A 55,679-nucleotide genomic window follows, 5' to 3' on the forward strand; every position below is an offset into this window, starting at 1 on the left:
GTACTTCGCGGATCGACACTGACGTTCATCCTCGGGTCCGTGAGTCGTTGCTCTATTCCCGCCAGCAAGGCTGGAACCGCATCGTCTACTGCTTGTTCGTCAACAACCTGTCCGAGGCGGTGCTGGCCCTGAGTTGGGAGCGTCCGCACCTGGCGCCGCTGATGTGGCAGCGGGTCGAGCAGCAGTTGATCAGCATCCGCGCTGAGTTGTCCCGTGCTGCGCCGGAGCTGGATGCGCTGATCGCCGGTCAGCCGATTGCTTGCAAAACCAACCTGAAAGTTCGCCTGGCGGCCAAGGCTGATCGCCAGGCTGGCTACGTCACTCTGATGTCTCCGTGGGGCAAGGAGGCCAAGCATGGATAAGTTGCCCGCAACGGTGCTGGCCGCCATCGACGAAGCCCGCACGCAACAGGTCGACCCGCTGGCGCTGTTTATCTACGACCTGGATGCGTTGAAACAGCACGTCACCCAGGTGATGGCGGCACTCCCCGAAGGCGTGGAGTTGTACTACGCGATCAAGGCCAACAGTGAGCCGCAGATCCTCGCCACCGTGGCGCCGCTGGTGCACGGGTTCGAGATTTCCTCCGGCGGTGAGATTGATCGTCTCCAGGCTTGCCCGACGCGCAAACCGTTCATCTTCTCCGGCCCCGGCAAACTTGATTCCGATCTGCGTTCGGCGCTGGAAAACCAGGTCGAAGCGATTCATATCGAAAGCCTGAACGAAATCGTGCGCCTGCAACGGTTGGCGCTGGAAGTGGGGTGGGTGCAGGACGTGTTGCTGCGGATTAACCCGGAACTGCCGTCGCCGCTGTCGAGCAAACTGGCGATGGCCGGCACCGCCACTCCATTCGGGATCGACGAGTCGGACCTGGCCCGGGCGGTGAGTTGGGTCGATAACGCCAGCCACCTGCGGCTCAAGGGTTTCCATGTGCACGCGATGTCCCATCAGTCGCTGGTGGAACGCCACGAACAACTGCTCGATCTGTACCTGGAGCGCTGGCCGCAATGGAAGGCCTTGTCGGCCAATCCGGCAACGATCACCCACCTCAATGTCGGCGGCGGCATCGGCGTTAATTACCTGGGCCCGCAGCAGTTCGATTGGCAACGCTTGTGCGTGCATCTGGGCGAATCCCTGGCGGCATGTGCCGATGCGCCGATCGTGCGCTTTGAGCCCGGTCGTTTCATCAGCGCTTATTGCGGCTACTACGCCATCGAAGTGCTGGACACCAAAACCAGTCACGGCAAGCACTTCCTGGTCTGTCGCGGTGGCACCCATCAGTTCCGTTTGCCGGTGGCCCAAGGGCACGATCACCCGGTCATTCACCTGCCCAGGCTCCACGCAATACCGGGCGCGATGGAGCAGAACTGGACCGTGGTCGGGCAACTCTGTACGCCCAAGGATGTGCTGAGTCGCGATTGCCAACTGACCGGCGTTGAAGTCGGCGACATGCTGGTACTGCCACTGGCCGGGGCTTACGGCTACAACATTTCCCACGCCGATTTCCTCTGCCATCCGCGACCGCCGCAGCTGTTCGTGCAGGCTGCAGGAGCCGCATCTTGGGTTTGACCGTTGCCGTGCCGCGCTGGCTGGTGGTGGTCAATGTGCTGTTGGGCACCCTGACCGTCAGCCTCAACAACAGCTCGCTCAATCCGGCGTTGCCGGCGTTCATGAGTGCCTTCGACATCGGTCCGTTGCTGGCGACCTGGATCGTCGCCGCGTTCATGGTGAGCATGGGCATGACCATGCCGCTCACCAGTTTTCTCAGTCAGCGGGTAGGGCGCAAGCGTCTCTATCTGTGGGGCGTGGCGTTGTTTGTCTGCGGCTCGCTGATGGGCGCTTTCGCCAACTCCATTGCGTTGGTGATTACTGCTCGTGTGGTGCAAGGCATTGCCAGCGGGCTGATGATCCCGTTGTCGCTGGCGATCATTTTCTCGGTGTACGCCAAGGGTGAGCGCGGCCGGGTGACTGGCCTGTGGGGCGCGGCGGTGATGCTGGCGCCGGCGTTGGGCCCGTTGTGCGGCAGCCTGATGCTGGAGTGGTTCAGTTGGCGTTCACTGTTCCTGATGAACGTGCCGATCGGCATCGTCGCGCTGGTCCTCGGCGTGGCGGTACTGCCGGCGTCTGAAGCGTCGGAACGCAAACCGTTTGACCTGGCGGGCTACCTGCTGATTGCGGCGGGCATCGGCTTATTGATGGTCGCGGTGGGTCGTTTGCGTCACGCCGAAGCCCTGACCGATCCGCTCAACCTCGGCATGTTGCTGGCGGCGATCCTGTGTCTGATCGCGTTTGTGCGACTGGAACTGAACCGGACTTCGCCACTGCTCAATCTGCGGATCTTCGCCCTGCGCGGTTATCGCTTGAGCGTGATCATCGCGGTGGTGCAGTCGGTCGGCATGTTCGAGTGCCTGGTGTTGCTGCCGCTGCTGGTGCAGGTGGTGATGGGTTACAGCGCGATCTGGACGGGTTTGTCCCTGCTGTGCACGGCGGCGTTTGCCAGCCTGTTTGGGCACATCGGCGGCAGATGGCTGGATCGGCACGGGCCACGGGGCGTGGTGCTCTGGGGGCTGCTGCTGACCGGTGCCGCGACACTCGGCCTGGGCATGCTCGGGGCCGGCACGTCTATCGGTGTGGTGTTTTTCCTGATGATGGTTCGCGGCGCCGGGCTCGGTATGTCCTACATCCCCATCACCACCGCCGGGCTCAATGCGTTGCCCGAACCGATGGTCACCCAGGGCGCAGCGATGAACAACATTTCCCGACGCCTTGTGTCGTCACTGGCCATCGTCATCGCTTCGCTGTGGCTCGAGTTTCGTTTGGGGACCGGGGTTCATTCGGCAGGCACGTCGGGGGCTATCAGCGAAGTCTTCATGGCCACCGGCATCCTCGTTTTGCTGGCGCTGCCGTGCGCCTGGCGTTTTCCCGTTCACACATCCGACGAGCCGGACGAGGCACTGACCTCGGCCCTCGAACACCGTTAATTCTTTAATCGACAAGGTATGACAATGGCGACCTCTTCTCAGGCAACACATCAGGCTCCTGGCGTCTGGCTGGCCACCGCCGATACCCGACGCTATCAACAAGTAGAACAGCGGGTGGTCGGCCAACTGCTGCAAACCCTGCTTTACGAAAACGTGCTGCCGTACCGCCATTCACCGTTGTCAGGCAGCCAATACCGTTTTGTCGTCAGCGGCCTCGATGCACAGCAACAACTGGTGGAATATCACTGCACAGGCTTGCTCAGCGCCAGCTTCGAACTGATCCGCCTAGATTACTCCAGCCTTGAGCGCGTCGATGCCCAAGGCAAGCACAGCCAACCGCGCCTGCACCAAGCGCTGGCCGAACTGTTGAGCGATCTTCAAGACAGCCCGCACCTGCCACGTTTCACCCATGAACTGGAGCAAACCCTGCTCAAGGATCTGCAATCGCACAGTCAGGGTTATCAGGCCGAAAAGCCGCCGTATCAACTGGACGTCGATGCACTGGAACAGCACTTCATGGACGCCCACAGCTATCACCCTTGCTACAAATCGCGCATCGGCTTTTCGCTCAAGGACAACGCCAGTTACGGGCCAGAGTTCGCCGCGCCGGTCGCCATTGTCTGGCTGGCCGTGGCGAAAACCTGCGGGGCGATGAACATCTCCCGGCACCTGGAGTTCGACGGCTTTATCCAGCAGGAATTCGGCCTTCAACGTTGGCAGCAACTGGCCGAGAGCCTCACTGACCAAGGCAAGTCGCTGGGTGATTACTGGCTGATGCCGGTGCACCCATGGCAGTGGGAAAACGTCATCGTTCCGGTGTTCTATCCGGAACTGGTCAGCGGTGAGGTGATCCATCTGGGCACCACCGAGGATCGCTACCAGGCGCAGCAATCGATCCGCACCTTGGCCAACTCCACGGAAAAGCAGCGGCCTTACGTCAAGCTTGCGTTGAGCATGACCAACACTTCCAGCACCCGAATTCTGGCCCGACACACGGTGATGAACGGCCCGATCATCACCGATTGGCTGCACCAGTTGATCCGCAGCGACAGCACCGCCCGCGACCTGGGGTTTGTGATTCTTGGCGAGGTGGTTGGTGTCAGTTTTGACTACGACCACCTGCCTGCTACACGCATGTCCCAGGCCTACGGCACGATGGGCACCCTGTGGCGCGAAAGCATTCACCAGTACCTGGAAAGCGATGAGCAAGCCGTGCCGTTCAATGGTTTGAGCTCCGTGGACAATCGCTACGGCAGCGGTGAACAGACTCCGTTTGTCGATACGTGGATCAAGCAATATGGCCTGCATGCCTGGACCCGCCAACTGCTGCAAGTCGCGGTGTCGCCGATCATTCACATGCTCTACGCCGAAGGGATCGGAATGGAATCCCACGGTCAAAATATCGTCCTGATCGTCAAGCAGGGCTGGCCGCAACGGATTGCCCTGAAAGACTTCCACGACGGCGTGCGCTATTCGCCGCAGCACCTCGGGCGCCCCGAACTGAGCCCAACCCTGGTACCGCTGCCCGCCAGCCACGCCAAGCTCAACCGCAACTCGTTCATCCTCACCGACGACGTGGATGCAGTGCGCGACTTCTCTTGTGATTCGTTTTTCTTCATCGCCTTGGCCGAGATGGCGATCTTCCTGCACCAGCATTATCAACTCGAAGAATCCGAGTTCTGGCAGATGACTGCCGAGGTGATTACCGGCTACCAGGCCGAACATCCGCAGCACAGTGCGCGCTATGACGCGTTTGATGTGTTCGCGCCGTTCTACGAAGTCGAAGAATTGACCAAGCGCCGCTTGCTCGGCGATGGCGAACGTCGGTTCAAATCGGTGCCGAATCCGCTGCATGCGTTCCGGCCGCAATCATGCTGAGGACCAATCTGCTCAAACAGAAGCTCCGTCAGGGTGAGCCGGTCTACGGTCTGATCAGCTCGATCCCGGCACCGGCCGCCATCGAGTTGATTGCCGAGGCCGGTTTCGATTTCGTGATCATCGACATGGAACACGTGCTGATCAATCCCGAAACCGTGGAGAACATGATCCGCACCGCTGAGAGTTACGCGATCACGCCGCTGGTGCGGGTCGCGGACCTCAACCCGAAAACCCTGCTGCGCCTGCTCGATGGCGGCGCCCAGGGCATTGTGTTGCCGATGATCGAAGGTCCCGAGCCGTTGGCCGAAAGCATCCGCGCCTGCAAATACCATCCGCAGGGCAGCCGCAGCCTGAATGCCGGGCGCCCCGGTGCGTTTGGTAAGCACAGCCTGGCGGAATACATCGGGTTGGCCAACGAGCAAATCATGATCGTGGCGATGATCGAAAGCGCTGAAGGCGTACACCGTGCGGCGGAAATTGCCGGTGTGCCGGGCCTCGACATGATCCTCGAAGGCGCCGCCGATTTATCGCAATCGCTGGGCCTGCCCTGGCAGATCGACCGCCCCGAAGTGCAGCAAGCGCTGCTCGCCAGTTGGCAAGCGGCCAGTGCCGCAGGCGTGCCGTATTGCGCGATTCCACGCCAACCGGGCGACCACGAACGGTGGTTGGGCCGGGGCGTAAACAGTTTTGTTTTGGGTGACGAGCGTGGGATCGCTTTTCGTGCCCTCCAGGCCAGATTGGCCGCCACTTCAGCAGAAGGAAAATAATCGGATGAACTTCACCGCAATGGCCGCCGACAGGGTGATGCAGGATCTGGTCGATTGTTTGCTGGCCGAACATTTTTTCGGGACCGAACCGCTGAACCTGGCGACACCCGCGTCATCGGCCGATCAGTTGTTTAGCGGGTTAAGCGCCGAGCAACGGATCTGGGAATGGCAGGGTTCAATCTTCGTCGCCCTGCGCCCCGGCATCACGCAGCACTGGGAGAAAGTGCCGGGCACGCCGGTATTGGGTTGCGAAAATGGCCAACTGACCGAACTGTCCCCAGAAGCATTCATGACCCAAGTCTTGGCCGGGATGACTGACCGCTATCAGGACAATGAAAAGGGCTTTGCGCTGTTCCTTGATGTACTGCGCACCAGCGTCCGCCAGACCGAGTTGTCCCTAGCCCATCGGGTCGACAGCGAACGCTTGCTGGAAAAGAGCAACGCAGACTTCTTTCTGGCGATGGAGCAGTGGGCGTCGCTGCGGGATCGTCCCTACCATCCGCTGGCCAAAGCCAAGCAAGGTTTGAACAACGCCGAATATCAGCAGTATCAGGCGGAATTCGCCCGTCCGGTGGCGCTGAATTGGGTCGCCATCGACCGCACGTTGCTGCAATGCGGCGACGGCGTGACGGATCTTGCGCAGAGTTATCCCGCCGAGTACCTGTTGCCATTCGCGTTGCAGGTCGGCTTGCAACACGAGTTGCAGCAACGGGGCCTTGCCGATAGCCACATCGCGCTGCCGGTGCACCCGTGGCAGTTTGAACACGTGCTCGACGCGCAGCTCAGTGATGCCTTCGCCAAGGGGGATTGCCATCGACTGGACTTCACCGACGGTGATTTCTTCGCGACTTCGTCGTTGCGTTCGATGACCCCGTGCTTCAACAGCGCCGATTACCTGAAGTTGCCGATGGCAATCTATTCTCTGGGCGCCTCGCGTTACTTGCCCGCCGTGAAAATGATCAACGGCGGCTTGAGTGAAAAGTTGCTGCGTCAGGCGCTGGGCAAGGATCAAACCCTGCAAGAGAAGCTGCACCTGTGCGATGAAACCAAGTGGTGGGCGTTTATGCCGCCGCACGCGACGCTGTTCGACGAAGCGCCGCGTCATTTGTCGGCTTTGGTCCGCGGTTATCCGCCGGCGCTGCTGGAAGACCCGGACACGCGACTGGTGCCGATGGCCGCCCTCGGCACGCCGCTGCCCGGCAGCAACCAGCACTTCTTCGATGACTGGATGGCCTACCGCCAATTGCCGGCCGATGCCGCGTCAGTGATGAAGCTGTTCCGCGAGCTGTGCCACAGCTTCTTCGAGATCAACTTGCGGATGTTCCGCATCGGCATGCTCGGGGAGATTCACGGGCAGAACGCGGTGCTGGTCTGGAAGGCTGGTTATGCCCAAGGGCTGCTTCTGCGCGATCACGATTCATTGCGCATCTTCGTGCCGTGGCTGGAACGCAACGGCCTGGCCGATCCGGCCTACCGACTGAAGAAGGGGCATGCGAACACGCTGTATCACGAGCGTCCCGAAGACCTGTTGTTCTGGTTGCAGACGCTGGGGATCCAGGTCAATTTCCGGGCGATCATCGATACCCTGGCGCAGGTTTATTCGCTGCCGGCCAACACCTTGTGGACGGCGATGGGCGAGGTGTTGAACGAGTTGATCGACACCATCGAATTCGACGACGAAGCGCGGAGCATGATCAAACAGCAGCTGTTCGAAGCACCGCACTGGCCGCAGAAATTGTTGCTCACGCCAATGATCGAACGAGCGGGTGGTCCTGGCAGCATGCCGTTTGGCAAAGGCCTGGTGGTCAATCCTTTCCACAGGCTGAATCGTGAAGACTGACCCTCGATATCATCCCTCCAGGCGCACGCTGTTGCGCCTGTCTTTGGGGGCGCTGGCACTCAGGTTTGCCACGCCGGCCTGGGCTCAATCCGACGCCGCGCCGCTGCGGGTGGTTACCCTGTTTCAGGGGGCCACCGACAGCGCCGTGGCGTTGGGCGTCACGCCGTGCGGCATCGTCGATTCCTGGAGTGAAAAACCCACCTATCGCTATTTACGCGCGGCATTGGAGCAGGTGCCTCATGTCGGGCTGGAGACTCAGCCCAGTCTGGAGGACATCGCGCTGCTGAAACCGGACGTGATCGTCGCCTCGCGCTTTCGCCATGAACGCATCGAACCGCTGCTCAAACAGATCGCCCCGGTGGTGATGCTGGAAGAAGTGTTCGAGTTCAAAAAGACCCTGGCGTTGATGGGCGTTGCCTTGTACCGCAAGCAACGGGCCGACGAGGTATTGGCCCAATGGCAACAACGCGTGGCGCAACTGCGCCAGCAATTACAGCAGAAATTTGCCGGGCGCTGGCCGCCCACGGTGTCGATTCTGGATATCCGGGAAGACCACATTCGCAGTTATCTGCCGGCGAGTTTTCCCGGTTCCGTCATTACCGAGCTGGGTTTCGACTGGAGTGACGCCAGTCGGGAGGCGGATGGGGTGTCGATCAAACTCACCAGCAAGGAGAGTCTGGCGGTGGTGAATGCCGACATTTTCTTTGTCTTCATGCACGCGGAGAAAGCAGCAGTGCAGCGAAATTATGAAAGCCTGGTACAGCATCCGCTGTGGCAGCAAATGCGCGCGCCGCAGCAGGGGCAAGTGTGGCGGGTCGACGGCGTGGCCTGGAGCTTGTCGGGCGGCATGCTCGGGGCAAATCTGATGCTCGACGATGTTGCCCATCTGGTTAACGCGGACGAGGCCTCATGAGCAACGGTTTGAAGTTGTACATTACCGGTGTCGTGTTGCTAATGAGTTGCGTGTTGAGCCTGGCCGTCGGCGCAACGTGGATTCCGTTGTCGCAGATTCTTGCGGCGTTTGCGCATCCCGATCCGTTGAGCGTCAGCCATGTGCTGGTGACCACCACGCGGCTGTCGCGTACGTTGATGGCGATGGCTGTGGGCGCGAGCCTGGCGGTGGCGGGCGCGTTGATGCAGGCGTTGACCCGCAATCCGCTGGCGTCCCCCGGACTGTTCGGGATCAACGCCGGGGCGACATTTTTCATCATTCTGTTTTCTTCGCTGTTCTCCCTGTCATCCCCGGATGCCTGGCTGTGGTGCGCATTTATTGGTGCTGCGGTGGCGGGTTCACTGGTGTGGCTGATCGGCAACATGGGGCAGGGCAGTCTCAGCCCGTTGCGCATCGTGCTGGCGGGCGCGGCGATGGCGGCGTTGTTCTCCGCGTTCAGTCAGGCGTTGCTGGTGGTCAATCAGGATGGGCTGGATACGGTGCTGTTCTGGCTGGCCGGTTCGTTGACCGAGCGCAGCCTGTCGGTCGCCGCGCCGTTGCTGTTGTGTGGCGTGCTCGGCTTGTTCGGGGCGATGTTGCTGGCGGGGCAGGTCAATGTGCTGAACGCCGGGGAAGAAATCGCCACGGGCCTGGGTCAGCGAACCGGGTTGATCCGGTTATTGATGAGCGTGCTGGTGGTGTGCCTGGCGGGCAGTGCGGTGGCGTTGGCCGGCAGCATCGGGTTTATCGGTTTGCTGGTGCCGCACATGGTGCGCAAGGGGTTGTCCATTGACCATCGCTGGTTGCTGCCGGGGTGTGCGTTGCTCGGCGCGATTGTGCTGCTGTTGGCGGATACGTTATCGCGGGTGTTGATCTTGCCCCAGGAGGTGCCGGTGGGCGTGATGACCGCGCTGTTCGGTGCGCCGTTTTTCATCTTGCTGGCGCGGCGTGGAGGTCGTTATGGATAAGGTTCTGACTTGGCGCCGTAGTGGCTTCTCCCGGCGGATCAATGTCGCGACGTTGTGGCGATTGTTGGCGGCGCTGATGGTGACGCTACTGATCATGCTCGGCTCGCTGTCGCTGGGCAAAGTCCTGCTGTCGCCGCTGGAGGTGCTGCGGATATTGCTGTCGCACCAGGACGCGAGCCTGACGTTTATCGTCGAGCAACTACGCTTCCCGCGCATCCTGCTGGCGGCATTGGTGGGCGCGGCGTTGTCGGTGTCCGGGCTGATCCTGCAAAGCATCATCCGCAACCCGCTGGCTTCGCCGGATCTGCTCGGTATTACCAGCGGCGCCAGCGCGGCAGCAGTGTTGTATTTGTCGTTTTTCTCGGTGGCGTTGGGTCAGCAATATCTGCCACTGGCGGCGATGCTCGGCGCGGGGCTGGCGGCACTCGCGATTTATCTGCTGGCCTGGAGGCAGGGCACTTCACCGCTGCGGCTGGTGTTGATCGGCGTCGGCATCTCCGCGATGTTGACCGCCGCGACGACGTTCATTCTGGTGTTCAGTCCGCTGACGACAACCTTGTCGGCCTATGTCTGGCTGACCGGCAGCGTGTACGGTGCCAGTTGGCCGGAGCCGCTGGCGCTGGGTTCCTGGTTGTTGGTTATTTGTCCGCTGCTGGTGTTTTTGGCTCGTCAGGTGATGGTGCAACAGCTGGACGACAGCCTTGCTCAAGGGATCGGTGTGCGCGTGCAATGGTTGCGCGCCGGGTTGTTGCTGGTCAGCGTGGCGTTGGCCGGTGCGGCGATTGCCTGGGGCGGGGCGATCGCGTTTGTCGGGCTGATCGCGCCGCACATTGCCAAGCGTCTGGTGGCTCCGGGGTTTGGCGGTCACGGCCGTGATGGCGGCGCTGGTCGGGGCGAACCTGGTGGTGCGGCCGACCTCGCCGGGCGCACGCTGTTTTTGCCGCTGGATCTGCCCGCCGGGATTTTTGTCGCCGTGCTGGGCACACCCTTTTTCTCTATTTGTTGATTAAACAACGTCATTAAGGAATTCAACGTATGACGTCGATTGCAAGTCGCGGCCTGACCCTGAGTTATCAGCGCCAGGTGATTATTGATGCGCTGGACATGCAACTGCCCCAGGGCAAGATTTCGGTATTGATTGGCAGCAACGGTTGCGGCAAAAGCACCTTGCTCAAATCCTTTGCCCGGCTGCTGAAACCGCAGCAGGGTTCGGTGATTCTCAACGGTGTGGATATCCAGCAAAAATCCACAGCGGCCGTGGCCCGTGAACTGGCGATTTTGCCGCAGACGCCCAGCGCGCCGGAGGGCATTACCGTTCGGCAATTGGTGGCGTTGGGTCGATTTCCATATCAGAGCTGGATGCAACAGTGGTCGGCGGAAGATGAAGCCATGGTCAACCGCGCGCTGGCGCAAACCAGCCTGCTGGCCCTGGCGGATCGACCGGTGGACGCGTTGTCCGGCGGGCAACGCCAGCGTGCGTGGATCGCCATGACCCTGGCCCAGGACACCGGCATCGTGCTGCTCGACGAACCGACCACGTTCCTCGACCTGGCGCACCAGATCGAAGTGCTGGACCTGCTGCGCGACCTTAACCGGCTCGAAAATAAAACCATCATCATGGTGCTGCACGACCTCAACCTGGCGTGTCGTTACGCTGATCACATGGTCGCGGTGCACAACCAGACCGCGTTTGCCCAGGGCCGGCCTGACGAGGTGTTGACCGAGGCGCTGGTCAAAACCGTATTCGACCTGAATTGCCGGATCATCCCCGATCCGTTCTTCGGCACGCCGCTGTGCATTCCGTTTGGTCGGGAACTGCCGCAATGACTCTGGCTGACCATTTCACGGCGTCAGAGTGGGCGGTGCTGTCCGGCGGGTTGCGGCTCAAGGACAGCGCCGAGCGCGACCCGTTGCGTTCGCTGCTGGCCCGGGACTTGTTGCAAGAGGACGTGTGCGCGCAACTGCTGGATGCGTTGGGGCCGGTGATTGGCTCGCCAACTCGGGCGATTACCGCCTCGTTGCTGGGCAAGCGTTTGTCGTTTCTGGCGACCGGCGCCTGTTTGTACGCGATGTCGGTGTATGACAAAGGGGTGTTGCTGTCGTTGGACAACACGGTGATTGAGTACGGTCACGATGACGGGTTGTGGACGTCGTCGATGCCGCTGCTTCTCGGAAAGCCGCTGACATACGAGGCGGGTGAGCGCGAGGCCTGGCGGGAAACGCTGGTTCAGGCGCTGTTTGCGGGATTACTGAAACCGTTGTGGCAAACCTTCAACCGGGTCACGGGCGTTTCCCGGCGCATCCTCTGGGAAAACACCGCCGTGCGCGTCTATTCGCTGTATGAAAAACGCATGGCAAAAATCGACGATCCGTTGGTGCGCGAGCGCTGTGAGGCAGATTTCACTTGGCTCATGACCCTAGCCGAGCCCGCACTGTTCGGCCTCGAGTACAACCCGCTGAGTCATTTTCGCCGGCCACCGACGTTGGTGGACGAAGGGCAACGCAGCATCCGTTTTCGGCGGACCTGCTGCTTCTACTACCTGGCCACCGAGCCCGCAGAATATTGCTCGACCTGCCCACTGCTTCGTCCGGGGAAATGCCGATGAGTTATGAGATTGCCGACCGCCAGCAACGTGTCAGCCCGAAGTTGCTTGACGCGTATCGGTCGATCCCGTCGTCCACCGTCGGCCACTTTTCCGACCTTGGCTTCCTGCGCGGGATCAAGCCACTGTTCAACGACATCCGCATGCTCGGCAACGTGGTCACCGTCAAAGTCTTCCCGCCTGATGGCAGCGTTTTGCGTGAAGCGCTGTTGTTGAGTCAGCCGGGCGATGTGCTGGTGATCGAATGTGTGGGTGACCACGAGTGCGGCTGTTGGGGCGAATTGCGGACTCTGGCCGGTTTGATCAAGGGCCTGGCCGGGGTGGTGGTGTCGGGTGCGGTCACCGATGTCAGCGCCTTGCGTCGTCATGGGTTGCCGGTGTTTTGCCGTGAAGTCAGTGCGTACACCACCCGCGGCGTTGGCGCCCAAGGGGAGGTCAATCAGCCGATCCGGATTGGCGAAGTTCAGGTGCGACCGGGCGATCTGGCCGTCGGTGATGACGACGGCGTCTACATCCTCGATGCACTGCGAGCGGCGGAGCTGCTGCCCGAATTATTGGCCAAGGAAGTAACCGACCAACGCCGCCGTTCAGAATTCCTCCACAGACTCGAAGCCCGACTTAACTAGGCTCACCTGAAACCTGTAGGAGCGAGACTTGCCCGCGAAGCTTTTAGCGCCCGTGATAACGCCTTCGCGGGCAAGCCTCGCTCCTACAAACGATCAGCATTTTTCATCGATGTGTTGCTGCGCAAAGCGGCTACACTTTGATTCTTTGGTCAGTTTTTTGTAACAGGTTGTTTGCCGCCAGCGCAGAAACCTATAAAGTTAACCTTTCGGTCAGCTTTGCACTGTCAAATACAGCCTTTTGCTTTGTCCAAAAGCGCTTCTGCAAGACTCGAGATTCCCAGAACATAACCAGAAGGGCGGACCCATAACCGCCCAGAGGATGATCCATGTCCAACCGTGATATTTCCCGGCGCTCGTTCCTTCAGGGCGGGCTGGTGGCGGGTGTGAGCGTGACGCTTACACCGCTCAGCACCCAGGCGCTGGCTGCCTTGATGGAAAACAGCGTAACCGTGCCGTCCGAGCAATGGCTCGGCAACAACGGCAAGGCGCGCTCGCGTAACGATGCCTTGTCCAAGGTCTGCGGCAGCAAAGTCTTTGCCCGCGACATTCGTGCCAAGGACATGCCGGGCTGGCCGCAGCAGCAGGGCCACGCCATGTTGCTGAAAATCACCAAGGCCGACCGCATCTACGCGGGTTACGACCTGTCGTGGCTCGGCGCCGATTTGCAGCCCGACCGCATCGTCACCGCCGCCGACCTGGACAAGGACGGCATCGTCTTCCCGGAAGATCACGCGCCCGATCCGCTGCTGCCGGAAGGCAAGGTGCCGATGTTCATCGGTCACCCGGTGGCGATCCTGATCTGGAACGACTTCGAGCGTTTCCGCCAGGCCAAGGCCAAACTCAAGTTCAATGACAAAGCCATCCGCTACGGCGCCCAGGTGCCGTTCTACGACTGTGATCCCTACGGCAGCTTCCGCTACGTACGCGTTGGCGGCGCGACCTCGGCGGACGAAGATGAATTCGCCAGCCTCAAGGATTCGATCCTGTTCCCGATGCTGAAAAACCGTCGTCCGGTGTGGAATTCCCAGCCGGACCTGCACGGCAACCTGACCGAGCGCGGTTTGTTCTACGCCGACCGGATGAAACAGCAGATCGAATCGCCGCCAGACAACTGGCTGGTGTTCGACGAGCGCTACAAAACCCCGTCGATTGAACCGGCCGCGATGGAGCCGGACAACGGCAACGGCTGGTACGACCCGGCGACCAAGACCCTGCACTTTGTCGTCGCCACCCAGTGCCCGCTGGAGGCTGCAACCGAAACCGCGAAGATGATCGCGCCGTCGCGCTTCGGCCTGGCGAATCTGAACATGCACCCCGGTTACACCGTCGGTTACGGTTCCAAGGACCATAACATCTTCGTCTACTACGCAGCCCTCGCCGCGTTGTACGGTGCTGGTGTGCCGGTGCGTCTGGCGAACGACCGCTACGAGCAGTTCCACGAGCGGGATCAAGCGTCACCCGTTCGACATCCGCTACCAATTGGCCGTGGACAAGACCGATCACAGCTTCAAGATTTTCCGCGCCGAGATGAACGTCGATGGCGGCGGGCGGATCAACTACAGCCCTTCAGTGGCGGCGGTTGGCGCCACGGCGGCGCAGTCGATCTACTACATGCCGCAGAACGATTTGCAGGTCACGGCCTATCATTCTCGCGGTGTTGAAGCGGGCTCGATGCGCGGTTACGGAACCCTGCAAAGCATGGCGTCGACCGAGATGATGGTCGACGAAATTGCCGGTCGCCTCGGCATCGACGCCATCGATCTGCGCAAGAAAAACGCCATGCTCTCGGGCATGAAAAACACCCAGGGCGCAGTGCCTGCGGGTGCCTTGCGCCTGCATGAAATTCTCGACAAGGCTGCTGCCCACGAAGTCTGGAAAAACCGCGATCTGATCAAGATGAAGCGCGAAGCCGCCGACCCGGACAACTGGTACGGCGTCGGTTTCGCCATCTGCCAGAAAGACTTCGGCACCGGTTCCGAAGCGCCGATGGCCAGCATCGAATTCACGGCTGAAGGGCACGTGACCCTGCGCCACATCGGTATCGAAATCGGCACCGGCATGTCCACCTCGCAAGCCTTGGTGGTGGCGGATTTCATCGGCATCCCGGCCACGGAAGTGAAGACCGGCGAAACCGAATGGAAAGAGTTGCAGCTGATCAGCGGCGGCAACCCGTACATCATGAGCCAGGCTGAACAGGACGGTTTTCTGCGTAACCCACGCTGGGTTGGCAAACTTGCGTCGGCCTCGTCGGCGACTAACTCCGCGTACTACTTCAGCCACGCTACCCGTGAAGCGTCCCGCGTGCTGTTCAACCACGGTTTGTGGCCGGCGGCGCTGCAGATCTGGGGCCAAGGCCCATACGGCGGCCAAGCCAACCCGTACGTGGTGCGTCGCGAAGATGCGCATTGGGTCGACGGCAAACTCACTGCCAACGGCATGCAGCCGCTGAGCTTTGAGCAACTGGCGAAACACGCCCACGAAATAGGCTTGGTGACCGGCGCGACCGTGCACGGCTTCAACCGCTGGAGCTGGGCCGAGTCCGATTTCAGCATCGACGGCGTCCGTGAACGCCTGCCGCTCGACGGTCTGGCCGTGAAGTACGGCGACGGGGCACCGAACGCGAAGAAAGCACAGATGACCAGCAACGGTTTCCATCTGCTGGATCGCCAGAACGTGCACTACCCGGACACCCAGCTGAACAACGCGGCGGTGACTTACTACAGCCCGGTCGCGACGCTGGTGGAATTGAAAGTGAACAAGGGTTCGGCCGAAGTGCAAGTGCTCAACCATCACTCGTGGGTCGAGTGCGGTCGGGTGCTGGTGGAAGAACTGGTCAGGGGGCAGCTCGAAGGCGGGATCGCCATGGGCATCGGCCATGCATTGATGGAAGAGATGCCGCTGTACGAAGGCGGGCCGGGGAGGGTGACTGGAACTTCAACCGTTACCGCCTGCCAATGGCCCGGCACGTTGCGGTCTGGAACCAGACGGCGGAGATCCTGCCGCCGCTGTCGCCGAGCGACCCGTCCAAGGGCATTGCCGAAGTGGTGATGATCCCGATCGTCGGCGCCATCGGTAACGCCGTGGCTCACGCCATCGGCAAACGTGTCCGCGACCTGCCTATCACTTCTGCGCGCATCAAGGAGGCCCTCAATGGCTAACCGTCCGTTTCAACTGACCCTCAACGGTCAATCCGTCGGCCCGGTGGACATCCCTGATGACCTGCCGATGATCGACTACTTGCACGAATACAAAAACCTCACCGGTTCGCGTCTGGGCTGCGGCCAGGGCATCTGCCATGCCTGTGTGGTGATCGTCGACAACCCGGACGGCACCAGCGAAGAAGTGCGCACCTGCATCACCGGCGCGCATTACTTCGAAGGCAAAAAAGTGCGGACCATCGAAGGTCACGCGACCCGCGATGAGCAGGGCAAGGTCACCGAGCTGAACCCGATCCAGCAGCGTTTCGTCGATGAATTCGCCTTCCAGTGCAGCTACTGCGCGCCGGGGTTTGTGAATGCGGCGACGGTGTTGGTGGAAAAACTCCAGCGTCAGCCGATCGTTAAAAGTCAGCTGGAAAAAGTCATCGAGGACAGCCTCGGTCACCACATCTGCCGCTGCACCGGCTACGTGCGTTACTACAGCGCGACCCGCAACGTGCTGACCGATCTCGGCCTGGTCAAGGAGGGTTAAGCATGAAGCATCTACTTTCCCGACTGGCGTTGGCGGTTGGTCTGGCTGCGCCGGTGTTACTGGCCCACGCGGACGATCAGATCAAGCGCGGCGAATACCTTGCCCGCGCTGCCGATTGCATGGCCTGCCACACCGCACCGGGTGGCGCGCCGTTTGCCGGCGGTCTGCCGATCATCTCGCCGTTCGGCACGATCTACGGCACCAACATCACCCCGAGCAAAGAGCACGGCATCGGTCTGTACAACGATGATGAGTTCTTCGCGGCGCTCACCGAAGGCAAACGCCGGGATGGCGCGAACCTGTATCCGGCGATGCCTTACACCTCGTATCACCTGATGCCGCGTGAAGACTCGGACGCGATTCACGCGTATCTGAAAACCGTCGAGCCGATCGAACGTGCGGCGCCGGTCACCAGCCTGAGCTTCCCGTTCAACGTGCGTCTGGGCCTGATGGGCTGGAACATGCTCTACGGCAAGGACGTGAAACTGGCGCCGACCGAGGGCAAAAGCGAAGCCTTCAAGCGCGGCCAGTACATGGTCGACGTGCTCGGGCACTGCGGCGAATGCCACACCCCGCGCGGTTTGCCCGGTGCGATGCAGCAGGACAAACGCCTGACTGGCGGCCTGCTCAATGGCTATCTGGCGCCAAGCCTGTTGGCCAATGACCTGGCCGCACGCGGCTGGAATCATCAGGACCTGAGCTCGTTCCTCAAGCACGGCATGAGCGCCCAGGGCACGATGTTCAACGAGATGTTCCCGGTGTTCCACAACAGCACCCAAGGCCTCAATGATCCGGACTTGGCGGCGATGGCGACGTTCCTGCTTGGCGATCAACCGCCCGCAGCGAAAGTGCTTACCGAAGTGCCGCTGGACAAAATGGGCCCAAGCGCCCAGCGCGGTCGTCAGGATTACCTGAACGTCTGTGCCGGTTGCCACGCACCGAACGGCGAGGGCAAGCCGCACATCGCGGTGGCCATGCGCGGCAACACCACATTGCGCCTGGAAGATCCGCGCAACCTGTTGCGGGTGATCGAGGACGGCATCGGCGAGCAGAAATTCGCCGGGTTCGAACGCATGCAACCGATGCCGGGCTTCGCCGACAAACTCAGTCATGAGCAACTGACCGATCTGCTGAACTACTTGCGTCAAGGTTGGGGCGGTCAGTCGAGTGAGCTGGCGGTCAGCGATGTGCAGAAGCTTCAGGCCGATGCACCAACCGCCGAGCACAAGGCGCACTGACATGCAGCATCTCGATCTGCAAGTGGTGCGCCGGGCGCTGGAATGGTCGACGGCCGGCCAGTGCGTGTGGCTGTGCACGGTGCTCGCCACCTATGGCTCGGCGCCACGTGCGCCGGGCTCGTTGCTGGCGGTGAACGCGGACGGTCAATGGATCGGCTCGCTGTCCGGCGGCTGCGTTGAGGAAGACTTCCTCGAACGCGTCGCCGAGGGCGCGTTTTTGAGGCCGTCAACGTGGTCCGTTACGGCGAAGGCGATGATCCGCGCTCTCGGGTCAGTCTGCCCTGTGGTGGCGTGCTCGATGTGCTGGTGGAGAAGCTTGAATCTGATTGTGAGGTTCAGGCACATCTGCGCGAGCTGGAGTCGGCATTGCTGGGCCAGCGCCGGTTGATTCGCGAGGTCGATCTGGCCAGTGGCGCGCGCAGTGTGTTCGCGGACAGCGAGCAGGGCGCGCGCATCGAGCGAGAGATCGACCGGGTACGCGTGCGAGTTGGCGCGGCTCAGCGGTTGCTGTTGGCGGGGTATTCCAGCGTCGCCCAGGCCTGTGCAGAGTTTGCCGTGGGCCTGGGTTTCGAGGTGATTCTTTGCGAGCCGCGAGACGAAGTGCTTGAAGGCGTGGTGCTGAACAACGTCGAGATTCGCCGCCAACTGCCATCGGTGTTCATCGCCGACGGCGGCTGCCACAGTGACACGGCAGTGGTGGCGTTGACCCATGACCCGCGCATCGATGACCTGGCGATGATGGAAGCGGTGCGCACCGATGCGTTCTACATTGGTGTGATGGGCTCGATGCAGACGTCGCAAAAGCGCTTTGAGCGGTTGCGCAGGATTGGTGGGTTGGGGGATGTTGAACTCGCAAGAATTCATGCCCCGATTGGCCTGAACCTGGGCAGCAAGACGCCCGCAGAAATCGCCCTGGCAGTACTCGCTGACATCCTGCGAATCCGCAGCGGCATCCCCCGGGATCGCCTGTAACCCCCATTCCCTGTGGGAGCGAGCTTGCTCGCGATGGCGTCCGTACATTCAACGTCAATGTCGACTGTCAGACCGTCATCGCGAGCAAGCTCGCTCCCTCTGGGGTTGTGTGTTGTTGGTGGGTAATTGTTTGCAGCATCTCCCTTCAAGAAATCAATAAAAGCCTCGGCGCAAAGCCAGACGTGTCCATACTCAGTGCCATGGCTCGCACCTGCGGGCAGCTACCTGGAGGAAGATCCGCATGACTGCATCGACATCCAAACCGGTCTGGTTCATCACCGGCTGTTCAACAGGTTTCGGCCGGCAACTGGCCTTGCACACCCTCAGCCTCGGCTACCCGACCGTGGTCACGGCGCGTAACCCGGCGCAGGTCGAAGACATCGTCAAAGGGCACGAAGACATCGCACTGGTCTTGAAGCTGGACGTCACCGACCCGGCACAGATCAACGCTGCCGTTGAGGCCGCACAAGCGCGTTTCGGCCGTATCGATGTGTTGGTGAACAACGCAGGGATCGGCTACTTCGGCTCCTTCGAAGAAAGCGATCTGGGTGAAGTGCGCAAGATGATGGACATCAACGTCTGGGGCCTCGTCGAGATGACCCGCGCAGTGCTGCCAGGCATGCGCCAGCAGCGCAGCGGCTCGGTGGTGAACATCTCTTCCGTCGGCGGCATCGTAGCGTTTCCGGCGGTGAGTTTTTACCACGCGACCAAGTTTGCGGTGGAAGGCATTTCTGAATCCCTGGCCCAGGAAGTCGCACCGCTGGGCATCAAAGTCCTGATCGTCGAGCCAAGCGGTTTCCGCACCGATTGGGCGGGGCGCTCGGCCAACGAAGCGAGCCAGACCATCGACGACTACCGTGAAACGGCTGGCAAACGCCTCGACATGATCCGCGGCTACAACGGCAAGCAACCGGGCGACCCGGTGCGGGCAGCGGTGGCGATCGTCAATGCGGTCGAGGCCGAGAACCCGCCATTGCGTCTGTTATTGGGCAAAGCGGCACTGGCCGGTGGACGCGGCAAGATCGAAGCCCTGCGCAAGGACTTCGAAGGTTGGGCGAGTGTCAGCGAAGGCGCTGATTTCCCGAGCTAATCGTCTATACGCAGAACCCAATGTGGGAGCGGGCTTGCTCGCGAAGGCGTCGTATCAGTCGAAATCTTTATTGACTGACACACCGCTTTCGCAAGCAAGCCCGCTCCCACATGGGATAGTGGTGTTGCTTAGTATCCAAACTTGTCCCGCAACCCGTAATACCACGCACCCAACGCCGCAAACGGTGTGCGCAGCAGTTGCCCACCCGGAAACGGGTAGTGCGGCAAATCCGCAAACGCATCAAACCGCTCGGCCTGGCCGCGCAACGCCTCGGCCAACACCTTGCCCGCCAAATGCGTGTAAGTCACACCATGCCCACTGCAACCCTGAGAGTAATAAATGTTATCCCCCAGCCGCCCAACCTGCGGAAGACGCGACAGCGTCAGCAGGAAGTTTCCGGTCCAGGCGTAATCAATTTTCACGTCTTTAAGCTGCGGAAAAGCCTTAAGCATCTTCGGCCGAATAATCGCTTCAATATTTGCCGGATCCCGCGCGCCATACACCACGCCCCCACCGAAAACCAAACGCTTGTCGCCGGTCAGACGGTAATAATCGAGCAGGTAGTTGCAGTCTTCGACGCAGTAATCCTGTGGCAACAAGCTTTTGGCCAGCGCATCGCCCAGCGGTTCAGTGGTAATCACCTGAGTCCCGCACGGCATCGACTTCGCGGCCAACTCCGGCACCAGATTACCGAGGTAAGCATTGCCCGCCACGATAATGAACTTGGCCCTGACCTTACCCTGTGGCGTATGCACCACCGGGTTCGCACCGCGCTCGATGCGCACCGCCGGAGACTGTTCATAAATAGTGCCGCCCAGCGACTCGACAGCGGCTGCTTCACCGAGCGCCAGGTTCAACGGATGAATGTGCCCGCCGCTCATGTCGAGCATGCCGCCGACATACTGGTCGCAGCCCACCACTTCACGGATGCGCTTTTGGTCCAGCAACTCAAGCTGCGAGTGACCGAAGCGCTCCCACAAACGCTTCTGGGATTCCAGATGACCCATCTGCTTGGCCGTGATGGCGGCGAACACACCGCCGTCCTTCAAGTCGCACTGGATATTATATTTGGCGACCCGCTCACGAATGATCCGCCCACCTTCAAACGCCATCTGCCCCAGCAACTGAGCTTGTTTAGGGCCGACACTGCGCTCGATCACATCAATGTCACGGCTATAGCTGTTAACGATCTGGCCACCATTGCGCCCCGACGCCCCAAACCCGACCTTGGCCGCCTCCAGCACCGTTACCCGAAAACCGTTCTCCAGCAGAAACAGGGCAGAGGACAACCCGGTGTAACCGGCGCCAATCACACAGACATCAGTCTCCACGTCATCCTGCAAAAGAGGGCGCGGCGGAACCGCATTGGCCGATGCGGCGTAATAGGACTCTGGGTAAGGGGTGTTCGCCATCCTGCTGCCTCTGTTTAATATATTTTACGAGTGCGTCGATCCTACGCGAGTTAAAAAACGGCCGCCAGCCACCGGAAAATCTTCTTCGCAGCGGCAAAATTAAATATTTTGCATATTCATAGGGTTAGCTCAAAAAAGGTGTTGACACCCCTCCGGAATTCCGTAGAATGCCGCCTCACAGCAGGCACGTAGCTCAGTTGGTTAGAGCACCACCTTGACATGGTGGGGGTCGTTGGTTCGAGTCCAATCGCGCCTACCAAACAAAATCCGCTCTGCTGGGCGGTCTAGAAGGGCTCACCGAAAGGTGGGCCCTTTTTTGTTGTCTGCGATTTGTGAAGCTTTTGCAAAATCCTCGCTCAGAACGCCAATTCGGCGCGCAACTCCAGATACTCGATTTTCTTTTCGTCGTGCCCCTCTTGATTGTGCTTCGTCATCTTCTCGTCCGCATGCCCCATCAGCGCTTGAGTGAATTCCTGTGGGGGTTTCTGCTGCTCGTACAGCCAAGCACCCAAAGCGCGGATCTCGTGAAAAGTCGGGCGCTCGCCGGCCGGCACATTGTCGTAGGCGTGCGCCGCGTTCCGGGCCTTGGTGAGCTCCTTGGTCAGATAGTCCGGGGTCACTGACGTCCAGTGGTCCTTCGCGTCGATCTGTTCCCGGCGCCGAGCCTTTGGCTTGTAGTGGATCAGGTACGGCGAAACCAGTGGCGACCCCAAACATTCGCCTCGCGGTATCTATGATGTCTGGCGAGCCAACCATTTTATGGACAAGGCGGGGCTGCGATAACGGTAATTCCTGCAGACAGCCCCTGTATGGCGGGCGCAGGGATTCAGGTCTGGGCCGACGAACCGAACTACCGCGCACCTGAAAAGGTCTGGTCGCAATTGACTCCGTGGATGCTGCCATCAGGGCGGCGAACCTGGGATTCGCCGAACGCAGCCCCGACCATAAGTCCCTCACTCTGATCGCGCGCGTGGTCGCCCATCCACCACCTGCACTGTGGCGGGAGTGAGGCGCCTCCGCATGGGCTGCAATACTGTTCACTGAAGCATAAATCGAAAACCTCCGATTTACGGCTATACAGCAAAAGCCAAAAAAGCGCCGCTTTCCCATTCACGAATAAGCGGCGCTTTCCTTTTGCGCGTTGGTTTAGAAAAGGAGTTGAGCCGCAATCGCTAATTGCTTCAGTGTGCATCTGCACTAAGTCTGAAATGTCCTCTTGGGCTTTGCGCAGTTGCAGAGTCAGTTTCTGGAGTTCGTTTTCCAGCATACGGTTGTAGTGAGTGGCGGTTTCCAGTTCGGTCGGGCATCCAAGCCAGTCGCTGGCGTCTTCGATGTCGAGAGGGGTGGACGAGGGTGAGGCGACGATCTGTAGGGATTGGGGGGTGTACCGCCGGAGGCAGCGAGCTCGCGCGGGAATTTCTCCCCAAAACACGTGTGTTTGGGCCAATGTTTATTGGCCCATAAAGGCGCTTAAAGATTAGCATTTTAAATGCTGTAAACGTCTGTAGGTTTATGATAGGGGATATTCTTATTGTTAGATTACATCCCGCTCCGATACCGTAAAATTGGCGGATTGGTGTTTGTTCAAATCACAATCACGGCGGCAGGGATCGGAACTGGAGCTGGCTATATCAACGTCGTACTTCCGTTCACCGCGGCTGCTTTCGGATACCAGCTTTCCGGCAGGAATAACGTTCTGGGCAAGATACTGCAAGGCCAGATTCTGTCCGGTGGATCCAGCGTGAGGGTGTTCAACTACGACAATAACGTCCTACACCCTTAACGTCTGGTACGAGGCCGCTTAGCCAGGTATGCCGCTTGACGGATGGGTGTTTGATTTATTTTTTTCCCCACTACCTGTAAAGCGAGGGAGCGGATATTATCCGCTCGCTTTTCGCATGGAAGCATGTGAGCACTTCGCTCAGTGCATCATATTGGATGGGGGTTCTGTTGAACCTCTGAATAAAAAGAGAATAAACAAATGGTATCTGCTAGTAGCACCTCAATAGAGACTTTAAAGCCTCTTACGAGTTTGCGATTCTTTGCTGCACTCATGATTGTGATTTTGCATTCGTTAATGTTCTGGCCTTGGTTTTCCGGTGCTCCACAAATATTAACCCATGGAGTAAGTTTCTTTTTGTTCTTTCAGGGTTCATTCTTACGCACGTATATACGTCAAAAAAGGCAACTAGTTATTTTGGTTTTATCCGTGATCGCCTTTCGAGGCTTTGGCCTGTTCACCTGTTTGCCCTTTGTTTTTTGGTGTTGTTTGTTCGGTATGATTACGTCACATTTGACGGAGAGGGTTTTTTGACAGGTCTGTTCAGTTGGTCCTGAACTTAACTCTGATGCAGTCTATATTTCCATTTGAAAAAATAATGTTCTCTTGGAATTCAGTGTCGTGGAGTATTTCTACTGAGCTTTTTTCTATCTTGCATTTCCATTTCTGGTTATCGGAATTAAGAAAAACTGGCCGGTAAAGCTTTTGGCTTCAGCCATGGTTTCAGTTCTTTATGTGGTTGCCATGATGAAATTCGCAGAAACTTCAATAGGGAAAGACACCGGGGTCGTTATTACCTATGCAGCGTATGCCAATCCGATTTTTCGTGGGTTTGAGTTTTGCTTGGGTATGTCTCTATGGGTAGTTTGGGATAAGTACATTCGACACTACAATGCTTCATTCGCCTTTTGGAGCTTGGTTGAGTCTGCTGCTCTGATTTTTACGGTATGGTGGATTTTCTATGGGGCACAACTTTTCATTGGGTCCATATCGTCTTTTGTGCTTGCGAATATCATCACAAACAACATCGGTTCGTGCTGGGTCTTCGCGATTTTAATAGCCGCCGTCGCATCGGGCAGGGGAGTGGTTGGCCGGGTCCTGAGTAACCGCGTGCTGGTCTATCTCGGTGAAATCAGTTTTTCGATTTACATGCTGCATCTCGTCCTTATGAAAATCTTTGCGTTTTCGCTCGTTCCAGAAGTCCCGGTAACCCCGCTGATGTATTTCTCCACGCTTCTGTTCCTGGCATCCGGCAGCTATTTCATGATTGAGAAGCCTGCCCAGCGCCTGCTGAAGTCCCGGTCAAAATCTCGCAGCGAAGGGAAGACCTTTGCAGAGGCTCAGCTTGTCGGCTGATCACAAAGGCCTTCTTGCCGAGGGCCAGCGTTCCACAAAAAGTACATTGGTTAGTATGTCGGTTTGTTGTATGGCTCTATTTGCCCAGTAAATATTGGGGTTTTCTGGGCAAATTAGATTCCTGTGAGGGGACTCAACCACCAGGGGCGGGACGGAACTTCCGGATAAACCTGGATGCAATCGCCGTCGAATGTTCCGGCGGTGCTGCAAAGCAAGTACGGTTCCAATGTGGTAGTGGTGGACAAAGGCATCAGTGGGTTGAACATGCCGGAGGCTGCCATCGGTGCGGCCTCGGCGACGATGCCATTTACTCAAGCAATGGCGAGTTCTCCCGCGCACATTATCGGCATCAACCTTGCTGTCCACGACGCTAATCAGGCTTGGGAAAGCGACTATGTGGTCACCTATTACCTGAACCAGTTAATCGATGTTGCGCAAGCGGCTGGGAAATCCGTCTTTCTGGAAACCCCTAACCCGGTTAATACCCCGCTATATGACCGCATTTCACAGATCGCTTACATCATCCGTACGACGGTCCAAAGCCGTTCACTCACCCTCGCCGATCACCATCTGTGGATTCAAACCGGTCTTCCAAACTGGCAAGACTCTCTTGAGTGAGGCCAGTGATGTCACGTTCGACATGCGGGACGCCTTCATCACCGGGTCGTTGAATGAGGCCGACACAACAACCTTCAAGGACTATGCCACCTATAAGCTGGCGCTGAACAAGATCGATACCCAGCCTGGTCCCCCCAAAACAATTGAGTGGTCAAGCACCCCGAATGAATGATAACTACCCAGGATGCTGGCTGCATTTGTGGGCGGCCGGGTATCATGCGAACCCGTTTCGTATGATCTAAAACAAAGGCAGCATCATGGACCGTGCAGAAAAAAGCAAAGTAGAAGATCTTAAGTCACTTACAAGTTTGCGTTTTTTCGCTGCGATGATGATTGTAGTTCTGCACTCTCTATTATTTTGGCCTTGGTTCAAAGGTGCGCCGGTAACTCTAACAAGCGGCGTTAGTTTTTCTTTGTGCTTTCCGGGTTTATATTGAGTCATGTTTATTCTGTAAAAGGCATTAAAAGTTATTTTGGGTTTGTTAGGGATAGGGCTTCGAGAATATGGCCAATGCATATTTTTGCCCTTGTGTTGCTGTTCGTTTTTGTAAGAAGTGATGTGGCTACTTATGATGGTGTTGGTATATTCAGCAAGCTTTCTCAACTTCGCTTCAATGTTTTACTGCTGCAATCGATCACACCATTCGATACTATAATTTTCTCTTGGAACTCTGTGTCGTGGAGTATTTCGACCGAGCTTTTCTTTTATCTTGCATTCCCACTACTGCTTGTGAATATCAAGAGGACATGGTTCGTTAAGCTGGCATGCTCCGCCGCAATATCCATACTCTATGCCTGTCTAGCATTTGCCTTTATAGGTTTAGACGGTGGGGCGGGGAGCTTGATAACACCAAGTTCAGCTATTCATGCCAATCCTATTTTTCGGGGGTTCGAATTCTGTCTTGGGATTTCTTCATGGGTAATATGGGATAAATATATCAGGCGGTTGCAGTTGAATTTAATATTGTGGAGTATTGTTGAGGTGGCAGCAATAATAATGGTTGTTGCTTAGGTTGCCCTTTTTCATCAAATGCTTATTGCATGCTTTGATGATGAATCCCCTGCTAAGTTGATTTTTAGGATTCTTGGGTCATCATGGGTGTTTGCCATCCTGATTGTGGTATGTGCATCAGGTAAAGGCATCATAGGAAAGGTACTTGCTAATAAGGTGCTCGTATTTCTTGGTGAGATAAGCTTTGCTATCTACATGGTGCATATGATTTTTATGAAGTTCTTTGCGTTTTCGGCGGATTCTTACTATCAAGTCACGCCAGTTGTTTTTTTGGATCGCTTTTGATTTTTTCTGCTGGATGCCATTTTGTGATTGAGAGACCAATGCAAAGGCTGTTGAGGTCAAAGGCCGATGTCAAAAAACAACTGGCTATAAATACCATATAGGAAGAACAAAAAAGTACTTCAAATTGCCCGCCTTGAGCGGGCTTTTTATTGTCTGGAGAAAAGCATGGCGATAAATAAGCGTTCGGCGAAGTCACCTAGCCTGGTTGGCGGCATGGTGTGTTGGGCGGACGCTCACTTCGTTATCGCGCGAGAAAGCAGCCATAGTCGGTTGCATCCCAGTAGGAGGCCTCAGAGAAGCCGGGATGGGCTTCGCGGAATGCCAGCTCACGTTCAGCAAGATCGGGGACCTTTCCGAGAAATGCGTCACCCATATCATAAGCCGCATCGATCAAATGTGAGGCGTCGGACATTGCATCTTTGATCTCTGCATCGCTAAATGGTAAGTCGATTTCTGAAGCTGCAATCGGCTCTGGGAGCGGGTGCTGCCCATAACGTGTATGCCTTACGTTATATATCTGTATCAGAAATGCTGCGTCACGGGCGGACACGGAGAGCGCCTTCTCAATGACTGCTTCTCGCTGCTTGCGATTACTCTCGATTCTAAACAGTGCACTTTCCATGAGTTCCCCATTGGAGTTGTTGATCGCAAGACGGTCGATCGACGTCTTGATTTATTTAACGTCACGGATGCTTTTACTCAGGATTGGACTTTTCTCGAATACCGAGTATTCAGGCTAGCGCCGAAGATCGTAGCGAAGCGCGCTAATAATTTCCATTGAAGAGAATGCAAGCATCAGTCCTGCACACCTTGCGTGGCTAAACGGGCGCCCACTTATGCGGCAACAGCTCGGTAATTTCACTCGCCCGCTGCGTCGGCAGCCGCGCCAGAACGTCTTTCAAGTAAGCATATGGGTCATGCCCATTTTAAGCGGACGCGATCGCCCTTAACGTCAGGATTTCCATGCGCCAACGAAGCTCTTACCCGAAACCGTTCAAAGCCCAGGTTGTTCAGGAATGTCTGCAACCGGGCGCAACCCTATCCAGCGTTGCCATCAGCCACGGCATCAATGCCAACGTTATCCGCAAGTGGCTACCGCTTTATCGTGATCAGCTACCAGTGGCGTTGCCGGCTTTCGTTCCGTTGAAAGCTACGCCTAAACGGCAGGTGGAAGCGTTGGCGGCCATTGAGTTGCCGCTTGGCGAGCAATCAATCACAGTGAAATGGCCAACGTCCGATCCTGAAGGCTGCGCCCGCTTTGTCCGTGGACTCACTCAATGATTCGCATCGACGCCATCTGGCTCGCCACCGAGCCCATGGACATGCGTGCCGGCACTGAAACGGCGCTGGCCAGGGTGATCGCGGTGTTCGGTGCGGCGAAGCCGCACTGTGCTTATCTGTTCGCCAACCGCCGTGCCACTCGTATGAAAGTGCTGGTGCATGACGGGATTGGCGTCTGGCTGGCTGCTCGCCGGTTGAACCAAGGCAGGTTTCACTGGCCCTGTATTCGGAATGGCTGCGAGATGGAGCTTGATACCAAGCAACTTCAGGCCTTGGTGCTCGGTCTGCCTTGGCAACGCGTTGGGGCTGGCGGTGCAATCATACTGCTTTAACGCCCGCCATTAGCCCATTGGTCTATCGCCGCAAACGGCTTGCTCTGGCAAAGTTCGCGGCATGACTTCATCGCCCAATCTCGACCAAATGTCCCCTGACCAACTGCGTGCCCTCGCGGCGCAGTTGCTGTCCCAGGTTGATTCTCTCGGGCAGCAGGTCGACCGGATGGGCAAGAAGAACGACCGCGACCAAACCATCATCGAGCAGCTCACCCACGAAATCGCCTGGTTCAAACGTAATAAGTTTGCCAAGCGCAGTGAGCAATTGAGCCCTGCCCAAGGCGGCCTGCTCGACGATCTGCTCGGCACCGACATCGCGGCCATCGAAGCCGAGCTGAAGGCGTTGAATCCACCGGCTGCGCCGGCCGAACCATGCAAGCAGCCAAAGCGTGTTTCCTTGCCAGCGCAGTTTCCGCGTACCGTGATTTATCATGAACCCGACACCACCCAGTGCGCCTGCGGCTGCCAGCTCCAGCGCATCGGCGAAGACGTCAGCGAGAAGCTGGATTACATCCCGGGCGTGTTCACCGTCGGGCAGCATGTGCGCGGGAAATGGGTCTGCCGCAAATGTGAAACGCTGACTCAGGCTTCGGTTCCGGCCCAGGTAATCGACAAGGGCATCCCGACCGCTGGGCTGCTGGCTCACGTGATGGTGGCCAAATTCGCCGACCATTTGCCGCTGTATCGCCAAGAGAAAATCTTTGGCCGCGCCGGCCTGGCTATCGCCCGCTCGACACTGGCGCAGTGGGTCGGCCAAACCGGTGTGCAGCTCCAGCCCTTGGTCGATGCACTGAGCGAAACAGTGCTTGCTCAAGGCGTGATCCACGCTGACGAAACGCCGGTGCAGATGCTCGCACCGGGAGATAAGAAAACCCACCGTGCTTACGTCTGGGCCTACTGCACCACGCCTTTTTCGGCACTCAAAGCGGTGGTTTACGACTTCAGCCCAAGCCGTGCCGGCGAACATGCACGCAACTTTCTTGGCCAGTGGAATGGCAAGCTGGTTTGCGACGATTTCGCCGGCTACAAAGCCAGCTTCCAGCAAGGCATCACCGAAATCGGCTGCCTGGCCCACGCACGCCGCAAGTTTTTCGATCTGCACGCGACGAACAAAAGCCAACTAGCCGAACAGGCGCTGCACTCAATTGGCGGGTTGTACGAAATTGAACGGCAAGCGCGGGAGATGACCGACGAAGAACGCTGGCGAATACGCCAGGGAAAAGCGGCACCCCTTATCGACGCACTGCATACCTGGATGTTGGCCCAGCGCGATCTTGTGCCCGAAGGGTCGGCTATCGCCAAAGCGCTGGATTACAGCCTCAAACGCTGGACGGCACTGACTCGATATCTCGAGGACGGGGCTGTGCCCATAGATAATAACGCGGTCGAAAATCAGATAAGGCCGTGGGCACTTGGACGCTCGAACTGGTTGTTCGCCGGGTCGCTACGCAGCGGTAAGCGGGCAGCTGCGATCATGAGCTTGATCCAGTCAGCCCGCATGAATGGGCATGATCCTTATGCGTATCTCAAAGATGTGCTGACGCGCCTGCCGACGCAGCGAGCGAGTAAGATCGACCAACTGCTGCCCCAGCATTGGGTCTCGGTCTGACGTTCTCAACGTGAGGGTGCTCTTGCATTAGAATGACCGCTCAACTCATATGGAACAGGACTAATCCGAATGGAAGCGCGAGCCACTTTTTCCTCCAAGAATTTCAAACCAACTGACCTGACTCCCACGCCCGAAATTACAACAGGCTTACCAGTGTCGATCAGCTCCATGGAAAAGTCCTATACAGGAGCTATCGATGGTATTTCTTCAACAGCCTTTACTGCGGCGTTCGACCAAGCGTCCAGAAGGGGCAGCTACATCGCGATGGAGAGCTTCAAGGGTACGGTGAATGGGGTAGAGGGTTCCTTTAACTTCATTCATTCCGCCTCCACGACCGGAATTGATCGTGCAGATGAGTTTTTCTGCATAGTTGGAGGCAGTGGTACGGATGGTTTGAAAGGGATATCAGGGTCAGGAGGGATCACAATTGACATCGATGGAACGCACCATATTTGGTTGAATTACCACCTCGAATAATTTAACAAGCCGTAAAGGGCACCGCCCCTGACGCATCAGGGAGGTGTCTTCGCTAGGTGCTTACGAAGAAAAACCCCATGGGTCTGGTGAACAATGGGGTTTTGAGTGGCGGCAGATCCGTAGCGTTGAGGGTGGCCCGCGCGCTATGACGAGTCTTTGGTTTAGAGGTATTTCACTTCTATCGTGACATGGCCGTCGAGAGGCACCTCGTTCGATAAATCAAGTACATCGGCACGAGCTATACGAGTGGATACTTCAAGACCTTTGGGTAGCGACTTTAACGGTGTTGCGTCAGAGTCATCAGGAATTAAGTACGGAAAACTCTCATCCGGCATTTCAGGTATTGCCTCGGATTCTCTTCCTGCCATTTGTACAAAAAGAAGCACCGCGCCGTCACCGTAGTTGCCTTGATCCTTGCGCTTACTGTTCATAAAACACACCTCCCTGGCTGGAATGGAAAGCGTAGCAGGGTGGGGTTGCATTCTTTTGCCCACTCATCGAATGGGCAGAGGTGAGGCTGGCTAAGCCTCCGTCGCACGGGATATCCGTCTCAACGTCGCCGCAGCGGGTTTCGTTTCGGCTGCCCAGTGCTCCCCGGCATCCATCAAGGAGGCATAACCAGCATCCGCATTGGCGCTGGTCATCGCGGTGTAACCAGGGACGAATACCGGCTCAATCGCTTTGTAGCTTAGGGCAGCAGCCCCTCCAGGATACCGGCGGCGACCGAACCCTTGACGCTATAGAGCGTGTTCCCTGGATGACCGTTATCCGCCATCAGGTTGCGCCAGTTCGGCTGATGGTCGTAAATCACCCCGTAGTAGTCGATCAGCGGAATGTTGAACCATGAAGCAAAGCTTTTGATCGCCACTTGAATGTTGGCAAGCTGCGGTAAGTTTGGATGGTTGATCGGGTTTGGTGTGCAGATAACCAAGGTCTTTGCGTGTTTGTCGAACACCTCCTTGATCTTCTGCAGGTACCATCCGAAGTCCGCGGCACTGGTCGACTTGGTCGCGTCGTTGATCCCGATTTCCAGTACGCCAATATCCATGGACTGATATTCAGGCGTGAGCAGGCGCGCCTCCATCGACGGCATTAACGGTTTTGTCGGCGTTGCGGGTGAACCGCTATACCAGTCGGCGATGGCACTGGAGCTTGTCCCGTCGTTGACGCTGGTCACCGCAGACTCGCCGAACTTTGCCTTGAGCAGTCTGGTGGCGGTGAATACCGTATTGTCGGGCGCAACTACCCAGCGCTCATCGGGAAGTTTGGTGGCGCCAATCGTTGTCGAGTCGCCCATCCATCTGATCGTTTTCATGATGCAAGCTCCACCGCATCGGCTGCGACATCGAAGGTTTGCGCAGCCAGGTGAAAGTCGACGAGAACGCAGTGCATCGTGCGGTCGGTTGAGAAGGGGGCTGCGGTGGTTGGAGCTTCTGTGGACATGTGAATCCTGAGCCGGGCCGTAACCGGGCGGTTGATAGGGTTTCAAGTTGGGGGTGAGGCGAGAGAAAGTCGCTTCTTGTGCCACGGCTTGACATAAGTTTCAACCGTCGATGGTTTAGAGTCAGCTTCGAAGCTGGGTCCAATGTGTGTTTCTGGGCGGGAGGCTATGACTTCTGACCGGCTGGAGGCCGTATAAATTTGAGAGCGCGGTGAGGTCTCAGGACTGGCAAATCCTGCTTTCGCAAGACTCACCAGCCTTTGGCACGGTCTACGAGTGCAGAAAGGTGACGGATCTGTTTTTCATAGGTCCAACTCTTAAATAAATCCGTCACCTTTTTGCTTTGGATACGAGCGGGAGCTGATTACAGCCGTTGGTGTGCTGCCGAAGTACACAATGTCTAGACGGGTTGGCGATGCTCCGCAGCGTGCATTGCCAGGTAGGCTTTGAGATTTTCGTCGCCTATGCCCAAGGTGCATAAGATTTTAGCCATGAAACTAACCGGTGCAGTACCTGGAGCGGTAATTACGCGCTTATCGGCTACGGCATAGGGGACATCCTGATAGTAAGCCGCTCCACCATAATTCAGTTTCGATAGGTTCTCTGCTGAGTTGGACGTATGACGGAGGTTATCGAGAATGCCCGATTGGGCTAACACACGGGTACCGTCGCATATGCCCGCGACGATGGTGTGTCTTTCATAGGCCGTGCTAACCAGGGCAGTGATGTTAGGGGCCTGATCGGTCTGCCAGAGAGTACCTCCACATATTATTAGCAGGTCGAGTTCATCGAGCGCGATGTCCTCGATCGCTAACTGCGGGGTGACGATCATGCCTCCTGAAGAGGTGACAGGCGTGCCTTTGGGGGTAGCGAAGCGTGTATCAAAGCCGTAATAGGCTCGGCCAGCGGAGTTGATCAGGGCGGTTTCCCAATCTGAAAAGTTCTCAGTGATAATGGTAATGGCACGTGTCATTAGAGAATCCTTCTCTTATTGTGTAGATAAACGTCTGAGGGATCGTCTTTCCCCACATGAACCTGAAGAGTAACAAACACGACCGTCAGTTTCTGTCAGTAGTATTTGGTAGCGCAGGGGGATGGTAGTCGGCGTGATGACAAACGCGGACCGGCCGGTATCTTCGTCGGTGGGCCCTTGGTCGCGGCCAGCCCAAAAAACGGTCAGACGTTTTCTTGTTTTTTGAGTCTTGTTTAACCGTTGTGATTCGCGTGTTTAAAGACACTCCGTGTAACGCCCTAAAGGCTACAAAACCTTGCGCCTTTACCTACGCGTGCGCCAGAATCCGCCGGCTTGTGCCTCTTGTGCCTGGGCTCTATCGTTTGCCTGCCACTGCCCATCAGTGGTCGGGTTTAGTAGCTCGGTTTCCTAGCAGGTGCATACGCACCTATCAATCAGGCGTTCGTTTGCCTGCACTTGATGGTGGCTGTGCGCAGGGCGCTCTAGGGCGCGCCGGATTGCTAGGTCCCCGGTCTACTAACCTGCAAACAGCCGCCACCCTTACGTTTAGTAGCAAGAGAGTTGCGGCCTCATTTGAGGACCTAGCTTATGTTCAAAGTTACACCTAATCCCCCGGAAATAGATCCAGTACCCCACGACGCCTCCTTCGACCCCAAAAAGCTCAAAGAGGCAGCCGACCGCGCGCTCAATTTCTACCTCAACCCCGGGGCGCTGAAAGAGCCGATACCGCCCCGCAAGCCCGGCATCATCTTCCTCATCGATCCAGCGGTAGATGACGAAACGCTGCTAGTCCAAACTTGCGAATCGTTGGCTTCAGCCAGCGACATGGCGAGTGAGATCGCCGGCTTAATGGACGGGCCGCAGCGCAACAAAATGCTGTTGCTGCAACAGGCGATCATGTTGAGTGAGTTAGCGGTCAATCGAGTGCTGGATAACCACAAGCCTGGGTAGTTGCCAGGCGCTGTAGCGAGGGGATTGCCCCCTCGTTGCAGGATTTTGACTGTTGTCGCCTACCTGCAAAACCCTCAGCCCCACTGTGATTTGAATGCAACTGGCAAATCCCGCTCGCGCAGGACTCACCAGCCTTCCGCACCAGCGAGAGGGATTAAGCCTTGGTGTTGATGATCTCGCCCGTTATCTGCCCGTTACCATTCACAACGCCAGTCTTCGGCGCCGGAGCGTTCGCAGGTTGATGATGGTGCTTTTGCATCAAACGCTGAGCTTGATGATCACCATGCCCCGCCTCTTGAGCGGTTTGTGCTGCAGTTTCGTTAGCTTCTTTCAGGGCTGCCGTAACGGTGCTCGTCGTGGTGGCGACGGGGGCGGTGCTCTGGCTTTCTTTCGCCGCAGGCTGACTTTGGGCAGAACTTTGCCCGTTGATCGTCACTGGGTTTGACGCGGATACGGCTCCGATGGACATAGATAGCTCTCGACTGATTGGATTGCACAGGTGTTTTTAATCATTGCGATTACATCAACGTTACCCGTTAAGTCCTTGCCCGCAGGGCTGTTTTTGCCTGGCCCTCCTCGATATCAACCCATGGCGGCGCCTAGGGTAGGCGCGCAGTTGTAGGGCCCTTGTCAGATAAAGGTGAAAGCTTCGTGGTTTCGCGACGAGACGGTAATTTTGGCCCATGCATGAGCGTCGGTTGTCGTGTTAAAGGTTTTGCAGGTAAGCCCGGAGTCGGCTCCAGATTTTTCAGGCGGGGGTGTAGGCAGGTACCACAGTCCGATATTTTTCCGCGTCGGACCCGCGCGGTAGAACAAGGCGACTGAGGTCGGCCTTACTTGGCGTTCAACTTTTTCAGTTCTTCATAAGTCGCCGACTGTACAAACCAGAAGCCGGAAACAATGCACCACGTCAGGGTGCCAGCAATGAAAACGCCTGCCCCGGACCAGAAGCCCTGAACGAACACCATCACCACTGCCATGATCCAGATAACGGCCAGCGCGACATACAGAACTACGTTGTTTACGCCAATTACGAACTCTTTCACGTCTATTCCCTTTTGAATGATTGTCCTCTGGCGCCTTACGCAAGGACCAGTGGGCGGCATGATAGGGAGATAGCTGGCGGGTCACCAGTCAAGTCACGGCTTGTTACTCAAATCAACGAACAAGCACGTTCACCTCTCTAACACCCGCCCCGGAAAAAACAATTCAAAACACGTCACACCCTTTTCACTGGTGACGCCATACCGACCGCTGTGTAACTGCATGATCGTCGCCACAATCGACAACCCCAATCCATTCGATTGTGCTGACCGTTCCCGTGACTCGTCCACCCGATAAAACCGATCAAACAGTTTTGGCAGATGCTCTGGCGCTATGGTCGCGCCGTGGTTACTCACCCGCAGGTTGATCCCATCGGAGGAGGGCGTTGCACTGACAACCAGCTCCGAATCCGGCGCACCATACTTGATGGCGTTCGAGCACAGGTTGGCCAACGCCCGCCGCAGCAACATCGGCTCGGCCCAGATCACGCCGCTGCCGTGGGCATTGATGCTGATCCCGACATCCGCCGCCAGCCCTTCAAAGTAATCGGCCATGCGCTCCACTTCGTCCGCGGCGTCCAGCTCCTGGCGTTGGCGCAGGGCGCTGGCCGGGTCGGTTCGGGCCAGGAACAGCATGTTGTCGAGCATGCGCGCCAGCCGTTCGAGTTCTTCGACGTTGGAGGCGAGCAGTTGTTGGTAGGCTTCGACGCTGCGGTTTTGCTGGAGGGCGACTTGGGTTTCGCCGAGCAGGTTGTTGATTGGGGTGCGCAGTTCGTGGGCCATGTCGGTGGAGACCTGGCCAAGTTGGATGAAACCTTTGGCGAGGCGCTCGAGTACGCCGTTGAAAGCGTCGATCATCGGCAGCACTTCCAGCGGCGCACCCTGGCTGTCGAGGCGTTCGGTGAGGTTGCCGACGCCGATGCCCTGAGCGTGTTTGGCCAGCCGCCGCAATGGCAGCAGCCCGCGATAGAGCAGCAGATAACCGCTCAACGCCAGCAGGATCGCCGCCAGGCTGGCCAGGATGTAAACGCGCAGTCGGTAATTGGCGAGCACGCTGGTGCGTTCGGTCATCAACCGCCCGGCCACCACTTGCAGGCTGCCGAGGTCGCCCGAGTCGATGGTCGCTGCCAGCGCCGCGAAGGGCACGCCGTCCACGCCGGGAAAGTGCTGCACGTCGGTGAGGACCAGCGGATGGTCCATTGTCACCGGCGACAAGGTCGGCATCTCGAGGTTGCCGGGGTTGACCACCAGCAACGGCTTTTGCCCTGGCGCACCAATCATCAGCAGGGATTCACGGTTGCCCAACATGTTCTGGAACAGCGCCGGTTTGCTCTTGATCAGGTCCAGAGTGTTGCTGTCATTAAGGAAGGTGCGCAGTTGATCAATGCGATTGACCAGCGCGGCATCGTCCCGGCGGATCAACTCACGCTCCAACTCGCGATACAAACACACGCCCAGCGTGGCCAGAGAGGCAAATGCCAGCAGGGCAAAGAGCAACGCCAGGCGCAGGGTCAGGGAATGCGGTCGACTGTTCATGGCTGCGTATCAAAGCGATAGCCGATACCACGCACGCTGTGGATCAACTTGAGCTGGAATGGGTCGTCGACTTTCAATCGCAGCCGTCGCACGGCGACGTCCACTACATTGGTGTCGCTGTCGAAGTTCATGTCCCACACCCGCGAGGCAATCAGCGAGCGCGACAGCACTTGGTCCTGATGCGTGGCGAACAAATGCAGCAGGGCGAATTCTTTGTTGGTCAGGGTGATCCGCACGCCAGCGCGGGTGACTCGGCGTTTGAGTACGTCGATTTGCAGGTCGGCAATTTGTAGCTGCTCTTCTTCCCGGGACGGGCCGCGTCGGGTCAGGGTGCGCAGGCGCGCCACCAGTTCGGCGAAGGAGAACGGTTTGATCAGGTAATCGTCGGCGCCCAGTTCCAGGCCCTTGATGCGGTCGGCGATGTCGTCGCGAGCACTGAGGAACAGCACCGGCGTATCGGCTTCCTTGCGCAAGCGCCGCAGGACTTCCCAGCCGTCCATTTTCGGCATCATGACATCGAGCACGATGACGTCGAACGAGGTTTCCAGGGCCAGGTGCAGGCCGTCCACGCCATTGCGCGCCAGGCTGACCGAGTAACCGAGTTCCTGCAGGCCGTTGAGCAGGTAATTGCCTGCCTTGGGCTCGTCTTCAACGACAAGGATGTTCATGGTCGGTTTCCGTAAGAAATCATTGCGCCGTGAAGGGCGTGAGCCAGTGTAGCCCGATCAATTGCTGATGACGCGGGCTACACGCGGCTGGCGACTCATCATCAATGATCATTCGTGCAACCGGAACCTTCAACCTGGTAATCCAGCACATGCTCCTGACCCTTGTGGTCCAGGTAATCGAGTCGCGCAGGAATGATGCCGCACTCTTGCGAGATGTCAGTGGTGGACAGGACTTTGTCGACGTCCAGGTGTACGAAGAAACCGGTCTTGTCATGAATCACCGGCGCCTGCGGCTGAGTGTCGGCAAAGGCTGAACCGGTGGCGAGGAGGGCGGCGAAACCGAGGATTAACATTTTCATGATGTGGTTCTCTCTAAAGTCTGGGGCGGTGGCTGCCAGTTATCTGGTCAGTGGGCTCAGGTTACTGAGGTGATCCGGACAGCCGACCAACAGTTGAATGACAAAGTTGTAATCAAAAACGAATGGGGATTTATGGCTGGCGGCCGGAGGCTTCGAGGATCATTTGGCGATCGGCTTCGCTGTTCGTGGCGGCGCTGAGTGGTCAACCGGAGTCATTCGGTTCCATCGAAAAATTGAGTAACGCTCTGAAAGTTTTTTGTCAGCCGGTGATCAGTCGCCAAAGGAAGGCAGGCCGGGGCTTGATCGCCGTGCGCTGCGTCACACAATGGCGCGGCGATAAATCCAATCTCTGACGGAATCAACATTCATCGGGAACTTTCCGAGAAATACTTGTCTTTCTTTCGAGAGAATAAAAACGGCCCTGAGCTGAAAGTCCTCCAGGGAAGAAAGCAACTCGTACAGAGGAGTAAGACTTTGAGAATACAGTTGACATGTATAACTTCGAATGTATCCTCGTGTTCAATTCCGACAATGAGGCCGACGGCTTTGTTTGTTGAGAATGTTCATTGGCGGACCACCCGGTATGACCCGTCAGATAATTGAAATGAAGTTTAAGTAAGCTCGCTTGGTTTTCCAGGCCTGCGATATTTACCTGCGCTTCATTATGGTGCTCGATGACCGGAATAGTACGTCTGCAACCGGTTTCACCAGAGTATCTCTACTTGCCAGTACTGTTTTAACGGTTGTTGGATAATCGCGTTTTATTCAATGGAAGTCGCCAACTTCTGGCGGCGGCCCTGCAGTAACTTGCTGAATTGTTTGCACTCGTCCAATAATTAGAATAATTGCTTTATTTTTTCGCTCGGCAACTTGTGCCGAGGATGAAGTGTCGCCCGTGGAAATAATTGACTGCATGGCAAGGCTGCAGGGGTCATGAGCCCTTATGTCACCAAGTAGTTACAAAGGCAAAGATCAGAGCCTGTGGACGGGGGCATAACTTGAAGTAGACCGATCTGGAGATCGTAGATGAGTGTGTACGATTACTTTGATTGTGAGCTTGACTGCGATAACGACCTCCCTGACATAAAAATCATTGCGCAAAGCACCTCGCCACTGGGCATCGATCTGCTGCTGTCTGGCGAGACCGGAACCGGCAAAGACACCCTGGCGCAACGCATTCACGTGCTGTCGGAGCGCAAGGGCGGCTTTGTGGCGATGAATTGTGCGGCGATTCCCGAGTCCCTGGCCGAAAGTGAGTTGTTCGGTGTGGTCAGTGGCGCGTTCACCGGGGCCAGTCGTTCGCGGATGGGCTACATCGAAGCGGCGCAAGGGGGCACGTTGTATCTGGACGAGATCGACAGCATGCCGCTCAATCTCCAGGCAAAACTGCTGCGGGTGCTGGAGGTCCGGGCTATCGAGCGCCTGGGCTCGACCACGGTCATTCCGCTGGAATTGTGCGTGATCGCCTCGGCCCAGAGGCCTCTGGACGAATTGGTCGAGCTAGGCCTGTTTCGTCGCGACCTGTATTTTCGCCTCAACGTCCTGACCATCCAGTTACCGGCATTGCGCGAGCGTCGGGACCAGATCATTCCGCTGTTTTCCCAGTTCTCCATTGCCGCCGCCCGTGACTTGGGCCGCGGTCATAAAGCCCTCGGCGCGGCGCTGACCCAGGTGCTGCTCAGCCATTCCTGGCCCGGCAACATTCGAGAATTGAAGTCTGCAGCCAAACGTTTCGTGCTGGGCTTTCCGTTGCTCGGCGGCGGTCCCGGTGAAGACCCCGAGAGCCAGACCCTCAAGGCCCAGATGCGGGTCATCGAACGGATCCTGATCCAGGAGGCCCTCAAGCGCCACGGTCAGTCCGTCGATGCGGTGAGCATGGAGTTGGGCGTGCCCCGGCGTACGCTTTATCACCGCATCAAATCGCTGGATATATTCCTGAAACACGAAACACTGGAAAAAAATTGGAACCCAAATCTGCCACGACTCCACTCATGGATATCTCGCACTGATGCGAGTGTTCATTGTGGAGTTAAGACTATGGCTGTTGGTGGAGTAGGTGGTGCAGCAAATACTGTGGTGAATGGTTTCAACTCAGTTAAAGAAACCGCGAACTCGGTTAAAGGCAATGCACAAAATCAGTCGGCCGCAGCCGATATGTCCGGCGGCGGTAAAGCAGCCGACGCACAAATGAAAATGATGCAAATGCAGGACGAACAATCGGCCCGCAATATCACCATGCAAGGCCAGGCGGCCATGCAGACGGAACAGCGCAACACGCTGCAGGCCATCAGTTCTGCCCAGACCGATGCGGCCAACAAGCAAATTTCCAACGTCGCACAAAGTGCCAAAGGTATCAGCTATTAATCATCCCTATGCCCTCTGTTTGTTCAGAGGGCTTTTGATCGTTAGCGAGACTCTTCCATGTTAAATCCTCTATCCGCTGCCAGTGCGCTTCTGAAGATGGGCGACGTCATTCCGGCGTCCGTAACTTCCGTTGCATCCGAATCAACTAATTCAATGAAAGGTGTTATCGACAAGTTAAGCAGTTCGCTGATGTCCGGCGGCCACCTCAATACCGATTCGCCGTTGGGCAAGATGGTTGAACAACAACTTAAAAAAGAGAACCCGTTCATGGCCTTGGCCGGGGGAAAGGGCGGTGAAGAGAGCGCCGTCAAGAAAGCGTTGGGCGATCTGATCAAAGACAAACTGGGCAGCAACTTTGGCGCCTCGGCGGATGCCGGCATTGGTGGCAAAGGCCAGGGAGGGCCGGATTTGATGTCTCAGACCCTGCAAGGTTTGGGCAAGGCGTCCCTGGACAATGCGCTGACTGACAAGGGCGAGGGTTCGACATTCTCCGAGGCCGATAAACCGATCCTGCAACAAGTCGCCAATTTCATGGACCAGAACAAGGCCCAGTTCGGCGCGCCGGATTCCGGGTCCTGGAGCAAGGAACTCGACGAGGGCGGCGGCAAGGACAACTTCCTCGATAAGGGTGAAACCTCGAAATTTCGTGCGGCGCTGGAGCAGATTTCCCAGCAAATGGGTGCAGGTGACGGCGCCAGTGGTGCGCAGGGCTCGCAATCGTCCCAGGGCAATGGCGGTTTGGGCAGTCTGCAACAGGAACCGTCGGCCAACGATTCGTTCTCCTCGGGCAGCAAACCCAACGATCTGTCGCAGTTATTGGGCAGCAGCAACCCGATGGACATCTTCAAGCAAGGTCTGGAAATGGGCCTGGGGATTGCCGGTGGCAAAGACATTCTCCCTCAGCAAAGCAGTCTGAGCCCGCAGATGCAGCAGCACAGCCTGCAAAGTTCGGCCGCCGAAGCGGCGCAAAACATCCACGACGTGATGAGCGCGGGCCTTTCCTGATTCTGCCGTGAACCCATCGAACCCTCGACACCGTCTGCCGGAGCATGCCCGTGAGCCTTTCCCCCATCAATGCACCCAAGGGCGTCCCGGTCGATCACGACCCAGGCCTGGTTTCCGGACCTGCGCAGGCGGATGTCGACTTATTCAATGGCGCGATGCGCACCGACCATGAGCCTTCCGGACATATGGCCGACGGCGTGATGAGTGCGCTGTCCGAGCGTTTTCAGTCTCAGGAGCACCTTTCACAGCAGGCGCTGCGCTCGATGAAAACGGCCGCCGGTTCAGCCGACCCGATGGACATGGTCAAGATGAGCCGCTCGCTGTCCCAGTATTCGCTGCAAATGGCAATCACCACCAAAGTGGTGAGCAAGAGCGCCCAGGCGCTCGATAAATTGACCAACATGCAGTAGGCCCGGCGTGAATTTTTTGCTCCGATCCTGTTGCTGTGCGTGTTGTTGCTCAGCGGTTGCAGCGACGACACGGAACTGTTCGGCGGCCTCTCGGAGCCGGATTCCAACGACGTCATCGCCAAACTCGCCGACCAACACATCGATGCCCGCAAGCAGATGCTAAAGGCCGGCGTGACCATCATCGTCTCCGCCCGCGATATCAATCGCGCGGTGCGAGTGCTTGAAGCCGCTGGCCTGCCGCGGCGTGCTCGCACCAGCCTCGGTGAAATCTTCAAGAAAGAAGGGGTGATTTCCACGCCGCTCGAAGAACGGGCGCGCTACATCTACGCCTTGTCCCAGGAACTGGAATCAACCTTGTCGCAGATCGACGGCGTGATTGTCGCTCGGGTCCACGTGGTGTTGCCGGAACGCATCGCCCCTGGCGAACCGGTGCAACCGGCGTCGGCCGCGGTGTTCATCAAACACACGGCGGCCCTTGATCCGGACAGCGTGCGCGGGCGCATTCAGCAAATGGTTGCGAGCAGCATTCCGGGGATGTCCCAGGAAGCGGCCATTTCGAAAAAATTCGCCATCGTTTTTGTTCCGGCGACCGAGTTTCAGGACAAAGAAAACCTGGTGCGTTTCGGCCCGTTCCTGATCGACAGCCCGGACATCGGCTTCTGGCACGTCATGGCACTAGTGATACCGATCAGCCTATTGCTGCTGTTGGCGGCGATGGCCCTGGCCTTGCGCAGTGACTGGCGGGCGGCGCTGCTGTCACGGCTGTGGCCGGGCCGTCGCAGCGACTCGACGTTGCCGGCGCGTCTATGACCTCGGCCGACTGGGTGAGCTGGTGGTGTTGCACCTGGCACTGGGCTCATCCGGCCTGGCAAGCGCAGATGCTTTCGGATCAGGGATTAGAGGCTGATGCCTGTGCCGCCGTGGCCCGCAGTCGGCAGGCGGATTTGCTCGCCAGCCTCGGCATCATCCCCAGTCAACCGCCGGCACCGGACGCCGATGTGCTGTTGTGGTTGTCGCTGAGTGCGGAACAACGCCAGCAAGCGTTGTGCCTCGCACAATCGATCTGCTGCGCGCCAATACGCGCCGAAACCACGGTTACCGCACGCCACGATCCATGGTGTCGAAGCCTGGCCAAGGCCTTGCGCCCGGGACTTTGGGCTGACCCTCAAGCGACGGACATGCGCCCGCTGCTCGGCGCCTGGCTGGGCCCCGCAGTTTGGTCGCGCTTGCGACTGAGCTGGGCGCCTGGGGATGTCCAGGAGCCCGCGACAGACCTGCCACCGAACAAACTCGACACCCTATGGCGCGCGGTACTGTGGCGAGTCCAGGCACCATGAACACCACCCGAGTACTTCGCTGATGCTGGTTCGACGACGTTTGTCCCTGGGCGCCGAAGCGTTGCTGCGCGAACCGATCCTGCGCCGTGAAGACCTGGCAGACGCGCAGCGGGCCAGTGATTTGTTACTCGCCGCCCAAACCGAGGCCGAGGCGTTGATTGCCGAGGCTCAAGGCCAATGCCAGCGTTCGCTTGATCAAGCGGCCGGTGAGTTCTGGGAGCAAGCCAACCACTTTCTTCAGACCCTGGAAGATCAACGCCTGGCCTTGCAACGCTCGGCGGTCGAGTCGGCCGAAGCCCTGCTCACGCAGGCGCTGACCCAACTGTTCGACGACACCAGCGTGGCTGAGCGCGGCCGGGCGCTGATCAATCATCTGGCGGCGAGCCAGAGTTACGCCTGCACCGCGACCCTCACGTGTCCCCCCGAACTGTTCGCCGATGTTCAGGCCTGGGTCGCCGGCAGTCGCTTCGCCGCACTCTGGCAATTGCGCGAAGACATCTCGATGCCGGCCCAGACCCTGCGCCTGAGCAGCGACGCCGGGGAGTTCGATCTCGATTGGCCGGGGTTGGTCCGCTGTCTGCTGGGGCAGGGCGACTGACCCTGTTGCACCTTCCGTTCGACATCTCATGCAAAAAGTGGAACCCACTGGCGGTTTTGCTCCACTCACTGGCGACCCCCTCCATGGAGCACTCTTCATGATCAGTTTCAAAGCCTTGCAACATCGCCTCGACCATTCGTTCAGCAACAGCCAGACCAGCACCGACGAGGCGGCACTCGACGCCGCCGACAGCGGCTCACCCGAGGACATGATGGCGTTCAGCGACGCGTCGCAAAAAATGGCCACCGCGACTTCGGTCTTGAGCGAAGGCTTGCGCGCCCAGCACGGTTTGACGAAAGCGATCATCGATGGAATTCAATGACTTCGTTGCCGTGGTCACGCAGTGGTGCGAGCAAGGTTCTGGCGCACCGCTGGACTGTTGGATCGACGAGGCCAACGCCCGGCTCGCCCGCTGCGAAGACGGCGTGCGCTGTAGCATCGACGTGCTCGATCCGTATGACGCCGCCGACCCCGATCGATTGACCGCGCTGCTGATCCAGAGCAGCGCCGGTGTGGCCTGCCACTGCGAAGGCGCGTTGGCGATCGATCCCGACAGTCATTGCCTGGTGCTGGTCAGTTGGCAGGCATCGCCCTGTTCCACACCGGGATTGCTGGCACGCCTGGAAAGCCTGGCCAACCAGCGCGCCGCGATGCTCAGCCTGTTACAGACCTCATTGGGTAGCCTGACGAATGCTTCGTTGCCCCGTTCGACCCTCAATACCTGGCAACCAGGAGCGTGAAATGAAGGCCTTTAAGTGGTTGCCTTGGCTATTGATCTGGATGAGTGCTTCGGCATTCGCCGCTGTACCACCCGCCTGGAAACACACGGCGTATGCCTATGACGCCAGTCAGGCGGATCTCGCGACGGCCCTGGCCGACTTTGCCAAGGAGTTTGGCCTGGGCCTGGAAATGGAGCCGGTGGACGGCATTGTCGACGGCCGCATCAAGGCGCAAACCCCCCAGGCGTTTCTTGAGCGGTTGAGCCAGGAGCATCACTTCCAATGGTTCGTCTACAACGAGACGCTGTACATCAGCCCGACCAGCGAGCAGACCTCGGCGCGCATCGAAGTCTCCCCGGATGCGGTGGATGACCTCAAGAGCGCGCTGACCGACGTCGGCTTGCTGGACTCTCGATTTGGTTGGGGCGCCTTGCCTGATGAAGGTGTGGTGTTGGTGCGCGGTCCGGCCAAGTACGTCAATTTTGTGCGTGACTACAGCAAGAAAGTCGACACCCCGGACGAGAAGCAGGACATCGTCGTGCTGCCGCTGAAATACGCCAACGCCGCCGACCGCACCATTCGTTATCGTGATCAGCAACTGACGGTGGCCGGGGTTGCGAGCATTCTCCAGGACTTGCTCGAAACCCGCTCCCGCGGTGATTCGATCAACGGCGTCAATCTGCTCCAGGGCGCGGGGCTGGGCGTCGGTGGCAGTCCTTACGGCGGCGGCTCGACGCTGCTCGGCGGACTCGACACCGACAACCTGCAAAAAGGCCTGGATCAGGTATTGGCCAACACCAGTTCGAAAAAGGCAAAGGCGCGTCTGGCAGCAAGTCGCGGATCCGCGTCAGCGCCGATGTGCGCAACAACGCGGTGCTGATCTATGACCTGCCCAAGCGTAAAGCGCTGTACGAGAAACTGGTCAAACAGCTTGATCAACCGCGCAACCTGATCGAAATCGACGCGGTGATCCTCGACATCAACCGCGAAGATCTGGCCGAACTGTCCAGCAGCTGGAACATCTGGGCCGGCGGCACCAATGTCAGCGCGTCGTTGCTCGATTCCGGTTCCAGCTCGACCTTGTCCGTGGAAAACTCCGGTCGATTTGCCCTGGCCATTCATGCGCTGGAAGGCAAGGGCTCGGCCACAGTGGTGGGCAATCCATCGATCCTGACCCTGGAAAACCAACCGGCGGTGATCGATTTCAGCCGCACCGAATACCTCACCGCTACCGGCGAACGGGTCGCTGATATCCAGCCGATCACCGCCGGCACCAGCCTGCAGGTGATTCCCCGTTCGCTCAATCACGATGGCAAATCCCAGGTGCAGTTGATCCTCGACATCGAGGACGGGCAGATCGACGCCTCGGTGCTCAATCCATCGCAACCGAGTGTGCGCAAAGGCAACGTCAGCACCCAGGCGGTCATCGCTGAGCACGGATCGCTGGTGGTCGGTGGTTTCCATGTGCTGGAGTCCGACGACAAGGTCCGCAAGATTCCCTACCTCAGCGATATCCCGCTGATCGGCAAACTGCTGTTCACTTCCAGCAGCCATCGCACCAATAAACGCGAGCGCTTGTTCATCCTCACGCCAAGGTTAATCGGCGATCAGATCGACCCGTCGCGCTACGTCGAAAATGGCAACCCGGACGACGTGGATGCGGCGTCCAAACGCATCAGCGGCCGACGTGACGGCGCGCAGCCGACGCGCATCGACGTGCAGAAAGCCTTCACCCAATTGCTCGATGGCATCGCCCCGGCCGGGTTCACCAGCAGCGACCAATTGCCGTTCATCCCTAACACCTTGTGCGACGCAAACTCAGGGGTGGCCATCGATGGCGAACGCGCCCAGTGGTACACGCAAAAGCAATGGGGTGTGGCGGTGGTGGTGGCGCGCAACACCACCGACAAACCCCAGCGAATCGATGAAAGCACCTGCGGTGGTCGCTGGGTGCTGGGCGTCAGCGCCTGGCCCAAGGCCTGGCTGCAACCGGGGAAGAAAGCGAAGTGTTCATTGCCGTGCGCCAACCCAAATCACTCACGGCCAACGCCCAGGCGCGCGCCTCGTTACTCAAGGGAACGACACCATGAACAAGGTTTTGTGTGGGGCGTTGCTGGCGTTGTGCGCGATGTTGGATGGCTGCGCGGCATCGCGTTCCGGTTGCTTTGCCGAGGCGTGCGAGCGGCCTGACTCCAATGATCGCGAACTGGTGATCTGGTGGCCGACGGACATGCGCCAGGGCCTCGAAGCCCGCGAGCGGACACTCGACTTCACCGTCGTGCCACTAAGGGATTGAACGCTATGATCCGAGTTTCAGAGAAGGCGGCGTTCTATGCAAAAGTCGCCGCAGAACAGGCCGCAGTTTGGCCGGTCGCCGCGGGCATTTCGTTTGTCAGTCGCCGTGAACATCAGGATTGGGGCATCGCCTTGCACATCGAAAGCCGCTCGTTGCAACCCCAGCAACTGCGCACGGCGTTGGAACGGCGCTTCATGCAATCGCATCTGTTTCCCGATTACTTTCTGTTCCTGGATTCCCAGCGCGACTTCGTGGTCTGGCACGCCACGCCAATGGCCTCGGGCAGCAACGCGTCCCTGGACGACATCCGCCAGCATCAACTGCTGCTGGCGGGACTGGATCACTTGGGCGATTGCGCTCACTGACCTTCCCGAACCACACCGCTGTTTTCTATCTCCATGCGCGTGGCATTCGCTCTGCGATTGATGACCTGACCGGCCTGGGGTTCCAGGCTCGCTCGGGCGGTGCTGGGTTGCGCCGCTGAAGGCGTGCGCGGCGGCGGGTTGTCGATGGCCTTGCGCACACTGCCGTGGGCCTGGAACGTCTGGTTCATGGTGCGATAAGCCAGCCCCATGGCCGCTGCGGTGCCGGCATTGCCGAGGAAACTGCCGAGGGCCGCTGAGGTATTGCCGCGAGTGACCTCGCCCATGGCCATGTTGATCGCACTGGCGAGGCTGGTCCATGCCACGCGCGCCGGGGACTGATCGAGTATCCGCCCATAATCCTTGAGCGGCAGGCTCGCTTCGAACTGCTGGGTGGTGCCTGCCTGGCGGGTGTCGAAATGCTTTTGCAGGTGATTGTCCATGATCGCGATCACGGTGTTGAACGCAGCTCGAGTGCCGGCCAGGGTCTGGATCGACTTCGCCAGCGCGTCGCCGCGGAGTGGCAGGTGGTTCGCCCCGGTCAGCGCCGGGCTCGACAGGGTTTGGCCGGGTGGCAAGGTCTGGGGGCTGACCGAGTCCTGGACGAAACCCATGGTCAGGGTCATCGCGCCGTAGGCCCAGCCGAGCAGGGCCATGTTGTCCTGATTGACGCCGTGGGTTTTGGTGTCGTCGTGTTTGCCGGTCATGCTCAGGCTGGCCTGCATGGCTTCGCGCGATACGGCGTAGATCACGTTGCGTAACTGGGTGGAGAGAATCCGCGCACTCAAGGCGCCGTCGCCGCGAGCTGCGCCCAATGCGCCGAGGCTCAAGTAGATCGCTTCAGCCGCCACCTGATTGCGGGTGACGTTGCGTGAGTCGCGTTTCATTTGCGTGCGCAGGGCGTCTTGTTTGTCGCTCGACAGGCCATTCCATTTCGCTTCGCTCAAGGCAAAGTGACCGCGCACGGCGACGTTCGACTCGGCGCCGAGACGCTCCAGGCGCGGTTGGCGCACGTAGACTTGCGTGGCAATCGATGCCAGGGAAATCGCCGCTTGCAGCGCCAGAGCACCACCAGGATTTTTTTCGCCAGGCCATCGGCCAACGCACTGTAGGCATGCATGAACGCGACTTCGCGCACGTAGGTCGGCAGGCCGCACGTGACCATCTGTTGCAAGGTCTGGCCCGCCGCCGCGAGGGTGGTGCGCCCCGACGGCAGATTCGCGGCGCTGTCACTCCAGGCCTGTATCGCGCCAGTCTTGAGGTGATCGCGAACCGCACCCCCGGCGGTGCTGGCGGTTGCATAGGCCGGCGCAAGGTAACTACGGTGGAACGTTTGGCCCAGGCTCATCGCCGCTTGCGCCGCCCGGGCAGTGAAGCCCGGTGGGGGCGGCGGAGTTTGCCCGCGTTCCAGGTCCGCCGGGGTTCGGCCGGTGCCGAGGGGTGTAGTTCGAGGCGCGTTGGCGGGTGCGGGGCAATGCTTGGCGGTGTGGGTCTTATGTCCATGCCGGATTCCTCTTGGGTAGCGCGGCGGGCAAAGGCGCGACGAAACTGTCGGCCAGTCGGGCAAAATCCAGCAGCCAGTCGGCGAAGGCCTCGCCGTCCAGCCCGGTGCAATCCCAGCGCGCTTGCAGGCAACTGCCCTGCGGTGCGAGGGCAACGGCGCAACCGGTCAGCAGCATCAATTGCAGGTTGGCGCGCAAGGCTTGTTCACGTTGTGCCGCACTGTGCAGCGGCGCCTCGATAATTGTGCTGACCAGCACGTTGCGCTGGTCGCCATCGGCGATCACTTCGAACGACCGACCGCCGACCTGGATCACCCCAACGGTTTGAATCTGTGCCATTGGCGGTGGGTCGATACCCAACTGCTGCAAGGCCTGAATCAACAATGGCCGATGCCAGTGCTGGTCCATTGCCGCTTTGGCCGCTGGCGCCGTAGTGGGGCTCGACGCTGGCGGCGGGCCGGATGGCTGATCGGCGCGAGCGGCGGCTGAACTCAGCGCCGTGGCGCCGGCCACCAGGCTTTCCGCCACGGCAATCATATGGTCGAGTTCGGTGGCCAGCCCTCGGTGATCCGAGTAAGGCTGATACGAGAGGCGATTGACCAGCAAACCCTGACCGCGCTCGTCCAGCGCACTGGTGCAAGCGCTCATGGCGCTGATTGCGCAGTTGGCCCGCAACAGCAATTCGTTCCACTGCGCAGGCGCGAGCGAATCGGGGCGCGGTAGCTGCGCCAACACAATCCATTGCGCGAAGGGCTGGGTTTGCCAAAGGACCAGTTGCAGCGTCAGCCCCGGCAGTTGCAACTCGCCGCTGCGGGCGAAGTCCCGGGCCTGTTGTGGCGCCACGCCAAGCTGTTTTGCGGCGTTGAGTAACCAAGGTGCGGCGGCGTCGGGAATGGGCGTGTCGGGCGGCTGTCGATGGGACGAATTCATGAGCTGCACTGCCGAAAGTTTTGAAGGCCATTGAAGCCTTTTAACGTTGCAGTTTCGTGAACGCGCCGCTCTGAATCAGTGCTCTTCGAGTTGAATGATCTCGTCGGTGATTTCGTCGAGCTGACGGATCACTTGGTAGATATGCGCCACTTCCAGCAGCGTCGGGCGAGGGATGTGACGGCCGGTCCTGACCTTATACAACGTGCGCGCCAGCCACACGCTTTGCACGATTGGAATCTTCGCCCGTTTGGCTCGCTCGATCAGCGCCAGGGCGTCTTCGTCCTCGCCCTTGCAGTGGATCAGCGGCAGCGGCGTCTGGCCCGGCCGGTAATACAACGCCACCGCAAAGTGAGTCGGATTGACCAGCAGCAGGTCGGCATCCTCCACCGGTTTGGCCGGCGTCGTCGGTTCTTCGTTGAGCAGTTCGTGGGCCAGTTGCCGGCGATGACCTTTGACGTGTGGATCGCCCTCGGATTCCTTGTATTCCTTCTTGATGTCCTCGTGGCTCATGCGCATTTTCTTGGCGTGAAAGTATTTCTGCAGGGCGTAGTCGACCAATGCCAATACCAGCAACAAACCGAGGGTGGTGCGCAGGATGCTGCGAAACAGCGTCAGCAGCGCATGCCAATAGGTGGTCAGGTCCGAGTCTGCCAGCAGGATCAATTTGCCCAGCACCGGTTTGATTGACACGTACAGCGTTGCGCCGATGGCGATGGCCTTGAGGATGCTCAACAGCAGGGTGGTCAGGTTCTGCCCGGAAAACATCTGCTTGAGATGGCCGATCGGGTTGAGCTTGCCGAGGTCGATTTTCAATGCCTTGGGCGCGAACAGAAAACCGATCTGAATCCAGCTGCCGGCCAGGCGCATCAGCATGGCCATGCCGACACTCAGCAGGATGAACGTGATCAGGATCCAGGTCGCTTCGCCGATCAGTTCGGTCAGGGTGCTGAGGAAGGGTTCGTTCATGCGCTTCAATGAAAGCGTCAGCAGGTACTCCAGCTTCTCCACACTTTGATCGGCCATGCCCAGGCAAACCTCGCTGACCACCATCAACACCAGCAGTTTGCTCAGGTCCTGGCTTTGCCCAACCTGGCCTTTTTCCCGGGCGTCACGGAGTTTTTTCGGCGTGGCTTTCTCGGTTTTTTCGCTCATGGCACCAGCACCAGATGCCCGAGCAAAAATTTGATATCGAGCAGCTTTTGCAGTTGGCCGTTACCCAGTTCCAGCAGGGTCGGCATGTACACCAGCAAGAACGCCAACCCGGCCATGCTTTTGGCCGGCATCGCCAGCACCGAGACATTCAGTTGCTGGGCGTACAAGCCGACGATGGCGAACGCCGCTTCGATCAACAGCAGCAGGCCGATAAAAGGCGCGGCATACAGCAGCGCGTGTTGCAGGGTCAGGTTTAGTTGACCCAGGAAAATATCCAGGCCTTGGGCGTTCATTCCCGGCAGCCACACGGTGGGTGGCCAGACTTCATAACTGTCCCAAATCACCTGGGTGATCAACGATAAACCGCCGGACAGAATCACCAGCATGATCAGCGTTTCCTGGAACAACTCGCCCAACGGCGTGGCGTCTGGCCCCAGCGACGGGTTCATCTGCCCGCCGCTCAGGGCGCCGCGCTGGCTGTCGAGCAACGCACCGACCGTGGCGAACATCCAGAACGGCGCGTACAGCAGCAACCCCAACAACACCCCCAGCACCGACTCCTTGAGCAGCAGCCCGACGATGGTGTACCAATTGTCGTTTTCCAGGGCCAGAACCCGGCCGATGCTCGGGGCCGGCACCAGTGAGATCGCGCAAGTAACGCCGTAGCGCAACGGCCCTTTGATGTGCTTGAAGCAGAACGCCGGGACCAGAATCAGGCACGGCAAAATCCGCGCGATGGCCAGGCCCATGCCGAGCATCAGCTCGAACAGGTGCTGGGCGTCGAACGGCATCAATGGGCGCCGCCGGAGCGGGCGATCAGGTCGAACGAGAGGTTGATGAACTGGATCAGTTCCACACCGATCCAGCGCCCGGTTGCCGCCAGCGTCAGGCCCACGGCGGCCAGTTTGATGCCGAAGGGCAGGGTCTGGTCCTGGATCTGCATCAGTGCCTGAAACAGCGACGTGAGTACGCCCACCAAAACCGCCACGCCGAGGGTCGGCGCGGTGAGGATCACCACCAGGAACATGCCTTGCTTGAACAGTGCCAATGCTTCCACGGTGGGCCTCACATATAGGAATAAAACAGACTGTCGAGCAGCCGCGACCAGCCCTGTACCAGCACGAACAGCAACAGCTTGAGCGGCAGTGAAATGGTCATCGGTGAAACCATCTGCATGCCCAGCGCCAGCAGCAAATTGGAGACGATCAAGTCGATGACGATGAACGGGATGTAGATCAGAAACCCGATCTGAAACCCGGCCTGCAACTCCGAGAGCACGAACGCCGGGATCGCCAGCAGCAGGTCGTTGCTGCTGGCTTTCTCGGCCATTTCGGCCGGCCACATGCGGTGCGTGTTTTCCAGCAAGTGGGCTTGCACATCGGGGTCGGTGTTGCGGCTCATGAAGCGCTGGATCGGCTCCATCACGGTGTTGGCGCTGACCTGGAGTTTTTCCGTGGTACCAATTTCCAGCGGGTTGTCGTGAACCCGTTGTTGAATCTCATGGGCGACCGGGGCCATGACGAACATCGTTGCGGCCAGGGCGATGCCATACATCGCCATATTCGGCGGTACTTGCTGCACACCGATGGCGTTGCGGGTGATCAGCAGCACCATGGAGATTTTCAGGAACGCCGTGCAGACGATCAAAAACAACGGGACCAATGACAACGCGCCGAGCAGCAGCGCGAGCATGATCGGGTTCATGCCCTCCATGATCATCGGTCGAATACCACGCGGGTAATTTGCAGGCCGAGGCGGCCGTCCACGTCCACCAGCTCACCGTGGGCGACGACCCGCTCGCCATGGCACAGGGTTGCTTCGCCGAGCGTCACACCGGCAACGTCCAGCACCGAACCCGGCGCCAGGCGTTGCAAGGCTTCCAGACTCAGGCTGACGCCGCCACTGCGCACCGTCAGGTCCAGGCTCAGGCCCGTTAGGGCCGAGGAGGGCGGGACAGGATCCTCGGTTATCGATTCGGCCGTCGGTTCCTCTTCAAATGTCTCGGCCAGTTCGGCCTCAGCGATGTCGCCGTCCATGACCGGCGGTGCGTCTTCGTACAGTGCGTCATTGTCCATCGTGAAGGTCCTTTTCGCGGATCAGCCGCATCTGCAAGTTGTCGTCGAGTGCCAGGGCAGCGACGGTCCAGTGTCGGGCGCCCAACTGCAGTTGGCCGTTGCCGTCGCTGTCAAAACACGGCTCGGCGGGCAGTACGACATCGCCCACTCGTAACGAGCCCAATTGGTTAATCGTCAAAGTCAGGCGCCCCAGCACCACCGGGTAATGCAGCGGCCAATCCGCCGGCAATGCCTGTTCGATGGCCTGCCACGGTGCGGCGTCGAATATCCGCAGCAGCGTGTCGGCGGCGATGCTCAATACGCCGTGGGCGGTTTCGCCCGCCAGTTGCACGGTGATGCGGCAATCGAGGCGATCAGGCAGCGGCTCGTCGACGCCTTCGAGGGGTTCGAGCGGTGCGAACAGGCCGGCCAATGTCGGGCTCAGTTGTTGATTCACGTATTGCCAGTACCAGGGCTGCAACGGCCCGGCGCACACCACCGGTGCACTGCCAAACAGGCTCAGCAGCGCATTGGCATTGCTCAGGCGCAACAGGCCGCGGGCGCTGCCAAGGGCAACGGTTGCAGCGCTATCGATGGAAAGCATCGGGCTCAAGGTCAGCCGACCATTGTCGCCTGCGTTGGAAAACTCCAGCCAGCGACCACGCCCCAACAATCGACTCGCGGCGGCGACGCTCGGCGAAACCTGGCGCAGTTTCAGCGACCTCATGCGACACCCATCGACAGCTCGACGTCGTGCCCCAGTGCGTCGGCAAACGCGTCTTCACAGGCTTGATGGCGGGCACTCAAGCGCTCAAGCACATCACTGCGCTCAAAGCCCAGCTCGATGGCCCAACGGCTATCACGCTTGTTCGCCCGGACCTGCACCTTGCCCAGGTTGGGCATCAACAACGTGGCGCTGAAGGGCCGGTCGCCGTGGGACGGCAGTTGCAGCGCCAGTTCGTCGATCAACTGCGTCGGCACACCGTCGGCGGCGGCGAACATATTGAAACCGCCGCCACCCCCGGCACCGGACTGGTCGCCCTTGCCGTTGCCCGATGGCATCAGCAATTGCTCGAAGAACAAGCCGTCTGCATCCAGGTGGCGGGTGCTGTCGCGGCCTTGATTCAGTCGACTGTCAGCAAAACGACTGCGCTCAGGCTCGTTGCGCCGAGGCTGCGAATGGGCGGCCGGCGGATTGTCGGCCTGAGGCTGGATCGCCGCCGGCGCCGGTTTCTGTGGCGGGCGCGGGGCAGGGTGCTTGATCGGTGCGTTCAACAGCTCATTCCTCATTCAGGTTCTCGCTCATGCAGGCGAGTTTTTCCACGGCCCGCTGCCGGGCCTTGGCCTCCAACTGCGCTTGCTCGATCCGTTGCCGTTGCAGCTTGATGGCTTGACGCAACTGGCTGGCGTTCTGGCGGATGTAGGCGAGGCGATCGAGCATGCGGCGCTCCTTGTCGTGCCAGCGATCGACGTCGCTCAGTTCCATGGTTATTTCCAGGTGTGTGGCGGACAACTGTTGGCGCCGGACCTTCTGGTTGTCCCGTTCCTGAACCCAGGATTGTTCGGTTTGCAGCAGTTGTTGCTGCATGGCCGTCAACTCGTCCTGCAACTGACGCTGGGCACGCTCGGCCCGGGCCTGACGGTGTTGACGAAGGGGCGTCAATACCTTGATCAGTTGCTCCATGGCCACGCGGTCCGGGTCGGCTTCGAGGTCGTCGTCCATGTTCAATCCGGTAACTGCGAAGTGAGTTGCGTGAGCAGTTCCAGGGTGGTTTCCAGTGGCACCGGTTCGCGCAGGTCCTGGCGCAGAAAGTCATTGATCGCGTCGTTGAGTTGCACCGCGCAATCGGTGACCGGGTCGGACCCCGGCTGGTATTCCCCCAGGCGCAGCAGCATCTCCACTTGCCGATAGGCCGCCATCAAGCGACGCAGGCGATTGTTGGCTTGCTGGTGCTCGCGGCCGGTGACGTTGCTGAGGATCCGGCTAATGCTGGCGGGCACATCGATGGCCGGGTAATGCCCGCGCTCGGCGAGTTTGCGTGAGAGCACGATATGGCCGTCGAGCAGCGAGCGCACTTCGTCGGCCACCGGATCATTCATCGAATCCTGCTCGATCAGCACCGTGTAGATCGCCGTGATCGAGCCGTTTTCGCTCATGCCGGCGCGCTCGACCAGTTGCGGCAACAGGGTGTACACCGACGGTGGCAAACCACCCCGGCCCAAGGGCTCGCCGGCCGCGATGCCGATCTCGCGTTGGGCGCGGGCAAATCGGGTCAGGGAGTCGATCAGCAACAAGACTTTCATGCCGCGCTTGCGAAAAGCTTCGGCGATGGCCGTGGCGGTGAACGCGGCACGGGCGCGTTCCATGCTTGAGCGGTCGGAAGTGGCACAGATCAGCACCGAACGCTGGCGCAGGGTGTCGTCCAGTTCATGGTCGAGAAATTCGCGCAACTCGCGACCGCGCTCACCGATCAAACCGAAGACGATCACATCGCAATCCATGTTGCGCGCCATCTCGGCCAGCAGTGTGGTCTTGCCGCAACCGGCCCCCGCGAACAGCCCAACCCGTTGGCCTTCGCCCAGCAGAATCGCGCTGTCGATGGCGCGAATGCCAGTGGGCAACGCCGAGCTGATCCGCGGCTTTTGCATCGGTGGCAAGGCGTCGGCGATCACCGGGGTGGTGGTGCGTCGGTCATAAGGACCGGCAAATGCACCGTCGCCATCCCCCAGCAGCGGCCGGCCGAAACCGTCGAGCACGCGACCGAGCAAACTGTCGTCGACGCCGATGCGGTGGGCCATGCCCAGCGGCCGGATGCGCGCGCCGACCTGGATGCCGTCCGGCGTGCCCAAGGCACTGAGCAAGGTGCATTGCGTGGTGAAACCGACGATTTCGGCAAGCATGGTGCTGCCATCGGCCTTGCTCACTTCGCACAAGTCGCCAATCTTCGCCGCCGGCACCTGGCATTCCAGCAGAATGCCGTTGACTGCCGACACACGGCCACTGATCCGCACCGCCGAGCAGCTCGACAGTCGCGAAGTCTGTTCGCGGGTCCATTGCGCCAGGGCTGCATTCACCAGCGCACCTCGACATGTTGGTCGCCGTCGAACTCGATGCGCTGATCGTCGATGCGGCTCAGGCGCAGACCGTTCAGCACGTCGCCGATGTACAGCCGCTGGCCCTCGCTGGTGACCAGGTGGGCGTTGGTGCCACTGATGATCTGCACGATCACGAAGGGCAGGCCGGCACCGGCCGTGGCGACCTGGTCGAGCAGCGGCACCGGCAGTTCGTAGCGCTCTTTGAAGCGTTGCAGCATCCGCTGATAAACCAGCAACGCGTCATCTTTCAGGCCACCCTTGAGGATCAGGCCTTCGGCGCTGTCTTCGATGCGCACGTCGGTCAACAAGCGATCGCTGAGCAACGCGTTGAGCTGACGACGTACCGCTTCGCGGGTGGCCAGTTTCACCTTCGACGCAGACGTGGCTCCGGGCGTTTTCGGCTGGCCGGCCGAGGTCGGCGCGACGATAGCGGTCGCGGGCGCGGTGATGGCCTCGGTTGACTGATTGGAAGCGCTGCGACTCAAGCCCCAGGCGCTGCCCATGATGCCCACCAGCACGCCGACAATGACCGCGCCGATACGGTCGAACCGCGTCGAGCGTGACGAAACTTTCTCCAGGGGCGGCGAATTTCCGGGGTTTTGCGGGTCGCTTTCGGTCTGTGCAAGCACTGGCACCAGCGGCCAGGCCTGCTCTGCCGCCGACAGGCACAACCAGACATTGCCCAGGGCAAACGTCTGGTTCGGCGCCAGTTCGGTCACCGTGCGTGCATGGCCTTCCTCGTCGTTGATCAGGCTGTCTTCGGCGTTAAGCCGCCAGCCGTCCTCGGTGCGGGTCAGACGGCAATGCAGGGCGGCGACGCCGGGGTCGTACAGCGCCACGATCGTGATCGGCATCGGCTCGATCGCCACTGTTCGCCAATCAATGGCAACGCGGCGCCCTGGTGCAGGCCGCTCAATACTCGCAGTTCAAACATCACGACAGTCTCCAGGCATCAGGCCGCATAGTCGTCCTCCAGCACTTCCTGGTCTTCTTCCAGGTCGAAACGGCCCATCACTTTCACCTCGGCGACGTTGCTGATCTCGGCGAAGGACAGCACCGGGACATGGTGGAATTCGTCCTGCAACAAGGTGCGTAAGGGGCTGCGCAAGTCCTGGGCCACCAGCAGCACGGCACGTTCAG

At 59.0% G+C, this 55,679-nt stretch carries 59 protein-coding genes, 1 tRNA gene and 6 pseudogenes (2 of these 66 only partly in view); 40 read left to right on the forward strand and 26 right to left on the reverse strand.

Translation table 11 applies throughout. The features are described 5' to 3' along the window. The 17 genes and pseudogenes from RHM58_RS19545 to RHM58_RS19625 all read left to right on the forward strand — a co-directional run. Positions 1–362 carry the 3' end of an IucA/IucC family protein gene (locus RHM58_RS19545; RefSeq protein ID WP_322267904.1) on the forward strand. The gene continues 1,420 nt to the left of window position 1, outside the view, so 362 of the gene's 1,782 nt are visible here — the last part of the coding sequence; its start codon lies beyond the left edge, outside the window; its stop codon occupies positions 360–362. Next, positions 355–1,566: a type III PLP-dependent enzyme gene (locus RHM58_RS19550; protein ID WP_322267905.1), complete on the forward strand. Its 1,212-nt coding sequence runs from the start codon at positions 355–357 to the stop codon at positions 1,564–1,566. Before RHM58_RS19545 ends, RHM58_RS19550 begins: the two co-directional genes overlap by 8 nt. Continuing rightward, positions 1,563–2,978, forward strand: coding sequence for a DHA2 family efflux MFS transporter permease subunit (locus tag RHM58_RS19555; RefSeq protein WP_322270868.1), 1,416 nt, complete (start codon positions 1,563–1,565; stop codon positions 2,976–2,978). The genes RHM58_RS19550 and RHM58_RS19555 overlap by 4 nt, the downstream gene beginning before the upstream one ends. An 18-nt stretch (positions 2,979–2,996) precedes the next feature. Continuing rightward, positions 2,997–4,856, forward strand: a complete 1,860-nt coding sequence (locus RHM58_RS19560) for an IucA/IucC family protein (RefSeq protein ID WP_322267906.1) — start codon at positions 2,997–2,999, stop codon at positions 4,854–4,856. Next, positions 4,850–5,623 carry an HpcH/HpaI aldolase family protein gene (locus RHM58_RS19565; protein ID WP_322267907.1) on the forward strand — a complete coding sequence of 258 codons (774 nt, stop codon included), beginning with the start codon at positions 4,850–4,852 and terminating at the stop codon, positions 5,621–5,623. The genes RHM58_RS19560 and RHM58_RS19565 overlap by 7 nt, the downstream gene beginning before the upstream one ends. A gap of 4 nt (positions 5,624–5,627) precedes the next feature. Continuing rightward, positions 5,628–7,463, forward strand: coding sequence for an IucA/IucC family protein (locus RHM58_RS19570; RefSeq protein WP_322267908.1), 1,836 nt, complete (start codon positions 5,628–5,630; stop codon positions 7,461–7,463). Then, positions 7,453–8,376, forward strand: coding sequence for an ABC transporter substrate-binding protein (locus RHM58_RS19575; protein WP_322267909.1), 924 nt, complete (start codon positions 7,453–7,455; stop codon positions 8,374–8,376). The genes RHM58_RS19570 and RHM58_RS19575 overlap by 11 nt, the downstream gene beginning before the upstream one ends. Further along, the gene (locus RHM58_RS19580) at positions 8,373–9,362 is read left to right on the forward strand and encodes a FecCD family ABC transporter permease (RefSeq protein WP_322267910.1); all 990 of its coding nucleotides are present in this window, start codon (positions 8,373–8,375) and stop codon (positions 9,360–9,362) included. Before RHM58_RS19575 ends, RHM58_RS19580 begins: the two co-directional genes overlap by 4 nt. Further along, positions 9,355–10,368: an iron ABC transporter permease gene (locus RHM58_RS19585; protein WP_322267911.1), complete on the forward strand. Its 1,014-nt coding sequence runs from the start codon at positions 9,355–9,357 to the stop codon at positions 10,366–10,368. Before RHM58_RS19580 ends, RHM58_RS19585 begins: the two co-directional genes overlap by 8 nt. A gap of 29 nt (positions 10,369–10,397) precedes the next feature. Next, on the forward strand, positions 10,398–11,189 hold the full coding sequence (locus RHM58_RS19590) for an ABC transporter ATP-binding protein (RefSeq protein WP_201257034.1): 792 nt from the start codon (positions 10,398–10,400) through the stop codon (positions 11,187–11,189). Next, positions 11,186–11,968 carry an IucA/IucC family C-terminal-domain containing protein gene (locus RHM58_RS19595; protein ID WP_322267912.1) on the forward strand — a complete coding sequence of 261 codons (783 nt, stop codon included), beginning with the start codon at positions 11,186–11,188 and terminating at the stop codon, positions 11,966–11,968. Before RHM58_RS19590 ends, RHM58_RS19595 begins: the two co-directional genes overlap by 4 nt. Then, positions 11,965–12,591 carry an RraA family protein gene (locus RHM58_RS19600; RefSeq protein ID WP_322267913.1) on the forward strand — a complete coding sequence of 209 codons (627 nt, stop codon included), beginning with the start codon at positions 11,965–11,967 and terminating at the stop codon, positions 12,589–12,591. Before RHM58_RS19595 ends, RHM58_RS19600 begins: the two co-directional genes overlap by 4 nt. 326 nt (positions 12,592–12,917) lie before the next feature. Next, a pseudogene (locus RHM58_RS19605) lies at positions 12,918–15,749 on the forward strand (xanthine dehydrogenase family protein molybdopterin-binding subunit). After that, on the forward strand, positions 15,742–16,281 hold the full coding sequence (locus RHM58_RS19610; protein WP_123403637.1) for a (2Fe-2S)-binding protein: 540 nt from the start codon (positions 15,742–15,744) through the stop codon (positions 16,279–16,281). Before RHM58_RS19605 ends, RHM58_RS19610 begins: the two are co-directional and overlap by 8 nt. Positions 16,282–16,283: 2 nt before the next feature. Next, positions 16,284–17,519, forward strand: coding sequence for a cytochrome c (locus tag RHM58_RS19615; protein WP_201202298.1), 1,236 nt, complete (start codon positions 16,284–16,286; stop codon positions 17,517–17,519). Between the two features lies 1 nt (position 17,520). Beyond that, positions 17,521–18,491: pseudogene (locus RHM58_RS19620) on the forward strand (XdhC family protein). Between the two features lie 241 nt (positions 18,492–18,732). Continuing rightward, the gene (locus RHM58_RS19625) at positions 18,733–19,581 is read left to right on the forward strand and encodes an oxidoreductase (RefSeq protein WP_322267914.1); all 849 of its coding nucleotides are present in this window, start codon (positions 18,733–18,735) and stop codon (positions 19,579–19,581) included. Positions 19,582–19,709: 128 nt separating this feature from the next. Here RHM58_RS19625 and RHM58_RS19630 read toward each other — a convergent pair whose 3' ends face one another. Continuing rightward, the gene (locus RHM58_RS19630; RefSeq protein WP_322267915.1) at positions 19,710–20,993 is read right to left on the reverse strand and encodes an NAD(P)/FAD-dependent oxidoreductase; all 1,284 of its coding nucleotides are present in this window, start codon (positions 20,991–20,993) and stop codon (positions 19,710–19,712) included. A 182-nt stretch (positions 20,994–21,175) separates the two neighbouring features. On the opposite strand from RHM58_RS19630, the gene RHM58_RS19635 reads away from it, so the two are divergent. Continuing rightward, positions 21,176–21,252: transfer RNA gene (locus tag RHM58_RS19635), tRNA-Val, on the forward strand. Positions 21,253–21,349: 97 nt separating this feature from the next. On the opposite strand, the gene RHM58_RS19640 is transcribed toward RHM58_RS19635, so the two are convergent. After that, positions 21,350–21,706, reverse strand: a complete 357-nt coding sequence (locus tag RHM58_RS19640) for an integrase (protein ID WP_322267916.1) — start codon at positions 21,704–21,706, stop codon at positions 21,350–21,352. A gap of 1,772 nt (positions 21,707–23,478) precedes the next feature. Here RHM58_RS19640 and RHM58_RS19645 point away from each other — a divergent pair. From RHM58_RS19645 to RHM58_RS19665, 5 genes are all read left to right on the forward strand, one after another. After that, complete coding sequence (locus tag RHM58_RS19645; protein ID WP_322267917.1) at positions 23,479–24,129, forward strand: hypothetical protein; 651 nt, start codon at positions 23,479–23,481, stop codon at positions 24,127–24,129. Positions 24,130–24,303: 174 nt separating this feature from the next. Then, complete coding sequence (locus RHM58_RS19650; RefSeq protein WP_322267918.1) at positions 24,304–24,747, forward strand: hypothetical protein; 444 nt, start codon at positions 24,304–24,306, stop codon at positions 24,745–24,747. Beyond that, complete coding sequence (locus RHM58_RS19655) at positions 24,740–24,919, forward strand: hypothetical protein (protein ID WP_322267919.1); 180 nt, start codon at positions 24,740–24,742, stop codon at positions 24,917–24,919. Before RHM58_RS19650 ends, RHM58_RS19655 begins: the two co-directional genes overlap by 8 nt. 85 nt (positions 24,920–25,004) lie before the next feature. Next, positions 25,005–25,184 carry a hypothetical protein gene (locus RHM58_RS19660; RefSeq protein ID WP_322267920.1) on the forward strand — a complete coding sequence of 60 codons (180 nt, stop codon included), beginning with the start codon at positions 25,005–25,007 and terminating at the stop codon, positions 25,182–25,184. Beyond that, the gene (locus RHM58_RS19665) at positions 25,163–25,759 is read left to right on the forward strand and encodes an acyltransferase family protein (RefSeq protein WP_322267921.1); all 597 of its coding nucleotides are present in this window, start codon (positions 25,163–25,165) and stop codon (positions 25,757–25,759) included. Before RHM58_RS19660 ends, RHM58_RS19665 begins: the two co-directional genes overlap by 22 nt. Positions 25,760–26,285: 526 nt before the next feature. Here RHM58_RS19665 and RHM58_RS19670 read toward each other — a convergent pair. Together RHM58_RS19670 and RHM58_RS19675 are read right to left on the reverse strand one after the other, a co-directional pair. Further along, the gene (locus RHM58_RS19670; protein ID WP_322267922.1) at positions 26,286–26,666 is read right to left on the reverse strand and encodes a hypothetical protein; all 381 of its coding nucleotides are present in this window, start codon (positions 26,664–26,666) and stop codon (positions 26,286–26,288) included. 196 nt (positions 26,667–26,862) lie between these two features. Then, positions 26,863–26,970 (reverse strand): annotated as a pseudogene (locus RHM58_RS19675) (transposase domain-containing protein); the annotation flags it as partial. A 37-nt stretch (positions 26,971–27,007) separates the two neighbouring features. On the opposite strand from RHM58_RS19675, the gene tnpA reads away from it, so the two are divergent. From tnpA to RHM58_RS19695, 4 genes are all read left to right on the forward strand, one after another. Continuing rightward, positions 27,008–27,325, forward strand: coding sequence for an IS66-like element accessory protein TnpA (tnpA, locus tag RHM58_RS19680; RefSeq protein ID WP_322267923.1), 318 nt, complete (start codon positions 27,008–27,010; stop codon positions 27,323–27,325). After that, on the forward strand, positions 27,322–27,657 hold the full coding sequence (gene tnpB / locus RHM58_RS19685; protein ID WP_322267924.1) for an IS66 family insertion sequence element accessory protein TnpB: 336 nt from the start codon (positions 27,322–27,324) through the stop codon (positions 27,655–27,657). The genes tnpA and tnpB overlap by 4 nt, the downstream gene beginning before the upstream one ends. A 61-nt stretch (positions 27,658–27,718) precedes the next feature. Further along, entirely contained in the window at positions 27,719–29,266 is a 1,548-nt protein-coding gene (tnpC, locus tag RHM58_RS19690; RefSeq protein WP_322267925.1) for an IS66 family transposase, read from the forward strand. Between the two features lie 69 nt (positions 29,267–29,335). Beyond that, positions 29,336–29,743 (forward strand): DUF3224 domain-containing protein, encoded by a 408-nt coding sequence (locus tag RHM58_RS19695; RefSeq protein WP_030131260.1) that lies wholly within the window; start codon positions 29,336–29,338, stop codon positions 29,741–29,743. 161 nt (positions 29,744–29,904) lie between these two features. On the opposite strand, the gene RHM58_RS19700 is transcribed toward RHM58_RS19695, so the two are convergent. The 3 genes from RHM58_RS19700 to RHM58_RS19710 all read right to left on the reverse strand — a co-directional run bounded on the left by RHM58_RS19700 (position 29,905) and on the right by RHM58_RS19710 (position 32,157). Then, the gene (locus tag RHM58_RS19700; protein ID WP_322267926.1) at positions 29,905–30,174 is read right to left on the reverse strand and encodes a hypothetical protein; all 270 of its coding nucleotides are present in this window, start codon (positions 30,172–30,174) and stop codon (positions 29,905–29,907) included. Positions 30,175–30,431: 257 nt separating this feature from the next. Beyond that, positions 30,432–31,058: an SGNH/GDSL hydrolase family protein gene (locus tag RHM58_RS19705; protein WP_322267927.1), complete on the reverse strand. Its 627-nt coding sequence runs from the start codon at positions 31,056–31,058 to the stop codon at positions 30,432–30,434. 526 nt (positions 31,059–31,584) lie between these two features. Then, on the reverse strand, positions 31,585–32,157 hold the full coding sequence (locus RHM58_RS19710) for a DJ-1/PfpI family protein (RefSeq protein ID WP_322267928.1): 573 nt from the start codon (positions 32,155–32,157) through the stop codon (positions 31,585–31,587). 588 nt (positions 32,158–32,745) lie between these two features. Here RHM58_RS19710 and RHM58_RS19715 point away from each other — a divergent pair. Beyond that, a complete protein-coding gene (locus RHM58_RS19715; RefSeq protein ID WP_201257322.1) occupies positions 32,746–33,108 on the forward strand; it encodes a DUF6124 family protein in 363 nt (120 codons plus the stop codon). 154 nt (positions 33,109–33,262) lie between these two features. Here the strand turns inward: RHM58_RS19715 and RHM58_RS19720 are convergent, their stop codons facing one another. The 5 genes from RHM58_RS19720 to RHM58_RS19740 all read right to left on the reverse strand — a co-directional run bounded on the left by RHM58_RS19720 (position 33,263) and on the right by RHM58_RS19740 (position 36,714). Continuing rightward, positions 33,263–33,577 carry a hypothetical protein gene (locus tag RHM58_RS19720; RefSeq protein WP_322267929.1) on the reverse strand — a complete coding sequence of 105 codons (315 nt, stop codon included), beginning with the start codon at positions 33,575–33,577 and terminating at the stop codon, positions 33,263–33,265. Positions 33,578–33,941: 364 nt separating this feature from the next. Beyond that, positions 33,942–34,154, reverse strand: coding sequence for a hypothetical protein (locus RHM58_RS19725; protein ID WP_201257319.1), 213 nt, complete (start codon positions 34,152–34,154; stop codon positions 33,942–33,944). 129 nt (positions 34,155–34,283) lie between these two features. Continuing rightward, complete coding sequence (locus tag RHM58_RS19730; RefSeq protein ID WP_201257318.1) at positions 34,284–35,687, reverse strand: heavy metal sensor histidine kinase; 1,404 nt, start codon at positions 35,685–35,687, stop codon at positions 34,284–34,286. Beyond that, entirely contained in the window at positions 35,684–36,355 is a 672-nt protein-coding gene (locus tag RHM58_RS19735; RefSeq protein ID WP_201257317.1) for a heavy metal response regulator transcription factor, read from the reverse strand. The genes RHM58_RS19730 and RHM58_RS19735 overlap by 4 nt, the downstream gene beginning before the upstream one ends. 101 nt (positions 36,356–36,456) lie before the next feature. Next, on the reverse strand, positions 36,457–36,714 hold the full coding sequence (locus RHM58_RS19740; protein ID WP_201257316.1) for a DUF2790 domain-containing protein: 258 nt from the start codon (positions 36,712–36,714) through the stop codon (positions 36,457–36,459). Between the two features lie 1,026 nt (positions 36,715–37,740). On the opposite strand from RHM58_RS19740, the pseudogene RHM58_RS19745 reads away from it, so the two are divergent. The 12 genes and pseudogenes from RHM58_RS19745 to RHM58_RS19800 form a co-directional block, all read left to right on the forward strand. Then, positions 37,741–38,646 (forward strand): annotated as a pseudogene (locus tag RHM58_RS19745) (sigma 54-interacting transcriptional regulator); the annotation flags it as partial. A 63-nt stretch (positions 38,647–38,709) separates the two neighbouring features. Then, entirely contained in the window at positions 38,710–39,078 is a 369-nt protein-coding gene (locus RHM58_RS19750) for a hypothetical protein (RefSeq protein WP_416195330.1), read from the forward strand. A gap of 96 nt (positions 39,079–39,174) precedes the next feature. Continuing rightward, positions 39,175–40,083, forward strand: a complete 909-nt coding sequence (locus tag RHM58_RS19755; protein WP_277952926.1) for a hypothetical protein — start codon at positions 39,175–39,177, stop codon at positions 40,081–40,083. A gap of 44 nt (positions 40,084–40,127) precedes the next feature. After that, positions 40,128–40,493: a type III secretion system inner rod subunit SctI gene (sctI, locus tag RHM58_RS19760; protein WP_201257312.1), complete on the forward strand. Its 366-nt coding sequence runs from the start codon at positions 40,128–40,130 to the stop codon at positions 40,491–40,493. A gap of 24 nt (positions 40,494–40,517) precedes the next feature. Further along, entirely contained in the window at positions 40,518–41,303 is a 786-nt protein-coding gene (gene sctJ, locus RHM58_RS19765) for a type III secretion system inner membrane ring lipoprotein SctJ (protein ID WP_322270869.1), read from the forward strand. Beyond that, the gene (locus RHM58_RS19770) at positions 41,300–41,830 is read left to right on the forward strand and encodes a type III secretion protein (RefSeq protein WP_201257310.1); all 531 of its coding nucleotides are present in this window, start codon (positions 41,300–41,302) and stop codon (positions 41,828–41,830) included. Before sctJ ends, RHM58_RS19770 begins: the two co-directional genes overlap by 4 nt. 22 nt (positions 41,831–41,852) lie before the next feature. Further along, a complete protein-coding gene (gene sctL / locus RHM58_RS19775; protein ID WP_201257309.1) occupies positions 41,853–42,428 on the forward strand; it encodes a type III secretion system stator protein SctL in 576 nt (191 codons plus the stop codon). 97 nt (positions 42,429–42,525) lie between these two features. Continuing rightward, positions 42,526–42,750: a type III secretion protein gene (locus RHM58_RS19780; RefSeq protein ID WP_201257308.1), complete on the forward strand. Its 225-nt coding sequence runs from the start codon at positions 42,526–42,528 to the stop codon at positions 42,748–42,750. Further along, positions 42,737–43,168, forward strand: a complete 432-nt coding sequence (locus tag RHM58_RS19785; RefSeq protein ID WP_201257307.1) for a type III secretion protein — start codon at positions 42,737–42,739, stop codon at positions 43,166–43,168. Before RHM58_RS19780 ends, RHM58_RS19785 begins: the two co-directional genes overlap by 14 nt. A gap of 1 nt (position 43,169) precedes the next feature. Next, positions 43,170–45,237: pseudogene (sctC, locus tag RHM58_RS19790) on the forward strand (type III secretion system outer membrane ring subunit SctC). Further along, positions 45,234–45,443 carry an HrpT family type III secretion system protein gene (gene hrpT / locus RHM58_RS19795; RefSeq protein WP_201257305.1) on the forward strand — a complete coding sequence of 70 codons (210 nt, stop codon included), beginning with the start codon at positions 45,234–45,236 and terminating at the stop codon, positions 45,441–45,443. The pseudogene sctC and the gene hrpT overlap by 4 nt, the downstream one beginning before the upstream one ends. A gap of 5 nt (positions 45,444–45,448) precedes the next feature. After that, positions 45,449–45,808, forward strand: a complete 360-nt coding sequence (locus RHM58_RS19800) for a type III secretion protein HrpV (protein ID WP_201257304.1) — start codon at positions 45,449–45,451, stop codon at positions 45,806–45,808. On the opposite strand, the gene RHM58_RS19805 is transcribed toward RHM58_RS19800, so the two are convergent. The 14 genes and pseudogenes from RHM58_RS19805 to sctV all read right to left on the reverse strand — a co-directional run. Further along, entirely contained in the window at positions 45,802–46,818 is a 1,017-nt protein-coding gene (locus RHM58_RS19805; RefSeq protein ID WP_322267930.1) for a hypothetical protein, read from the reverse strand. The genes RHM58_RS19800 and RHM58_RS19805 overlap by 7 nt on opposite strands. Further along, on the reverse strand, positions 46,749–47,153 hold the full coding sequence (locus RHM58_RS19810; RefSeq protein ID WP_322267931.1) for a hypothetical protein: 405 nt from the start codon (positions 47,151–47,153) through the stop codon (positions 46,749–46,751). Before RHM58_RS19810 ends, RHM58_RS19805 begins: the two co-directional genes overlap by 70 nt. A gap of 145 nt (positions 47,154–47,298) precedes the next feature. Next, positions 47,299–48,237: a type III secretion system chaperone gene (locus RHM58_RS19815; protein ID WP_322267932.1), complete on the reverse strand. Its 939-nt coding sequence runs from the start codon at positions 48,235–48,237 to the stop codon at positions 47,299–47,301. 75 nt (positions 48,238–48,312) lie between these two features. After that, a complete protein-coding gene (sctU, locus tag RHM58_RS19820; RefSeq protein WP_322267933.1) occupies positions 48,313–49,389 on the reverse strand; it encodes a type III secretion system export apparatus subunit SctU in 1,077 nt (358 codons plus the stop codon). Next, the gene (sctT, locus tag RHM58_RS19825; protein WP_201257300.1) at positions 49,386–50,180 is read right to left on the reverse strand and encodes a type III secretion system export apparatus subunit SctT; all 795 of its coding nucleotides are present in this window, start codon (positions 50,178–50,180) and stop codon (positions 49,386–49,388) included. The genes sctU and sctT overlap by 4 nt, the downstream gene beginning before the upstream one ends. Further along, the gene (gene sctS / locus RHM58_RS19830) at positions 50,180–50,446 is read right to left on the reverse strand and encodes a type III secretion system export apparatus subunit SctS (RefSeq protein ID WP_201257299.1); all 267 of its coding nucleotides are present in this window, start codon (positions 50,444–50,446) and stop codon (positions 50,180–50,182) included. Before sctS ends, sctT begins: the two co-directional genes overlap by 1 nt. An 8-nt stretch (positions 50,447–50,454) precedes the next feature. Further along, positions 50,455–51,108, reverse strand: coding sequence for a type III secretion system export apparatus subunit SctR (gene sctR / locus RHM58_RS19835; RefSeq protein ID WP_201257298.1), 654 nt, complete (start codon positions 51,106–51,108; stop codon positions 50,455–50,457). Further along, positions 51,105–51,464: a FliM/FliN family flagellar motor switch protein gene (locus tag RHM58_RS19840; RefSeq protein ID WP_201257297.1), complete on the reverse strand. Its 360-nt coding sequence runs from the start codon at positions 51,462–51,464 to the stop codon at positions 51,105–51,107. The genes sctR and RHM58_RS19840 overlap by 4 nt, the downstream gene beginning before the upstream one ends. Next, a complete protein-coding gene (locus RHM58_RS19845; RefSeq protein ID WP_322267934.1) occupies positions 51,454–52,170 on the reverse strand; it encodes a type III secretion system protein in 717 nt (238 codons plus the stop codon). Before RHM58_RS19845 ends, RHM58_RS19840 begins: the two co-directional genes overlap by 11 nt. Next, positions 52,167–52,718 (reverse strand): type III secretion system HrpP C-terminal domain-containing protein, encoded by a 552-nt coding sequence (locus RHM58_RS19850; protein WP_322267935.1) that lies wholly within the window; start codon positions 52,716–52,718, stop codon positions 52,167–52,169. Before RHM58_RS19850 ends, RHM58_RS19845 begins: the two co-directional genes overlap by 4 nt. 4 nt (positions 52,719–52,722) lie before the next feature. Further along, entirely contained in the window at positions 52,723–53,166 is a 444-nt protein-coding gene (locus RHM58_RS19855) for a type III secretion protein (RefSeq protein ID WP_322267936.1), read from the reverse strand. A 2-nt stretch (positions 53,167–53,168) separates the two neighbouring features. Continuing rightward, positions 53,169–54,518 (reverse strand): FliI/YscN family ATPase, encoded by a 1,350-nt coding sequence (locus tag RHM58_RS19860; RefSeq protein ID WP_322267937.1) that lies wholly within the window; start codon positions 54,516–54,518, stop codon positions 53,169–53,171. After that, positions 54,515–55,393, reverse strand: a complete 879-nt coding sequence (locus RHM58_RS19865) for an FHA domain-containing protein (protein WP_416195264.1) — start codon at positions 55,391–55,393, stop codon at positions 54,515–54,517. Before RHM58_RS19865 ends, RHM58_RS19860 begins: the two co-directional genes overlap by 4 nt. A 98-nt stretch (positions 55,394–55,491) precedes the next feature. Then, positions 55,492–55,679, reverse strand: a pseudogene (sctV, locus tag RHM58_RS19870) (type III secretion system export apparatus subunit SctV); it runs 1,913 nt beyond the window's last position.

This window comes from Pseudomonas sp. 10S4 (assembly GCF_034344865.1).
Classification (GTDB): domain Bacteria; phylum Pseudomonadota; class Gammaproteobacteria; order Pseudomonadales; family Pseudomonadaceae; genus Aquipseudomonas.

Bases quoted from the DNA above. Each gene is read 5' to 3' on its own strand.
- RHM58_RS19550 (WP_322267905.1), top strand. From the start codon at position 355: ATGGATAAGTTGCCCGCAACGGTGCTGGCCGCCATCGACGAAGCCCGC.
- RHM58_RS19560 (WP_322267906.1), top strand. From the start codon at position 2,997: ATGACAATGGCGACCTCTTCTCAGGCAACACATCAGGCTCCTGGCGTC.
- RHM58_RS19565 (WP_322267907.1), top strand. From the start codon at position 4,850: ATGCTGAGGACCAATCTGCTCAAACAGAAGCTCCGTCAGGGTGAGCCG.
- RHM58_RS19570 (WP_322267908.1), top strand. From the start codon at position 5,628: ATGAACTTCACCGCAATGGCCGCCGACAGGGTGATGCAGGATCTGGTC.
- RHM58_RS19580 (WP_322267910.1), top strand. From the start codon at position 8,373: ATGAGCAACGGTTTGAAGTTGTACATTACCGGTGTCGTGTTGCTAATG.
- RHM58_RS19585 (WP_322267911.1), top strand. From the start codon at position 9,355: ATGGATAAGGTTCTGACTTGGCGCCGTAGTGGCTTCTCCCGGCGGATC.
- RHM58_RS19590 (WP_201257034.1), top strand. From the start codon at position 10,398: ATGACGTCGATTGCAAGTCGCGGCCTGACCCTGAGTTATCAGCGCCAG.
- RHM58_RS19595 (WP_322267912.1), top strand. From the start codon at position 11,186: ATGACTCTGGCTGACCATTTCACGGCGTCAGAGTGGGCGGTGCTGTCC.
- RHM58_RS19600 (WP_322267913.1), top strand. From the start codon at position 11,965: ATGAGTTATGAGATTGCCGACCGCCAGCAACGTGTCAGCCCGAAGTTG.
- RHM58_RS19610 (WP_123403637.1), top strand. From the start codon at position 15,742: ATGGCTAACCGTCCGTTTCAACTGACCCTCAACGGTCAATCCGTCGGC.
- RHM58_RS19615 (WP_201202298.1), top strand. From the start codon at position 16,284: ATGAAGCATCTACTTTCCCGACTGGCGTTGGCGGTTGGTCTGGCTGCG.
- RHM58_RS19625 (WP_322267914.1), top strand. From the start codon at position 18,733: ATGACTGCATCGACATCCAAACCGGTCTGGTTCATCACCGGCTGTTCA.
- RHM58_RS19630 (WP_322267915.1), bottom strand. From the start codon at position 20,993: ATGGCGAACACCCCTTACCCAGAGTCCTATTACGCCGCATCGGCCAAT.
- RHM58_RS19650 (WP_322267918.1), top strand. From the start codon at position 24,304: ATGCAATCGCCGTCGAATGTTCCGGCGGTGCTGCAAAGCAAGTACGGT.
- RHM58_RS19660 (WP_322267920.1), top strand. From the start codon at position 25,005: ATGGACCGTGCAGAAAAAAGCAAAGTAGAAGATCTTAAGTCACTTACA.
- RHM58_RS19670 (WP_322267922.1), bottom strand. From the start codon at position 26,666: ATGGAAAGTGCACTGTTTAGAATCGAGAGTAATCGCAAGCAGCGAGAA.
- tnpA (WP_322267923.1), top strand. From the start codon at position 27,008: ATGCGCCAACGAAGCTCTTACCCGAAACCGTTCAAAGCCCAGGTTGTT.
- tnpB (WP_322267924.1), top strand. From the start codon at position 27,322: ATGATTCGCATCGACGCCATCTGGCTCGCCACCGAGCCCATGGACATG.
- tnpC (WP_322267925.1), top strand. From the start codon at position 27,719: ATGACTTCATCGCCCAATCTCGACCAAATGTCCCCTGACCAACTGCGT.
- RHM58_RS19695 (WP_030131260.1), top strand. From the start codon at position 29,336: ATGGAAGCGCGAGCCACTTTTTCCTCCAAGAATTTCAAACCAACTGAC.
- RHM58_RS19700 (WP_322267926.1), bottom strand. From the start codon at position 30,174: ATGAACAGTAAGCGCAAGGATCAAGGCAACTACGGTGACGGCGCGGTG.
- RHM58_RS19705 (WP_322267927.1), bottom strand. From the start codon at position 31,058: ATGAAAACGATCAGATGGATGGGCGACTCGACAACGATTGGCGCCACC.
- RHM58_RS19710 (WP_322267928.1), bottom strand. From the start codon at position 32,157: ATGACACGTGCCATTACCATTATCACTGAGAACTTTTCAGATTGGGAA.
- RHM58_RS19715 (WP_201257322.1), top strand. From the start codon at position 32,746: ATGTTCAAAGTTACACCTAATCCCCCGGAAATAGATCCAGTACCCCAC.
- RHM58_RS19720 (WP_322267929.1), bottom strand. From the start codon at position 33,577: ATGTCCATCGGAGCCGTATCCGCGTCAAACCCAGTGACGATCAACGGG.
- RHM58_RS19730 (WP_201257318.1), bottom strand. From the start codon at position 35,687: ATGAACAGTCGACCGCATTCCCTGACCCTGCGCCTGGCGTTGCTCTTT.
- RHM58_RS19735 (WP_201257317.1), bottom strand. From the start codon at position 36,355: ATGAACATCCTTGTCGTTGAAGACGAGCCCAAGGCAGGCAATTACCTG.
- RHM58_RS19740 (WP_201257316.1), bottom strand. From the start codon at position 36,714: ATGAAAATGTTAATCCTCGGTTTCGCCGCCCTCCTCGCCACCGGTTCA.
- RHM58_RS19755 (WP_277952926.1), top strand. From the start codon at position 39,175: ATGGGCGACGTCATTCCGGCGTCCGTAACTTCCGTTGCATCCGAATCA.
- sctI (WP_201257312.1), top strand. From the start codon at position 40,128: ATGCCCGTGAGCCTTTCCCCCATCAATGCACCCAAGGGCGTCCCGGTC.
- RHM58_RS19770 (WP_201257310.1), top strand. From the start codon at position 41,300: ATGACCTCGGCCGACTGGGTGAGCTGGTGGTGTTGCACCTGGCACTGG.
- sctL (WP_201257309.1), top strand. From the start codon at position 41,853: ATGCTGGTTCGACGACGTTTGTCCCTGGGCGCCGAAGCGTTGCTGCGC.
- RHM58_RS19780 (WP_201257308.1), top strand. From the start codon at position 42,526: ATGATCAGTTTCAAAGCCTTGCAACATCGCCTCGACCATTCGTTCAGC.
- RHM58_RS19785 (WP_201257307.1), top strand. From the start codon at position 42,737: ATGGAATTCAATGACTTCGTTGCCGTGGTCACGCAGTGGTGCGAGCAA.
- hrpT (WP_201257305.1), top strand. From the start codon at position 45,234: ATGAACAAGGTTTTGTGTGGGGCGTTGCTGGCGTTGTGCGCGATGTTG.
- RHM58_RS19800 (WP_201257304.1), top strand. From the start codon at position 45,449: ATGATCCGAGTTTCAGAGAAGGCGGCGTTCTATGCAAAAGTCGCCGCA.
- RHM58_RS19810 (WP_322267931.1), bottom strand. From the start codon at position 47,153: ATGAGCCTGGGCCAAACGTTCCACCGTAGTTACCTTGCGCCGGCCTAT.
- RHM58_RS19815 (WP_322267932.1), bottom strand. From the start codon at position 48,237: ATGAATTCGTCCCATCGACAGCCGCCCGACACGCCCATTCCCGACGCC.
- sctU (WP_322267933.1), bottom strand. From the start codon at position 49,389: ATGAGCGAAAAAACCGAGAAAGCCACGCCGAAAAAACTCCGTGACGCC.
- sctT (WP_201257300.1), bottom strand. From the start codon at position 50,180: ATGCCGTTCGACGCCCAGCACCTGTTCGAGCTGATGCTCGGCATGGGC.
- sctR (WP_201257298.1), bottom strand. From the start codon at position 51,108: ATGATCATGGAGGGCATGAACCCGATCATGCTCGCGCTGCTGCTCGGC.
- RHM58_RS19840 (WP_201257297.1), bottom strand. From the start codon at position 51,464: ATGGACAATGACGCACTGTACGAAGACGCACCGCCGGTCATGGACGGC.
- RHM58_RS19845 (WP_322267934.1), bottom strand. From the start codon at position 52,170: ATGAGGTCGCTGAAACTGCGCCAGGTTTCGCCGAGCGTCGCCGCCGCG.
- RHM58_RS19855 (WP_322267936.1), bottom strand. From the start codon at position 53,166: ATGGACGACGACCTCGAAGCCGACCCGGACCGCGTGGCCATGGAGCAA.
- RHM58_RS19865 (WP_416195264.1), bottom strand. From the start codon at position 55,393: ATGCCGATCACGATCGTGGCGCTGTACGACCCCGGCGTCGCCGCCCTG.